Origin of the sequence: Amycolatopsis suaedae, from assembly GCF_004214935.1 — a bacterium.
GTDB lineage: Bacteria > Actinomycetota > Actinomycetes > Mycobacteriales > Pseudonocardiaceae > Amycolatopsis > Amycolatopsis suaedae.
This window is the reverse complement of sequence record NZ_SFCC01000020.1, coordinates 1-56,264: the sequence shown is the minus strand read 5'-3', so window position 1 is coordinate 56,264 and position 56,264 is coordinate 1. Positions and strand designations below refer to the sequence as shown.

The window sequence follows — 56,264 nt, the reverse complement described above, 5'->3', positions numbered from 1 at the left end:
GGCAAGCTGCTGCGTGCCTGCGGTTCGGTCGACGGCCTGGAGCGGGTGCGGTTCACCTCGCCGCACCCGGCGGCGTTCACCGACGACGTCATCGACGCCATGGCACAGACGCCCAACGTCTGCCATCAGCTGCACATGCCACTGCAGTCCGGCTCGGACCGGGTGCTCAAGCAGATGCGCCGGTCCTACCGGTCCAGCCGGTTCCTCGGCATCCTCGACCGCGTGCGTGCCGCCATGCCGGACGCCGCCATCACCACCGACATCATCGTCGGCTTCCCCGGGGAGACCGAGGAGGACTTCCAGGCCACGCTCGACGTCGTGCGGGAGGCCCGCTTCTCCAGCGCGTTCACCTTCCAGTACTCGAAGCGGCCGGGTACGCCGGCCGCGGACATGCCCGGCCAGCTGCCGAAGGAGGTCGTGCAGGAGCGCTACGACCGCCTGGTCGCGCTGCAGGACGAGGTCGCGTGGGCGGAGAACCGCAAGCTCGTCGGCAGCAAGGTCGAGCTGCTCGTCGCCGCGGGGGAGGGCCGCAAGGACGCCGAGACCCGGCGGATGAGCGGCCGTGCCCGCGACGGCAGGCTGGTCCACTTCACGCCGACCGGAGCGCAGGTCGATCGCGGGATCCGGCCGGGTGACGTCGTCGAGACCGTGGTCACCTACGCCGCGCCGCACCACCTGGTGGCCGACGGCGACGTGCTGTCGCACCGGCGTACCCGCGCGGGTGACAACACCGAGGCCGGGCTCCGGCCGAAGACCAGCGGGGTCAGCCTTGGCCTGCCGTCCTTCGGGTCGCCGCCCGCCCAGCCGGCGCCCGCGGGAGGATGTGCGCTGTGAACGACACGGAACGCGACATCGACGACCTCGCCGCCGACGTGGACCAGGTGGTCAGCAAAGCCGCCCGCACGGTGGACCTGGGCAGGCGCGGGTTCGTCATCGCCGCCGCGGTGTTCGTCCTGATCGTCGGTCTCGTGCTGCCCTGGGTCGGTAACCACGCTGGCTGGCAGGTGCTGACCGGCGAGGGCGGCGCCATCCCGATGCTGTTCGCCGCGACCTGTACGGCGTTCGGGGTGCTCGGGTCCATGCTCACGCTGACCACCCGGCGGTGGTGGATCGCCTGGGTGTGTGCGGTCGGCGGCTGGTTCGCCTCGGTCGACGGCGTGCTCGCCATCTGGTCGCAGCAGTCCACCGGCGCGAGCGGCGCGGCGGGCGGCGGCCCCGGCGTCGGGCTGATCATCGCCGAGATCGCCACCGTCGTGCTGGCCGTCAGCTGGATGCGCGTGGCCTGGTCACGTACCTGACCCGCCCGGGCTCGTGAAGGCCACGTTCATTACGTGTGACGTGGTGAACGGCCCGCTCGCGCGAGTCGACCGTTCCCGACCCGCGAGTTGTCCGTTCCCACCCGGCTGGTTCCACTGTCCGGCACGCCGGTTCCAGAACACGAGACGCGAGCCTGAGGTCAAGCTCGTGAAGGCCACCTTCATTACGTGTGACGTGGTGATGGTGGCCTTCACGTGCTCTGGTGCTTGGTGGGTTGTCTCGTTCGTGGTGGCTGGTGGGGTGGTTGTGGTGTTTGAGGCTGGTGGGGCGGGTGTGCCGGGGTGAGGGCGGATGTGGTGGCGTCTGATGCCGTGAAGGGGGCCCTCACGGCATAGCCGCCAGCCTTCACGAGCTGTGCGTCAGCGGTCCGCCACGGCGCGCTCGGCCGCGTCGAGCCACTCCCGCCACTGCGCGGCCTGCTCGTCGGCCTTCTTCGCGCGCCGCTCGTCACCCGCGGCGCGGGCCTTGGCCGCCTGGGCCTCGAACTGCTCCACCCGCTCGCGGAACTGCGCGGCCCGGGCCTGCGCCTCCGGGTCGGTACGGCGCCAGCGGGTGTCCTCGGCGGACTTCACCCGGTCCTGCACGGCCTTCAGCCGCGAGTCCAGGTCCCGCATGCGCTCGCGGGGCACCTTGCCGATCTCGTCCCACTTCTCCTGCAGCTTGCGCAGGTGGGACTTCGCGGCGTCCAGGTTGGCGGCCGGGTCGATCTTCTCCGCCTCGGCGAGCAGCTCCTCCTTCTTCGCGGCGTTCTCCGCGAACTCGGCGTCGCGCTCGGAGAACGCCGCCGACCGCCGGGAGAAGAACTTGTCCTGCGCGGCGCGGAACCGCTGCCACAGCGCGTCGTCGCTGTCCTTCGGTGCCCGGCCCGCGGCCTTCCACTCGCTCATCAGCTCGCGGTAGCGGCCGGCCGTCGGGCCCCAGTCCGACGAGTCGGCCAGCGACTCGGCCTCCGCGATCAGCTCCTCCTTGCGGGACTTCGCGGCGGCGCGCTGCTTGTCCAGCTCGGCGAAGTGGGAACCACGCCTGCGGTTGAACGCCTCGCGTGCCTTGGAGAACCGGCGCCACAGCTCGTCGTCGGTCTTGCGGTCGACGCCCTTGATCGTCTTCCACTCGTCGAGGATCGTCCGCAGCCGGTCGCCCGCCGCCTTCCACTGGGTGGACTCGGCCGCGATCTTCTCCGCTTCCTCGGCCAGCTCCCGCTTGCGCTGGACGGCGGCCGCGCGGGCCTCCTCCTTCTCCTGCTTGGCGGCGACCAGCGCCCGCTCGGCCAGCTCGATCACCTGGGTGACCTTGGCGGCGAGTGCCTTGAGGTCGCCGACCACCGACGCGTCGGCGAGGCCGTCGCGCAGCTGGGTCGCGCTGGCCAGCGCCTGCTTCGGGTCACCCGTCCCGGACGCGAGCCTGGTCGCCAGCAGTTCCACCTCGGTACGCAGGTCGTCGAAGCGCCGCGCGTAGTGCAGCAGGCCCTCCTCCGGGGTGCCCGCCTGCCACACGCCGACCGCCCGTTCCCCGGCGTCGGTCCGCACGTAGACCGTGCCCTCACCGTCGATCCTGCCCCAGCGTTCCGGGTGCGGCTCGGCCATCGGCACCTGCGGGCCGTGCCCCGTCGCGTGCGGGACGGGGTGCGGCGCGGGCGCGCCGGTCTCGGTGGTCGTGTCGTCGGTCATGACGGGCTCCTTCTCGCCTGTCCGCCCGCGGGTGCGGGCGCCCCACCGTTCGCGGGGCCGGGTCGTGCCGCTGCCGGACCTCACCGGTCCGTCGTGGCATTCAAACAGGTCAAGGCCGGTCGTGGTACCGGCCGGCCGCGATTGGGTGGCCGGTAACGTCGATCAGTGTGATCGCACGAGCCGTCGTGGTGCCCCAGGCACCCCTGCTGGTCCCCGAGCTCGCCGCGGGCGCCGCCGGCGAGACCGAGCCCGTCCGGTCGGCCTGCCTGCGTGCCGTCGCGGCGTTGACCGAGGTCAGCGGCGACTGGACGGCGCTGGCCGCCGGGCCTCCCGCCGTGGTCGGCCCGCCCGCCCGCGGGTCGCTGCGGGGATACGGCGTCGACCGGCAGGTCAGCCTGTCCGCCCAGGGTGAATCGCCGGCGGCGGAACTGCCGCTGCCCGCGCTGGTCGCCGGGTGGCTGCGGGAGCAGGCCGGAGCCCGTTCCGTCGAGGTACACACCGTCGACGGCGGCCCGCCGCCCCCCGTCGGCGACGCGTTGCTGGTACTCGGTGACGGGTCCAACCGCCACGGCCCGCGCGCCCCCGGCGGGGAGCACGCCGACGCACCGCAGTTCGACGCCGAGCTGGCCAAGGCGCTGGGCGACGCCGATCCGGCGGCCCTGGCCGCGGTGCTGGAGTCCGGGCGCTGTGACCGGCTCGGGGTCGCCACCCGCCCGGCGTGGCTGGCGTTCGCCGAACTCGCCGCGGGCCCGGCCTGGCACGCCGAGCTGCTCTACTCCGACGCGCCGTTCGGCGTCGGCTACCACGTCGCCGTGTGGAGCCGCCGATGAGACCGATCGTGGTGGTGGGACCGACGGCCACCGGCAAGACGGCGCTCGGCGTCGAGCTGGCACTCGCGCTGGGCGGCGAGGTCATCAACGCCGACTCCATGCAGCTGTACCGCGGCATGGACATCGGCACGGCCAAGGCCACCGCCGAGGAGCGCAGGGGCGTGCCGCATCACCTGCTGGACGTCCTCGACGTCACCGAGCCGGCGTCGGTGGCCGCCTACCAGCGCGACGCCCGCGCCTGCGCCGAGCGGCTGCTGGCCGACGGTGTGGTGCCGGTCGTCGTCGGCGGCTCCGGGCTCTACGTCCAGGCGTTCCTCGACGACCTGCGCTTCCCCGGCACCGACCCGGCGGTCCGGGCCAGGCTGGACGCCGAGGCGGACCGGGCGGGCACCACCGCGCTGTACGAGCGGCTGACCCGGCTCGACCCGGCGGCGGCCGCGGCGATCCTGCCGTCCAACACCCGCCGGATCGTGCGGGCGCTGGAGGTCATCGAGATCACCGGCGAACCGTTCTCGGCGAGCATGCCGGTGCCCGGCCCGCCCCGCTACGACTCGCTGGTCGTCGGTGTCGACCGCGACCCGGCGGAGCTGGACGAGCGGGTGAACCTGCGGGTCGAGCGGATGTTCGCGGCCGGTCTGGTCGACGAGGTGCGGGCGCTGGCCGGCCGCGGCCTGCGGGAAGGCAGGACGGCGTCGCGGGCGCTGGGTTACCAGCAGGTGCTGGAGGCACTCGACGGCGACGGGGACTTCGCCGCGGCGGCGGTGGCGACGGCGACGGGAACCCGCCGGTTCGTCCGGCGGCAGCGGTCCTGGTTCCGCCGCGACCGGCGGGTGGAGTGGTTCGACGGCGCCGATCCCGCGCTGGTCGGCAAGGTGCTCGCACGCGTGGGGCGCTAGTCTCGGCACCATGGGCGGTATCGAGTTCCTCAAGGGACATGGCACACAGAACGACTTCGTGATCCTGCCCGACCCCGCCGCGCGGCTGGACCTGACGCCGGCGCGGGTGGCCGCCCTGTGCGACCGGCGCCGCGGGCTGGGCGCCGACGGCGTGCTGCGGGTGGTGCGCTCGGCCGCGCTCGGTGAGCGGTCGGCCGGCGAGTGGTTCATGGACTACCGCAACGCCGACGGTTCGGTCGCCGAGATGTGTGGCAACGGTGTGCGGGTGTTCGCCAGGTACCTGACCGAGGCCGGGCTGGCGGGCACCGGGGAGTTCACCATCGGCACCCGGGCGGGTGACCGCCCGCTGGTCGTGCACCCGGACCGGTCCGTCACCGTCCACATGGGACCCGCGACGATCACCGGATCGTCGGTCACCACGGTCGGTGAGGCGGCGTTCTCCGGCGTCGCGGTCGACGTCGGCAACCCGCACCTGGTGTCCTTTGTGGACGACGATGTCGACGTGCTCGATCTGGAGAAGCAGCCTGCCTACGACGGCGAGTACTTCCCCGAGGGCGTCAACCTGGAGTTCGTCAACGCCGTGGACGAGGGCGTGCTGCGCATGCGGGTCCACGAGCGGGGGGTCGGGGAGACCCGGTCCTGCGGCACCGGCACGGTGGCCGTCGTCGCCGCCGCGCTGCACCTGGCCGGCACCGACACCGGGTCGTCGGTCGTGCGCGTACCCGGCGGGCAGGTCGAGGTGACCGTGGCGCCAGGGGAGTCCATGCTGACCGGGCCCGCCGAGATCGTCGCGCGCGGTGAGCTGGACGAATCCTGGTGGGCCCGGCTGTAGGGGTCAGGCGGCCACTTCGCTGGGCAGGTTCCGCAGCCGCCGCAGCGGCGAGAACAGCACCCACAGACCGCACAGCGCGGACACCACCGCGGCGGCCCAGATGGCGCCGCGCACGCCCAGCCACTCACCGAGCACGCCACCGGCGAGCTGCCCGACCGGCAGCAGGCCCCACACCACGAACCGGATGCTGGCGTTCATCCGGCCCAGCAGCCGGTCCGGGCAGATGGCCTGGCGGTAGCTGACCTGGGCGACGTTGTACACGATCACCCCGTAGCCGTAGACCGCCAGCGCGCCGGCGACCAGTACCGCGCCCCAGCCCGGCTCGGCCAGCGGGACCAGCAGCAGCACGGGCATGGAGGTCAGCGCGCTGATCAGGATCGTGCGGGCCTGGCCGACCCGGCGGGCCCACCAGCCGGCGGTCAGCGCGCCGAGGACGCCGCCCGCGCCGCCGATCGCCAGCACCACGCCCACGGCGCCGGCGCTCAGCCGCAGATCCCTGGTCAGGAACAGGATCTCCATGGCCACGAACGCGCCGCTGGCCAGGTTCGCGGTCCCGGTACACCCGACGATGGCCCGCAGATTGGGGTTGCCGAACACGAACCGGAGCCCCTCGGCGACCTCGGTCGTCAGCCGTCGTCCGGGATCGCGCTCCGGCGGCGGCTCGACGGCGCGGATCCGGCGGAGCAGCACGGCCGAGGCCAGGTAGCTCAGCCCGGTCAGCGCGACCGCGTTGGCCGCACCGGCCAGTTGCGCGAGACCGCCGCCGACGCCGGGGCCCGCGACCTGGGCGACAGACTGGCTGGCCTGCAGCTTCGCGTTGCCCTCCACCAGGTGCTCGCGGCCCACCAGCGACGGCAGGTACGACTGGTAGGCCACGTCGAAGAACAACGTGCACACGCCGACGGCCAGCGCCACCACCAGCAGGTGCGGCAGGCTGAGCACGCCGGTCCACCACGCCACCGGCACCGTCAGCAACGCCACGCCGCGAACGACGTTGGCGGAGATCATCAGGGGCTTGCGGCGCATCCGGTCGATCCAGACGCCCGCGGGCAGGCCGAACAGCAGGAACGCGGCGTGTTCGGCGGCGCTGAGCAGGCCCATCTCGAACGGCGTCACGGCCAGCGCGGTCGCCGCGACCAGCGGCAGCACCGTCAGGCTGACGAACGTGCCGAACTGGGTGACCGTGTCGCCTGCCCAGAGCCTGCGGAAGTCCCCGTGGTGCCACAGCTTCACGGACAGGACTATGTCCGAAGTGATTGGAAACTGTCAATCGGTTAGGCTGTGCGCGTGGTTGGGAACAGGCGCCACGCCACCGAGGCCGAGGCCAGCGCGCTGGCCTCGGGAATACGGCTGCGCATCATACGGTTGACCTTCGCGGAGGCCCTCACCAACAAGGAGCTGGCGCAGCGCCTCGGCAGGGACCCGGCGACGACCCTGCACCACGTGCGCAAGCTGGTGGACGCGGGATTTCTCGAGCCCCAGCCGCCCCGGCGCGGACCGCGCGGCGCCAAGGAGATCCCCTACCTGTCGACCGGCCTGTCCTGGCAGCTCGACGGCGCGGGGCGGGACGCGGCCGAGGCGATGCTGGAGGCCTACCTCGCGGAGGTGGCCGAGGTCGACGTCGCGGACCTGGAGCAGACCAGGCTCGTGGTGCAGCTCGCCGACTCCGACCGCGCCGAGTTCCTCGGACGGCTCCACGAGCTGCTCGACGAGTTCCGGCGCAAGCCCGTGACCCCGGGCGCCGACCGGACGGCCATCTACGTCGCCACGTATCCGAGCAGGTAATTGGGTCGGCAACGGCAGGAAGCCGTGCGACCATGGAAGGACGATGACGGAACTGACACACACAGACGTGACCGAGGTGGACGTGTCCACCGGTGAACTGGAGCTTGAGGACCGGGCGTCACTGCGCAGGGTCGCGGGGCTGTCCACCGAGCTCACCGACGTCACCGAGGTCGAATACCGGCAACTGCGCCTCGAGCGCGTCGTGCTCGTCGGTGTCTGGACCCAGGGGACCGCGCAGCAGTCCGAGGCGTCGCTGGCCGAACTGGCGCGGCTCGCCGAGACCGCGGGTTCGCAGGTCCTCGAAGGGCTCGTGCAGCGGCGCAGCCGCCCCGACCCCGGCACCTACATCGGGTCGGGCAAGGTACGCGAGCTGTTCGACATCGTGGTGGCCACCGGTGCCGACACGGTGATCTGCGACGGCGAGCTCTCACCAGGCCAGCTGCGGCAGCTGGAGGCGAAGCTGAAGGTGAAGGTGGTCGACCGGACCGCGCTGATCCTGGACATCTTCGCCCAGCACGCCCGCTCCCGGGAGGGCAAGGCGCAGGTCGAGCTGGCTCAGCTGCAGTACCTGATCCCGCGGCTGCGCGGCTGGGGCGAGTCGCTGTCCCGGCAGGCGGGTGGCCGGGCCGGCGGTGCCGGCGGCGGCGTGGGCCTGCGTGGTCCCGGTGAGACCAAGCTGGAGACCGACCGCAGGCGCATCAGCAAGCGCATGGCCAAGCTGCGCCGCGAGATCGCCTCGATGGACACCATCCGGGAGACCAAGCGCAGTCGCCGGGTCGCCAACGAGGTGCCCAGCGTGGCCATTGTCGGCTACACCAACGCGGGCAAGTCCAGCCTGCTCAACGCCATCACCGGCGCCGGGGTACTGGTGGAGGACGCGTTGTTCGCCACCCTGGACCCGACCACGCGCCGCGCCACGACACCGGACGGCCGCGTCTACACGCTGACCGACACCGTCGGCTTCGTGCGGCACCTGCCGCACCAGCTGGTCGACGCGTTCCGGTCGACGCTGGAGGAAGCGGCCGACGCAGACCTGCTGCTGCACGTCGTCGACGGCTCGGACAGCGCGCCCGAGGAACAGGTCAACGCCGTCCGCGAGGTGCTCGCCGAGATCTCGCGGAAGCGGTCGGAGTCGCTGCCGCCGGAGCTGCTGGTGATCAACAAGGCCGACGCGACCGACGAGGTCTCGCTGGCCCGGCTCCGGCACCTGCTGCCCGGTGCCGAGGTGGTCTCCGCGCACACCGGCGAGGGTGTCGAGGCGCTGGTCGAGGTCGTCGCCGGGCGGCTGCCGAGGCCCATGGTCGAGGTCGAGGCCGTCGTGCCCTACACGAGGGGCGACCTGGTGTCGCGGGTGCACGCCGACGGTGAGGTACTAGCCGAGGACCACGACGAGCACGGCACCCGGCTGCGCGCCAAGGTGCACCCGGACCTGGCCGCGGCGCTGGCCGAGTTCGGCTGAGGCCGCAACGCGGCTGCGTGTCGTGCGTCCTGAGTACCGTGGGGATCATGGGCTCGTGGGGGCGGACGTCGGTCGTGGCGGGGGTCGCACTGCTGATCGCGGTGGGCACCGGAGGGCCGGCGTTCGCCGCGCCTGCCCTGGAGACCGTGTGCACGGTGACCGACAAGCGGCTGGGTGAGCTGTCCGGCCTGGTCACCGACGACGACGGCAACTGGTACGCGATCAGCGACGGCGGCACCAGCATCCAGGTGCTCGTGCTCGGCCGGGACTGCGCGGTGAAGCGGGTGGTGAAGGCCTCCGCCGACCCCTACGACGTCGAGGACCTGGCGCGCGGCGCCGACGGCACGCTGTGGCTGGGTGACATCGGGGACAACCGCAAGCAGCGGGACACCATCGCCCTGCACGCCGTCACCCCGAACGGCAAGTCCACGCTGTACCGGCTGACCTATCCGGACGGTCAGCACGACGCCGAGGCCCTGCTGCTGGACAAGGACGGCGTGCCCTACGTCGTCACCAAGAACGTGCTCGGCGCGTCCGACGTCTACCGGGCCTCGGCGAAGCTGACCTCGCCGGGACCGACCGCCCTGGAGAAGGTCGGAACCCTGGACTTCGAGGGCACCGACACGCCGGGCGGCCCGGTCGGCCCGATGGGCTCGCTGCTGGTGACCGGCGGTGCGACCAGTGCCGACCACAAGGTGGTCGCGCTGCGCACGTACACCGACGCCTACCTGTACGCCACGCCCGACGGCGACATCGCGGCCGCGTTGAAGCGCACGCCGGTGCGGGTGCCGCTGCCGAACGAGAACCAGGGCGAGGCGATCGCCTTCGAGCCGGACGGCACGCTGCTGTCCGGCAGTGAGGGGACCCGTCAGCCCATCCGAGCGGTTCGGGGCGCCACGGGGCTGGCCGCGCAGCAGACCAGCGAGCCCGGCACGGCCGGTGCGGCGGGCGCACCGGCCGGGCAGGACGGGGGAGGACTTCCCGACCTGCCCGGCGGTGCCGTCACGGTCGCCGTCGGCGCGGCGGTTGTGGTGCTGCTCGCGGTGGTCCTGCTGCGGCGCCGCAGGCGGGTCTAGGCCGTGTTTCATAAGTCTGTTCGATGGGCTTCGTGATCCAGGTGGTTCCTGGCGGTGTGGGCGGATCGCCCTCGTACTGGGCCGTACTCGGGCGCATCCGCCCGTGCCGTCCAGGGGCCGCCTGGGCGCGAAGACCGCGAACGTGACTTGTGAAACGCGGCCTAGAGCCTGCGGAGAACGGCGACGACCTTGCCGAGGATGGTCGCGTCGTCGCCGGGGATCGGCTCGTACGCCTCGTTGTGCGGCAGCAGCCAGACGTGGCCGTCGCGCTGCTTGAACGTCTTGACCGTCGCCTCGCCGTCGATCATCGCGGCGACGATCTCGCCGTTGTTGGCCGTCGGCTGCTGACGCACCACGACCCAGTCGCCGTCGGTGATCGCCGCGTCGACCATCGAGTCGCCGGTGACGCTGAGCAGGAACACGTCGCCCTCGCCGACGATGGCCCTCGGCAGCGGGAAGACGTCCTCGATGGACTGCTCGGCCAGCACCGGGCCGCCCGCGGCGATCCGGCCCACCATCGGTACGTAGGCCGGCTTCGGCAGGTCGGCGGGGCCAGTGCGCAGTGAGCCGTCGCCCGGATCGGCGTCCGCGGCGAGCACGCCCACCGCGCGCGGGCGGTTCGGGTCGCGGCGCAGGTAGCCCTTGCGCTGCAGTGCGCGCAGCTGGTGTGAGACGGACGAGGTCGAGGTCAGGCCGACGGCCTCCCCGATCTCCCGCACGCTCGGCGGGTATCCCACCCGTTCGACCCAGGCCCGGATGACCTCCAGCACCTGCGACTGACGGACGGTCAGCGTGTCGTCCGGGTCCTCGGGCTCGACCGCCGTGAGCGGTCGCACCTTGCTGGCCCGGCCCTTTCCTGGACCGGAGCCGCTGCCACTGGCCACTTTTCTCTCCTCCACGTTCGTCTGCCCCGGTCCGGCAAGTTGATCAACCACCGCGGGACTCCTGCTGGTCGGCAGGGCTGTCTGGGGTTCGACGCTAGCCGGGTTCGACCAGAAGATCAAACACCTGTTCGACGGACACGCCGCGTGTCGCTCGTTTTTTGTCGGTGCCGGGTGGTAGACATTCGCCCAGACGTTCGATAGAACGCTTGTTCGACCCCCGGGTGCGGGGCCGTGGCCGATGAGGAGGTTCGATCATGACGGTACTGGTCCGTCGGGAGGGCACGCGTGGTGTGGACGCGTACCCGGGCCTCGGCGAGGACGTTCGCCGGCCCGCGCACACGGGGTATCCCGGGCACACCGTCGTGCGGCGTCGCCGCGGCGAGCCGAGCAGGCCGCCCACCAGGGCACGGGTGGTGGCCGGGCGGCACGGCTACCGGCCGGTGTCCTGCGGTCCGCGCGAGGTGCCCCGGCGGTGGCCGTGGCTGATCGCGCTCGGGCTCGCGGTGGGCCTGGCCGTCGCCGGGCTGGGCCTGCTGGCGCAGGCACTGCAGGGCCCGTCGGCCGGTTCCGGCGAGGGACCGGTGCCCGTGCAGACCCGGGTCGTCGCGGTGGCGCCCGGCGACACGCTGTGGGATCTGGCTGTCCGGTTCGCCCCGGCCAGCGACCCCGACGCGGTCGTGGCCCGCATCGCCGAGCTGAACGGCCTGGCGTCCGACGAGCCCGGCCCCCTGTCTCCCGGCCTGCCCCTGGAAGTCCCTGCCGGTTAGCCCCGCCGCACCGCGCCCGAGCGAAGCGAGGGCAGAACACCCGGTTGGGGAGGTTGTATGGCGCCGGACGACGGCATAGGCTCAGCCACCACATCTAGTAGTTACACGCCTGTAGTTGGTCCACAGCTTGGGGTAGAATCGGCTGTAGCCGCCCACAGGACGTCCGGCGGCGGGGAGCGAGGTGTTCGGCCGATGCGGTGTCCGTTCTGCCGGCATGCCGACTCCCGGGTCGTCGACTCCCGTGAGGTCGACGAGGGGCAGGCCATCCGTCGGCGGAGGTCCTGCTCGGAGTGCGGTCGCCGGTTCACCACCTCGGAGACCATGGTGCTGGCCGTGGTCAAGCGGTCCGGGGTCACCGAGCAGTTCAGCCGCGACAAGGTGATCCGCGGTGTCCGCCGAGCCTGCCAGGGCCGGCCGGTGGACGACGGTGATCTCCAGCAGCTGGCGCAGCGTGTCGAGGAGTCGATCCGGTCGGCGGGGGTCGCCGAGATCCCCAGCCACGAGGTCGGGCTGGCCATCCTCGGTCCGCTCCGTGAGCTGGACGAGGTCGCCTACCTGCGCTTCGCCAGCGTCTACCGCTCCTTCTCCTCCGTCGAGGACTTCGAGAAGGAGATCGCGGGCCTGCGCCGGGCGATGGCCGATTCGGCGAAGCCGGACGGCACCGAGCGAGGCGCGGACGGCGACTGAGTCGCCTCCCGCCGGAGGGGAAGTCCCATGACCGACACCGTGGGAGCCGGCGGTACGTCGCAGGAGCAGCGCGGCGGGTTCGAGGTGCGCCGGGTGTTCACCACCGAGGGCACACACCCCTACGACGAGGTGAGCTGGGAACAGCGCGACGTCGTCATGACCAACTGGCGCGACGGCACGGTCAACTTCGAGCAGCGGGGCGTCGAGTTCCCCGAGTTCTGGTCGGCGAACGCCACCAACATCGTCACCAGCAAGTACTTCCGCGGCGCCCTGGGCACGCCGCAGCGCGAGCACAGCCTGCGCCAGCTCATCGACCGGGTGGTCGGGACCTACGTCCGAGCCGGTGCCGAGCACGGCTACTTCGCGGGCCCCGCCGAGGCCGAGATCTTCGAGCACGAACTCACCTGGATGCTGCTGCACCAGGTGTTCAGCTTCAACTCGCCGGTCTGGTTCAACGTCGGAACGCCGTCCAAGCAGCAGGTCTCGGCATGCCAGCCGTACGACGCGCTGGTGAGCACTCCGGCGGGTGCGGTCCCGATCGGCCGGCTGGTGGACAGCGACGCGGTCGGCACGAAGGTGTACGACGCGCGCGGCCTGACGAAGGTGGTCGCCACGAAGGCCAACGGTGAGAAGGAGGTGCTGCGGATCCGCACCAAGGCGGGCCACGTTCTCGACGTCACCGCCGATCATCTGGTGTGGCGGTCCAGCAGCACCGGAACGGGCCGTTTCGTCCCCGCCGGTGAGCTGCGGGTGGGCGACGTACTCGAGTGGCATCGCACCACGTCGTACGGCGACGGCGAGATCGACCGGCGTGAGGTTGCCGAGGCCGCGCTGGCTGGTGGGAAGTTGTCCGACGGATTCGCCGGGGGCACCGACATGGAGGTCCCCGAGTCGCTGTACACGGCACCGTTGCCGGTCGTGGCCGCCTACCTCCGCAGCGTCTTCCAGGCGGAAGGCTACGTCTCCGCCAGGGAGCGGTCGACGCTGGTCGCTCTCGACATGATCAGCGAGAAACTGGTGCGGGGCCTGCAGACTCTGCTCGCCAGGTTCGGCATCTTCGCCAGGGTCGCGCACAAGCCGGACCAGCGTGCGAACCGGCACGACCTGTGGGGCATCCGCATCCAGAACGCCGGCGACCGCAGGATCTTCGCCGACTCGATCGGCTTTCTAGATCCGGTCAAGGCGGCCAAACTGGAAGCGTCGTTCGACCTGCCGGGCCGCGCGGCGAAGCCCGTCAAGAGGCTGACCATCTCCGCCATCGAGAGCCGGGGAATCCAGCCGGTCTACGACATCCAGACGGAGTCCGGCGAGTATCTCTCGGGCAACTTGCGCGTGCACAACTGTTTCATCCTTTCCGTGGACGACACCATGGAGTCGATCCTCAACTGGTACCGCGAGGAAGGGCTGATCTTCAAAGGCGGCTCGGGAGCGGGCCTGAACCTGTCCCGCATCCGGTCGTCGAAGGAGCTGCTGTCGTCCGGCGGGACCGCGTCCGGGCCGGTGTCGTTCATGCGCGGCGCCGACGCCTCGGCCGGCACCATCAAGTCCGGTGGTGCCACACGGCGGGCCGCCAAGATGGTCGTGCTCGACGTCGACCACCCCGACATCGCGGAGTTCGTCCGCACGAAGGCCGACGAGGAGAACAAGATCCGGGTGCTGCGTGACGCCGGGTTCGACATGGACCTCGGTGGCAACGACATCTCGTCGGTGCAGTACCAGAACGCCAACAACTCCGTCCGCGTGTCGGACGAGTTCATGCGCGCGGTCGAGACGAAGGGGCGGTTCGGGCTGCGGGCGCGGCTGACCGGCGAGGTGATCGACGAGGTCGACGCCGAGCCGCTGTTCCGGTCGATGGCCCAGGCCGCATGGGAATGCGCCGACCCCGGCATCCAGTACGACGGCACGATCAACGACTGGCACACCTGCCCGGAGTCGGGCCGGATCACCGCGTCCAATCCGTGCAGCGAGTACATGCACCTGGACAACTCCAGCTGCAACCTCGCGTCGCTGAACCTGCTGAAGTTCCTCGGCGACGACGGCACGTTCGACATCGACCGGTTCGTCCGCGCGGTGGAGTTCGTCATCACGGCGATGGACATCTCCATCTGCTTCGCCGACTTCCCGACCGAGGCGATCGGCGACACCACCCGGCGGTTCCGCCAGCTCGGCATCGGCTACGCCAACCTCGGCGCGTTGCTGATGGCGATGGGACTGGCCTACGACTCCGACGGCGGGCGGGCGCTGGCCGCCGCGATCACGTCGCTGATGACCGCCGTGTCCTACCGGCGTTCCGCCGAGCTGGCGGCCGTCGTCGGCCCGTACGAGGGCTACGCCCGCAATGCCGAGCCGCACACCAGGGTGATGCGCAAGCACGCGGCCGCCAGCGAGCTGATCTCGACGCTGCATCACAACGACGTGGCGGTGCGCGAGCGCGCCTCGCGGGAGTGGCGCCGCGGTATCGAACTCGGCACCCGGCACGGCTGGCGCAACGCGCAGGCGAGCGTGCTCGCGCCGACGGGCACCATCAGCTTCATGCTGGACTGTGACACCACCGGCATCGAGCCGGACTTCTCGCTGGTGAAGTTCAAGAAGCTCGTCGGTGGCGGTTCGATGCAGATCGTGAACCGGACGGTGCCGAGGGCGCTGGGTGTCCTCGGCTACCAGGGGGAGCAGATCGAGGCGATCGTCGAGTACATCGCGCAGCACGGGCACGTGGTCGACGCCCCCGGGCTGCGGCCCGAGCACTACGAGGTGTTCGACTGCGCGGTCGGCGAGCGGTCGATCGCACCCATGGGGCACGTGCGCATGATGGCGGCGGTACAGCCGTTCATCTCCGGCGCCATCTCCAAGACCGTCAACATGCCGGAATCGGCGACCGTCGGCGACATCGAGGAGATCTACTTCCAGGGCTGGAAGCTCGGACTGAAGGCACTGGCGATCTACCGCGACAACTGCAAGGTCGGCCAGCCACTGTCCACGGCGAACAAGTCCACAGAGGAATCATCCACTGTGGACACGCCGGTGGAGTACCGGCCGGTCCGCAAGCGGTTGCCGAAGAAGCGCCCGAGTCAGACGGTGTCGTTCACCGTCGGCGGCGCGGAAGGTTACCTGCACGCGGGGTCCTATCCCGACGACGGCCTCGGCGAGATCTTTATCAAGCTCGGCAAGCAGGGCTCGACGCTGGCCGGCGTGATGGACGCCTTCTCGATGTCGATCTCGGTCGGTCTGCAGTACGGCATTCCACTGGAGTTCTACATCTCCAAGTTCTCCAACCTGCGGTTCGAACCGGCGGGCATGACCGACGACCCGGACATCCGGATCGCCACGAGCGTCCTCGACTACCTGTTCCGCAGGCTCGCGCTGGACTACCTGCCCTACGAGAAGCGGGCCCAGCTGGGCATCTTCACGGCCGAGGAACGGACCGAGCAGGTGTCGGGCACCGAACCGGACCGGGTCGACCTGGAAGACCTGCGGGGCGGGGTCCACGCGCAGCGGGAGCGGGAGACCGAGCCGCAGGTCCAGTCCAGCGCCGAACTGATGGAGCTGCACCTGGGCAAGGCCGCCGACGCGCCACTGTGCATGACGTGCGGCACGAAGATGCGGCCCGCCGGGTCGTGTTACGTCTGCGAGGGCTGCGGATCAACCTCCGGCTGCAGCTGACGAAATCGCTTGCCCGGTAGGGGGACCGCTGCTGGACTCTGTCCGTGAGCGGTGTCAGGTGGGAACGGCGACTGCACCAGGCCGGTGCGTCGTCGGCGCTCGCCCTGGCGCCGGGGCACCTTGTCGTCCACGAACGAAACACCCGCCTGGTCAGCCTGGATCCGGCGGACGGCTCGGTGCGCTGGGACGTTCCCGTCGGTACCTGGCCGCGCGCGGTGGTGATCACCGGACGGCGGTGTCTGCTCCTTCCGCAGAACACCGGCCTGGTGCTGTGCCTGGACCTCGACTCCGGTGATCGCGTCTGGACGGCCGGACCGTACGGCTTCGTCGGACATCTCGTGGTGGCCGATGACGTGGTGTTCGTCGGCGGCTGGCGGGGCTACACCCCGCTGCGTGCGCTGGACCTCGGCACCGGCAGGCTTCGGTGGGAAGCAGACCTTCGCGAGCACATCGTGCGGCCGATGCAGGTGGGGGCGGGCCTGCTGACCGGCCGGCCCGGCGACCGCGTCTTGCGGTTGCTGGACCGGCGCGACGGCAGGCCGCTGACCACGTGGAGCCTGCCGTCGCCACTCGGTGACCACGAGACCGCGTTCGTCGCGGACGAGGCCGGTGGTGTGCTGGTGCGGTGTGGCAGTCGTTCGATCGCCCGGCTCGTGCCGTCCGCCGGGACGGCGGAGCTGGTCGTCGAGGCCGATCTCCCGGCGGTCACCATGGAATACCTCGGCGGATTGCTGTGGCTGTGGGACCGCCGTAGTGGGTACACGCTGGTGAACCCGTCGGACGGGCGCACGCGGGGCAGGGTCGACCCCGGCAGGCAACTTGTCGGCTCGGTCGTCCCCGCCGGTGGCGGATACGTGGTCGCCGAGACCAACGGAGCCCTGCTCCGCCTGAGTCCTCAGGGGCGGATCGGCGACCGTGTCGTGGTGGGGCGGCGGATCAGGGCCCTGCACGGCCTCGAGCCGTCCGGGCTGCTCGTGGTGACGAAGGGCTCGCTGCTCGCATTCGAGCATCCGGGCTAGCTGGCTCGCGCCGCCGCGTCACGCAGGTGCCTGGTCAATGCGTCCGGTGTGGACAGAAACGGCGAGTGGTCGGCGGGCAGTTCGTAGACGTGCCGGCAGGGCAGCCGGGTGTACATGCGCCGCTGCGTGGCCGGGCCGAGCGCCCGGTCCCGCAGGCACTCGACGTACACCCGCGGCACACCGCCGAAGTCGCCACGCACCGCGGGCACCGGCGGCGGCGTGAGCGGCTCGGGGGCGAGCCGGGCGGCGGCCCACCGTGCCCGCTCCGGCTCGCATTCGCCGAAAAGCACTTTCTCCGGCTCGGACACCGTCATTGTCGCCGACGCCGGGTCGACGACGATGTGCTCGGCCAGGATCGAGTCCGGGTCGTCGCGCATCACGTCGGGCGGGGCCAGGCCGGCCGGGAGCAGGAAGGCCGACACGTAGACCAGCAAGCTGACCTGCCGCGGCAGCTCCTCGGCCAGCGCGGAGATGGTCATGCCGGACGAGCTGTGCCCGACGAGCACCACCGGTTCCGGCTGCGCGGCGATCAGATCGCGGAGTGCGTCGTACCCCGCGCGGTCGGGGACGAGGACGTCGTCGCCCGCCTGCCGCAGCCGGGTGGCGACGTCCTCCCAGCACCAGGCGCCGTGCCAGCGAGCGTGGATCAACGCAAAAGTGTGCATAACGCACACATTATGCGTGCGTTTCGCACGCGGCAAGCGGGTAGTCCGGCAGTGCGGTGTCGGTGGCGAGTTTGCCGGTCGCCGTGATCATCAGCTTGCGCACCATGCGGTTCGCGAACAGGGCGTTGCGGATCCGCAGGCGGGTGGCCGTCGTCGGCGCGAGGAACTGGCCGGGGTTCGCGCCGCGCTGCCAGCGGCCCGCGTACGGGCGCATGCGCCGCTCGTAGGCGGCCAGTGCGACGCGGTGGTCACCGCGGGCGGTGGCCAGTTCGCCCGCGAGGACGTACGCGCCGACGACGGCGGTGCCGACGCCCATCCCGCCGAGCGTCACGCCCCACGCCGCGTCGCCGAGCAGTGCGACCCGGCCCGACGTCCACCGGGGCGCGGTGACGCGGCTGACGGAGTCGAAGTACAGCTCCTCGGCGGCGGGCAGTGATTCGAGCAGCTGGGGTACGTGCCAGCCCATCCCGCCCAGTTCGCGCGTGATCATCTCCCGTTGCCATCCGGTGTCGTGCCAGTCGGCCTCGACCGGCGGCGCGGCGAACACGACCAGCGCCAGTGCCCGGTCGGGACCGTCGAGGCCGACACTCGCCATCCGTCCGGGGACGGCGTACTGCCGGGAGACGTCATCGAACCGCGGATCGGCAGGCACGTGCCAGCTGGCCAGGTAATGCCCGAGATGGCGGACGAAGTCCCGCTCCGGCCCGAACGTCAGCCGCCGCACGCCCGAGTGCAGGCCGTCGGCGCCGACCACCAGGTCGACCGTGCGGGACGCCCCGCCTGCGAGGTCGGCTCGTACGCCGTCCGCGGTCTCGGTCAGCCCGGTGATCCGCTCGCCGAACAGGTACTCCACCCGGTCGGCCGCACGGTCGTGCAGGACCCGGGACAGGTCGCGCCGCAGCACCTCGATCTCGCCACCGGCGAACTCCGCCGGGAGCGTGAAGATCTCCCGGTCCCGCTCGTCGACGGCGGTGATCGCGCCACCGCCGGTCGCCAGCGCCCGCAGTTCGTCGAGCACCCCCATCCGGCGCAGCACGCCCAGGTGGGTGGGGCCGCGGAAGTCGACGGCGAACCCGCTGGTCCGCAGCGCGGGTGCGGACTCCACCACGGTGACTTCCGCTCCGAAGTGGCTGAGCCAGTAGGCCACTGCCGGGCCGGCCACGCCGGCGCCCGACACGAGAACTCTGAAACCGCTCAACGTCATGATCGCTCCTTCAAAACTGTGTCTGACGGACACAGTGTACTATAGACACAGTTGTGACCGACTGCCAAGGAGTCCCGTGCCACCCTCGTTCGACGCCGCGACCGCCCTGTTGTGGGAGCCGCAGTCCGTGCCGCGCCGCGGCCCCCGTCCGGGCCTCACGCTGGACGCCGTCGCGCGGGCCGGCGTCGAGATCGCCGACGCCGACGGGCTGGCGGCCGTGACCATGCAGCGGGTAGCCGCCTCGCTGGGCGTCACCAAGATGGCGCTCTACCGCTACGTGCCCGGCAAGGACGAGCTGGTGGCGCTCATGGTCGATCGCGCCGTCGGGGAGCCGCCCGAGCTGGACGGTGACTGGCGGCCGCGCCTGCGAGGCTGGGCCCACGCGCTGTTCGAACGCTTCTGGCACCACCCCTGGGCCATCGCCGCGACGGTCGGCGCCCGTCCGGTCGGCCCGAACGAGGTCGGCTGGCTCGACGTGGCCGTCACCGCGCTCGACGGAACCGGGCTGCGTGGTGCGGAGATGCTCGACGTCGCCGTGACGCTGACCGGCCACGTCCGCGGCATCGCCCAGCAGGCCGCGTCCGCCCGGCACCCGGAGGAGGCGCTGGCCTCGACCCTCGCGGCGCTGGTGGCCGGCAGACGGGACCGGATGCCCGTGCTGGCCGCGGCGCTGGAGTCGGTGGCCGACGACGAACGGGACAACGCACTCGACTTCGGACTCGACCGCATACTCGACGGAGTGGCCTTGCTCATCACGAGCCGGACCCGCCCGGAGTGATACTGACGGCGTGAGCGTGACGGAGTTCGAGGAGCAGCGGCCACGCCTGTTCGGACTGGCCTACCGCCTGCTCGGGTCGGCGGCCGAGGCCGAGGACGTCGTGCAGGACGCCTACCTGCGCTGGAGCGAGAGCGACCGGTCGGTGATCCGGACGCCGTCGGCCTGGCTGGCCAAGGTGGTCACCAACCTGTCGCTGACCCGGCTGACCTCGGCCCGCGCCCGCAGGGAGACCTACGTCGGGCCGTGGCTGCCCGAACCGGTCTACACCGGCGACGGCGCGCTCGGCCCGCTGGAGGACGCCGAGCAGCGCGAGTCGGTGTCGATCGCGCTGCTCTACCTGCTGGAACGGCTGACGCCCACCGAGCGCGCGGTGTTCGTGCTGCGGGAGGCGTTCGGCTACAGCCACCGCGAGATCGCCGGGATCGTGGACCTGTCCGAGGCCAACAGCAGGCAGCTGCACAGCCGGGCCCGGCAGCACCTGGCCGACGCGCGGCCCCGGTACGAGCCGGACCCCGGCGACGGCAGGGAACTGCTGGCGCGGTTCCTCGCCGCGGCACGCGACGGCGATCTCGCCGGGCTGGAGCGGATGCTGGCGCAGGACGTCGTCCTGCGTTCCGACGGTGGCGGCAAGGTCACGGCCGCTCGCAAACCCGTGGCGGGACGGGACAAGGTGGCGCGGCTGTTCGCCGGTGGCTTCGCCGGGCTCGGGCCGGTCGAGCTGGCGTTCGTGGAGGTCAACGGCACCGCCGCGGTCGTGGGCCGGGCCGGGAAGTACGCCGGCATGCTCACGCTGACCGTGTCCGGCGGCCGGATCACCGAGCTGTACGCGATCGCCAACCCGGACAAGCTGGCCCACCTCCAGGCCACTGTCACATCCACCGGCGCTGTCCAGTTCTAGACGCATGATCGTGGTGACCGGGGGTACCGGAACGCTGGGCAGGAAAGTGGTCGGGGCGTTGCTCGACCGGGGTGAGCGGGTGCGGGTGCTCAGTCGCCGTGGCGGCGCGCCGCCCGGCGCGACCGGTATCGCCGCCGACCTGCGTGAGGACAGCCTCGGCGACGCGTTGCGGGGCGCCCGGGCGGTCGTGCACTGCGCCAGCACCCCCACCGGCGGGGACCGGAAGGCGGCGGACAACCTGCTCGCCGCCGGTGCGCCGCACCTGGTGTACGTCTCGATCGTCGGCGTGGACCGGATCCCGCTGGGGTACTACCGCACCAAGCTCGCCGTCGAGCGCAGGCTGGAAACCGCCGGGGTGCCGTACACGATCCTGCGGGCCACCCAGTTCCACGACCTCGTCCGCGGGCTCACCCGGGGTGCCGCCCGGCTGCCCGTCGTGCCTGCGCCGTCGGGCATCCGCGTGCAGCCGGTCGACAGCGGCGAGGTGGCGGACCGGCTGGCGGAGCTGGCACTGGGCGATCCCGCCGGGCGGGTGCCCGACCTCGGCGGGCCGGAGGTCCACGAGCTGGCCGACCTGATGCGGGCGTGCCTGCGGGCCGACGGCCGGCGCAGGCCGGTGTGGCGGATCCGGCTGGCGGGCCGGATCTACCGGGCCTACCGCGCCGGGTACAACCTCGTGCCCGACGGCGACCGGGGCGCGATCACGTTCCAGGAGTTCCTGGCTCGGTCCTAGCGTGGTAATGCCGGTGCACCCTCGCGCGGTTGCCGCAGGACGGCTTGCACCACTGCTGCCGGGAGTGCTCGCGCAGGAAGTACCGCACGCAGCGGGGTGCCGGACAGGCCCGTAGCCGCTCCGCCCCGGGGCCGCCGAGGAACTCGATCCCGGCCCCGGCCAGCGCCGCCAGCAGCCGCGGCGTCCGGCCGGCCGCCGCGGCGCGGGTGACCGCGCGGGGCCGCCGGCCGTCCGGCCAGTCCAGGTGTGGTGCCACCGGCACCGCCGCTGCCGCGTCGTTCAGAACGGCCAGTGCCTCCGGCGCGGGCGGCAGCCGGCCGGCGTCGGCCTTGCTCGGCGGACCGGGCAGGACCGCCCTGGCGAACAGCGAACGCACCGCCGTACGCAGCGCGAGCACCTGCCCGTGGGTCTGCTCGTCGGCGGTGAACCGGTCGAAGTCCTGCCCCAGCACGTCGTGCCGCTGCCGGACCCACGTCGTCAGGGCGGCAGGGTCGGGCAGCTCGTCCCGGACGCCACCATGCCCGTCATGGACGATCGTGTTGGCCAGGTCCAGTGCGAGGTGTGCCACGTGTGGAGTATAACGCCTCCTAATGGTTAAATGCCGAGACGCCATTAGGAGGCTGGATGCGTGACCTGCTGCGCGGGCTGCCCTCGCTCGCCGGACCGCTGCCGGAGTTCGACCCGTCGGCGGCGCCCGGCGATCCGCTGCCGCTGTTCGAGTCGTGGCTACGGGAGGCCGTGGCCGCCGGTGTGCGCGAGCCGCACGCCATGACCTTGTCCACAGTGGACGCCTCAGGGCGGCCCTCGGCACGCGTGCTGATCCTCAAGGACGCCGGACCGGACGGCTTCCGGTTCGCGTCGGCCGCGGGCGGCCGCAAGGGAGCCGAACTGGCTGCCACGCCCTTCGCCGCGCTGACGTTCTACTGGTCGTCGCTGGGCAGGCAGGTGCGTCTGCGCGGGGCGGTCACAGCGGCCCCGCGTGCGGACAGTGAGCGTGACTTCCTCGCCAGGGCGCCGCGTGCACGTGCCGTCGCGCTGGCCGGGCGGCAGAGCACGCCGCTGCGGGACCGCGCGGAGCTGGCCGCCGCGGTGGCCGCCGCAGACACCGGCACGGTGCCACCTGACTGGACGTTGTACACCGTCGAGCCGGACGAGTTCGAGTTCTGGCAGGCCGATTCCGGCCGGGCGCACGTCCGGCTGAGCTACCGGCGCCATGCCGCGGGCTGGGACAGGGAACTGCTGTGGCCCTGACGCCCGCCCAATTGCTGACCAGGATCGGCTCCGCGCACGAGCGGCTGCGCGACGCCGTCGCCGGGCTGACCGATGAGCGGGCACGCGGGGCGTCCGAACTGCCGGACTGGACGCGCGGGCACGTGCTCACCCACCTCGCCGAGCTGTCGGCGGCCTTCCTGCGGCAGACCGAGTACGCCGTGGAGGGCAGGCTCATCGAGGTTTACGACGGTGGCAGGCCCGCTCGCGCGGCCGCCATCGAGGCAGGTGCGGGACGCCCGGCCGCGCAGCTGGCCGAGGCCGTCACCACCGGCGCCCGCCGCCTGGCCACGGCGTGGGCGGCCGTGGACGGGCGGGGCTGGGCCCGCCCGGTGACCTACCGAGACGGTGTCCTGCTCGACATCGCCTTCTGCTGGTGGCGCGAGGTGAACATCCACCTGGTCGACGCGGACCTCGGCTACCGGCCGTCGGACTGGTCACCGGAGTTCTGCGGGCACGCACTGGACTTCCTGGCGCCACGCTCACCGGACGGCGTCCGCCTGGTGCTGCGGCCCGACGGCGGCGAGCCCGGGCGCGAGTGGGGTAGCGGTCCCGCCGTGGTGGTGGCGGGCGCGCTCACCGACCTCACCGCGTGGCTGGCGGGCCGCCGCCCCGACGGCCCGCTCCTCGGCAGGCTGCCCGAACTCGGGCCGTGGCCGTGATCAGGGGCCGATCGTCTCCCTGAGGAACCGGAACACCAGTGCCCACTTGAACGCCGCCTGTGCGTTGTCCGCCGCCGCTCCGTGCCCGCCCTCGATGTTCTCGTGGTAGAGCGGGGAGTAGCCCAGTTCCCGCATCCTGGCCACCATCTTCCTGGCGTGGCCCGGGTGCACCCGGTCGTCCCTTGTGGACGTGACGAACAACGTCGGCGGGTACCGGCGTCCACTGTGGACGTTCTGGTACGGCGAGTAGGCCGAGAGGAACTCCCAGTCGGCCGGGTCGTCGGGGTCGCCGTATTCCGCCATCCAGGACGCGCCGGCGAGCAGCTGGTGGTAGCGGCGCATGTCCAGCAGCGGAACCTGGCAGACGATGGCGCCGAACAGCTCCGGGTACCGCGTCAGCATGACGCCCATCAGCAGGCCGCCGTTGCTGCCGCCGATGATGCCCAGCCGCTCCGGCGTCGTCACACCGCGCTCGACCAGATCCCGTGCGACGGCGGCGAAGTCCTGGTAGGCCAGCGGCCGGTTCTCCCGCAGCACGCCGGTGTGCCAGTCCGGGCCGTACTCGCCACCGCCGCGGATGTTGGCGACCACGTAGGTACCGCCCTCGCTCAGCCAGCCCCGCCCGATCACGCCGCTGTAAGCCGGGGTCAGCGACACCTCGAACCCGCCGTACCCGTTGAGCAGGGTCGGGCCGGGGGTGTCCCGGCGGCCGACGACGAAGTACGGCACCCGCGTGCCGTCGTCGGAGGTGGCGAAGAACTGCTCCACCCGCAGGCCCTCGGCGTCGAAGAACCCGGGTGCCTGCTTGAGCACCTCCACGTCGCCGCCGACCTCGCCCCGGGACAGCGTCGCGGGCTCGGTGTAGCCGCTGGTGTCGAGGAAGTACTCGTCGCTGTGGTCGGGATCGGTGTCGATGATTTCCGCCGTGCCCGCCTCCGGTGCGCCGGCCAGCGGCTCGTCCACCCAGCCCTCCGGGCCGGGGGTGAGCACCCGCAGCCGGGCCTTGACGTCGGAGAGCATGCCCAGCAGCAGGTGGTTGCGGGTCCAGGTGAAGTACTCCAGCGACGTGTGCGCGTCGGGCCGGAACAGCACGGTGAACCGGCGGTCGCCGGCGAGGAACGCGTCGAACGGCATGCCGAGCAGCGATCCGGCCGGGTGCTCGGTGCCCTCGATCGTCCACGGCGAGCGGGGCCGTACCACCAGCCACTCCCGGTGCACGGAGAACCGCGCGTCCTCGGGCAGGTCCAGCCGGACCAGTGAGCCGTCCGGGTTCCGCAGGAAGCGTTCCGAGCGGTAGAAGTCGATGCTGCGGCCCACGAAGTCGCGTTCGAAGCCGGGGGTGGAGTCGTGGAAGGCGTAGACCGACACGTCGTCGGGTTTGCCCTCGAACACCGTCTCCGCCTCGGCGAGCGGGGTGCCGCGGCGCCACTGCTTGATGATGCGCGGGTAGCCGGAGCTGGTCAGCGATCCCGGCCCGAAGTCGGTCCCGACGTAGATGGTGTCGGCGTCGATCCAGCCGACCCTGCTCTTGGCCTCGGCGATTTCGAACCCTTCGTCGGCGAACCGCTTGCCGACCAGGTCGAACTCCCGCACCACGGCGGCGTCGGCGCCGCCGCGGGACAGCTCGACCAGCGCGCGGGTGTAGCCGGGGTGCAGGACGACGGCGCCCTGCCACACCCAGTTCTCGTCCTCGGCCTCGGCCAGCGCGTCGACGTCGAGCAGCAGCTCCCAGGCGGGGTCGGCCGTGCGGTACTGCTCCAGGGTGGTGCGCCGCCACAGCCCGCGCGGATGGTCGCCGTCGCGCCAGAAGTTGTAGAGGTACTCGCCTCGCCTGCGCACGTAGGGAATGCGGGTGTCGTCGTCGAGCACCTCGCGCACCCGGGTCCGCAGCCGTTCGAACGGCTCGGTCTCGGCGAGCGCGGCGACGGTCTCGGCGTTGCGCTCGCGGACCCAGTCCAGCGCGGTGTCGCCGGTGACGTCCTCCAGCCACAGGTACGGGTCGGTCATGGGGCCAGTATGCTCGACAACGCGCTGGGGGCGGCGTTGCCTGGGGGAGCGGGGGGGGACAGCGGGGGTTTCGTGGTCGACGACGAGCGCACGGGCAACTCGCCCCTGCGGGTGGTGGCCGTGCTGGTCGTGTTGCTGGGTTTCGTGCTGGCCGTCGGGCTGCTGGGTGCCCGCCCGGCGGTGGTCACCGGCAGCGCCACGCCTGCACCCGTCCTGACACCCGCGTCACCCGAGCCGGAAGCGGTACTGGAGCTGGGCACGAACCCGCTGCTCGGGCCGGGGATCCTGCTCCCGGAGGTCACCTGTGAACTGCCCGCCCTGCGGCGTTCGCCCGAGCAGCTGACCGCGTTCTACACGGCGGCGCTGCGTTGTCTCGACGCGGCGTGGCAGCCCGCGCTGGCCGCCGCGGGCGAGCCGTTCGCGCCGCCGGTACTGACGATCACCGACGGTCACGAGACGGCCTGCGGTGAGGCGCCTGCCGAGCAGGAGGCCACCGCGTACTACTGCGGCGCCGACAAGACGCTGACCATGCCGCGGCAGCGGCTGCTGGACACCGTCGGCGTCCGGCAGTCGGTGCACCTGTCGGTGCTGGCCCACGAGTACGCCCACCACGTGCAGGAACTCAGCGGGATCATGGTCGCCGCCGAACGGGAGATGGAGCGGCTGGGCCGACGCGACGAGGTGGTGCGCAGGCTGGAGCTGCAGGCCAACTGCTTCGCCGGGCTGTTCCTCGCCGCCGCGGCTGGCCGCGGTTCGGTCGGCGGGCAGGTGGCGCGGCAGGCGGCGGACGACTTCCGCAACACCGTCGGCAGCGACACCCACGGCACCGTGGAGAACCAGGCCGCGTGGGCACGCAAGGGGTTCGGACGTGAGCCGGTGGCCGTCTGCAACACCTTCGTGGCCGACGAGGCGGCCGTCCGCTGACTTTCGCCGTCGGCTACCAGCCCGTAGCCTGTGTGAGCCAGCTCACGACGACCGGGAGGAGCCTCCATGCGGATCGCCGACCTACTGCGCGCCAAGGGAACAGCCGTCGCGACGGTGCGACCGGACACGACAGTGACCGAGCTGCTCGCGGGCCTCGCCGAACACAACGTCGGCGCTCTGGTGGTGCTCGGCGACGAGGGCGTGGCGGGGATCGTCTCGGAACGTGACGTGGTGCGCCGCCTCAACGACCACGGCCCGGACCTGCTGAACCGGCCGGTCTCGTCGATCATGACCAAGGTGGTCGCGACCTGTACGCCGGAGGACTCGGTCGACGACCTGAGCAGGCTGATGACCGAGCGCCGCGTCCGGCACGTGCCGGTGCTCACCGACGGGAAGCTGTCCGGCATCGTCAGCATCGGCGACGTCGTCAAGAACCGGATCGACGAACTCGAGCACAGTCACGAGCAGCTGCAGAACTACATCGCACAGGGCTGACCGGCGAAGGCCACCTTCACACCCCCAGGTGGTGAAGGTGGCCTTCGTGTGTCAGCCGCCGCTGCCGTAGGGGCGGGTGAGGATTTCCAGGACGTGGCCGTCGGGGTCGTCGAAGTAGACGCCGCGGCCGCCGTCGTTGGTGTTGATCTCGCCAGGCCCCTGGTGTCCGGGCCCGGCCCAGTAGTCCACCCCGCCCTCGCGGATCCTGCCGAAGATCTCGTCGAACTCCCGCTCGCTGACCAGGAACGCGTAGTGCTGCGAGCGGATGTCGCCCTCGGTGTCCATGAAATCCAGCGAGACGTCGTTGCCGGTCTGTACCACCAGGAACGGGCCGAACGGCTGAGCTTCGGGCAGCCCGAGCAGGTCGGTCAGGAACTTCGCTGAGCGCTGCTTGTCGGTGGCGGCGATGACGGTGTGGTTGAGTTCGACGGCCATGGTGTCCTCCTCGTGAACCGGTGACACCACGACACTAAAAGCTCAAGTATGGTTGAGATCAATCCAACGAACCGGCTAATGCGGCGACACCGGCGGTGACCGCCGCCCGGCCGGTCTCGAAGCTGGTGCGGCCCGGCAGATGTGTCAGCAGCACCACGACGTAGCGCTCGTCGGCGCCGACCAGACCGGTGGAGTGCAGGACGAGCGAGTTGGCCGCCCGCATCCAGCCCTGCTTGACGGCCCACTCGGTGCCGGGGAGGGCGTCGGCGATGCCGAACCGCTGGGCGAACCCGTCGGCGGCCCGCTCCGGCGTCGCGGCGAGTGCCTCCACGATCAGGTCCCGGGACGGCTCCGGTAGCTGGTGCTCGATGAACTCGTAGATCCGGACGACGTCCTGTGCGCTGATCCGGGTCATCTCCCATTCGTCGGGCCGGCTGGGCACGCTGGTGTCGCGCAGCCCGATCCGCTCGGTCATGTCCTGGACGATCTCCCTGCCACCGCCCGCGGCCCACAGCGCCGAGGCGACACCGTCATGGCTGTCGGTCAGCATGCGGCGCACGTTCTGCCGGGCGGCCTCGTCCACCTCCGGCTGGTCCAGCAGCAGGTCCACGGCGATCAGCAGCTTGCTCACCGAAGCCGAGTAGAACCACTCGTCACCGGCGATGGTGGCGACGGTGCTTTCGGTCAGCCGGTCGAACACCGCCAGCCCCAGCTCGCCGCCTCCGCCGGTGACCTCGTCGACGGCGCCACGGACCCGGGTCGCCAGCTCCGCCTGTTCCCCGGCCGGCAGCGGCGTGGGGGAGCTGGACGGTGCGACGGGCGCGGGTTCCGGCGTCGCGCTGCCCGGGTCGGCCGCCACCTCGGGCGGGTGGCCGTCGACGTCGCGGGGCAGCGCCGAGACCACGACCGTGAGCGCGGCCGCGGTCACGACGACGGCGAGGAGGCTGACCAGCACGACCCGCGGTCTCATGGTGCATGAGTTAACCCGACCGAGTGATGCGTTGGCTGTGCGGAGCCTGTCGGTTCCCTGTCGAAACAGTCACGGATCCGCTCAACGGCCCGGTGGAACGCCCTGCACCGGTGTGATTCCGTAGGTGAACGTCTCGATGCCCCGGAACCCTGCCTGCGACAGCACTTCCGTCCGGCACTCCATCAGCTCGCCGGTGGCGGGGTCGATGACGATCTCCTCGATGAGCGGGCCGCCGGGCCAGCTACCCGGTGCCAGTTCCTCCAGCGTGAGCGTGACCCCCCGGCGCCCGTCGTCGGTGCCGGACTCGGTGACCTTGATCCCCGGCAGTTCGCCCATCATCCGGTAGACGGCGGCGCGCAGGTCCGGCGGGAGGAACGAGGTTTGCGCCAGCTGTGCCGCCATCTGGAACACATCCACCCGGGGCGGGTACACGTTCTCGTCGCAAATAAGCTGTGGGGAGTCGCAGATCGCCCGGTACAGCTCACGGGGATCACGTGGCAGCGAAGCCAGGAACTCCACGGTCGGGTCCCAGAACGTGCCCGGTTCGCGCTTCCGGCCGACCGGCACCGGGAACTGCCCGTAGGGCGCCCGTTCCTCCTTGGCGATGTCACGGTAGTCGTCACCGGGGTCCTTGCAGCCCTGCAGCTTCTTCTCGCCGGGTGCGTACCGCCGCAGCCATTCCTGTGCCGGGTCGGCCGGAACCCACAGCTCGGTGACGTCGCCGATGCGGGTGAGCCGGCAGCCCGGGATGGTCCTCGTTTCGTCCTCGCGGGAGTAGGAGGTCGCCCGGACGTAGCGGAACTGGCCGGGCGCGAGCACCGGCTGCCCGGCGGCGGCCGCGACCACCCGGTCCAGTAGCTGAGCCGGTGTCGCCGGCACCTCGGGCCGGTTGCCGCCGAGCACCAGCGCCCCTGCCAGGGTGATCGCCACGGCGGCCGCGGCCGCCACCGGGATCACCACACGGCGTCGCCACCGGGGCGCCGGGTGGGCCGGCGGTCGCGGCGGTGCGGCGAGCACGCGGGCGTAGCCAGCCTGGTAGGCCTCGTCCGTCATGGCCGGGGTGTCCGCGCGAAGCTCGTCGAGCGCGGTGTCGAGCAGGTCGTCACGCATCGTCGGTCCGCCCTTCTCGGGTTCGCAGGTGGATGCCGAGCCGTGTCCGGGTGCGGTGCAGCCGTACCCGCACCGTGCTCGCGGACATGCCCAGCACGGTGGCGATCTCGGTGGGGGTGAGGTCGGCCCAGGCGGTGAGCAGGAGGACGTCGCGGTCGGCCGGTTTCAGCGCCGCCAGCGCCCCGCTCAGCTCCTCGGCCAGCACGGTCGCGTCGACGGCCTCGGCCACTCTGCCGCTCACGTCGTCGGCCCCCGCCGGCCGCATCCCGTGCCTGCGCCAGGCCCGCAGGCGGCGCTCCTCGGTGCGGACGTGGTTGCGCAGCAGGTTGGTGGCGATGCCGTAGAGCCACGTCTTGGTCCCGGCGCGGGAGGGGTCGTAGCGGTCCCGGTGCTCCCAGAAGGCGAGGAACGCGTCGGCGACGAGGTCGTCGGCGATCTCGCTGCCCACCCGGGCAGCCAGGTAGTGGTGCAGGCCGCGGGCGTGCGTCGCGTACAGCTCCGCCAGCTCGTTGCCAGCCGGTGGATCCCCCATGTGTGGCGCTTCCGGTCCGATGTCGGTCGCTGGTCTCACGCGGCTTGTTGACCGCGGGACCGCTCAGCGTTTCACTCGCGCCAGCCGGTCAGCTCCACCGACTTCGCGGTGTCGACGCGGAAGGCCAGCGACGCCTCCGCGCTCGCCCCCGGAGCCAGCTCGAACCGCCACCGGACCTCGCCCAGCTCGGTGATCTCGGCGGGCTGCGGGGTGGCGTCGACATCGCGCACGGTGATCTCGGGGTGGCGGGCGACCGGGACCTGGTCGAGCAGGGTGACCGTGGCCTGCCGTGGCGAGTGGTTGGTGACCGTGTACCGGTAGGCGACCTCGCGCCTGCGGCTGGAGCCGAGCGCCGCCTTGCCCGCGGTGCGCCGGGTCAGCTCACGTTCGACGTGGATGCGGTCGTCGACGCCGAGCGCGAGCTCGACTTCCTCGCCGGGTGCCCAGGTGTCCAGCCGGGTGGAGCCGGTGAACTCGGCTTCGTGGAACACCGCGGCGGGTCCGGGCAGCAGTGTGTGCTCGCCCGCGTTCGTGACGGTGGCACGCAGGTAGGCCTCGGCGGAGTGCACCGGTGCGACGACGTGGTCGAGCTGGGCGGGCGCCTCGGTGACGGCGAGGGTGGTGCGGTGCGCGGTGCCGTCGGAGGGCACCGCGACGGCCCGACCGGGCCGGTAGGTGGCGGCCGTCGTGCCCTGCTCGACCTCGGCGGTCCGCTGCCGCATCGGTGCCGCCACGGCGGCGGTGGCCATTTCCTGGGCGCCGCCGCCGTAGGCCGCCAGGGGGGCGGCCTGCGGCTGGTGGTCGAGGAACCACGGGGTCAGCTCGGGCACCGACAGCGTGGTCGCCGGGCGTGCGGTGGAGAGCGCGAGGCCGGCAGCAGGCCAGTCCTCGCCGGTGTGCTGGGTGACCATGCCGTACCAGGTGACGGTCATCGTGTCGCCGCGCAGCCGCAGGTCGTAGCCGGGTGTCCAGTGTGCCTCGGTGACCACATAGGACACTTCCAGCTCGACCTCGGCGTCACCGGCCCCCTCGTGTGGTTCCAGTTCGATCACGACGCCGGTGCGGTCGGGTGCGCTGCCTGTCTGGAGCTGGTCGACCTGCCTGCTGACCGCGGCCAGTTCCTCGGCGAGCCGGGCGGAGGCGTCGGCCAGCTCCCTGCGCTCGGCGAGCACCCGCCCCAGCTGGTCGCCGAGATCGCGGTTGACCTCCGCCACCCTGCCCGGCTCCGCGGTGCCGGTGGCCAGCGCCTTCGCCAGCGCGGACCCGGCCCGCCCGCCCAGTGACTCGAGCAGCCGGGCCCGCGAGTCCGCGACGGCCTGCGCGTCGGCCAGCTCGTCGATCCGCGCGCGCACCGCGCGCTGCTGGTCCAGCAGGTCGGCGAGACCGCTGCCGGACGGCCGCGCCCGCACGTCCGGGCGGACGTCGACGCCGAGCACCGTCGCCGGGCCCGAACCGGTGGCGCGCACGGAGTCCGGCAGCAGGCCGAGCGGCAGCCCGGCCAGCACGAACCTGTTGTCCGCGCCGAGCCTGGCCCGGCCGCGGCGGGTGACCCGGGCGCCGCTGGGGTAGACGGTGACGGCGGTGATGGGGGCGGTCACGGTGGTCGGCATACCGCGACGTTAGTCGGTCTCGCCGGGGGATTTCTTGACACGATGGGGGACGGGGGTCAATGTCATCGCGTCCGAGAGTGTCCACCCACACCCGTCGATGGGGGTTCGCGCGTGAGATCCGCTCGCCTCGCCGTCCTGCTCGCTGCCGTGACCGTGCTGCCGCTGACCGCTGTTCCCGCCCATGCCGATCCACCGAAGGGGCCGGTGTTCGAGAACGGCGAGGCCCAGCCGGTGTTCGACCCCGCCGACGTGGTGCGGGACAACGTCTGGGTGACCGCGCCGGTCGACAGCGACCGTGACGGCAAGCTCGACGAGGTCCACGTCGAGGTGGTCCGGCCGAGGGCGACACAGAACGGGCTCAAGGTGCCGGTCGTCTACCAGGCCAGCCCGTACTACGCCGGCGGCAACGACGTCGCCAACCACAACGTCGACGTGGAGCTGTACGTCCCCGGGCAGCCCAAGCCGGCGGCGGGGCCGCGTGTCCCGGTCTCGTCGGTCGGCCCGGCGCCGATCACCTGGCGGTACGAGCAGTACTTCACCGCCCGCGGATTCGCCGTGGTGTACGGCGAATCGCTGGGCAGCGGGCAGTCCAGCGGCTGCCCCACGACCGGCGGGCGCAACGAGACGATCGGCGCGAAGTCCGTCGTCGACTGGCTGAACGGCCGCGCCCCGGCACGCGACGCGGGCGGCACGGCGGCGACCGCGGGCTGGACCACCGGCAACACGGCGATGATGGGCGTGTCCTACAACGGGACGCTGCCCAACGCCGTCGCCAGCACCGGTGTCGACGGGCTGAAGACGATCGTGCCGATCGCCGCGATCTCCAGCTGGTACGACTACTACCGGGAGGACGGTGCCGTGGTCGCGCCCGGCGGTTTCCAGGGCGAGGACGCGGACGTGCTGGCGGAGTACGTCTACACCCGCACCGACCGGGAGATCTGCAAGCCGGTCATCGCCGAGCTGCTCGCCGAGCAGGACCGGGTGACCGGTGACTACAGCGAGTTCTGGGACGAGCGGAACTACCTCAACGACGTCGGCAAGGTGAAGGCGTCGGTGCTGGCCGTCCACGGCCTCAACGACTGGAACGTCACCACCAGCCAGGTCGCCAACTGGTACCACGAGCTGCGGGCCCGCGGCGTCGAGCACAAGATCTGGTGGCACCAGTCCGGCCACGCCGACCCGTACACGCTGCGCCGTGACGAGTGGCTGAGCACGCTGAACAAGTGGTTCTCGCACTACCTGTACGGCCTGGACAACGGCATCGAGAAGGCGCCGAAGTCGACCATCCAGCGGGAGGACAAGTCCTGGGTGGACGAGGCCGACTGGCCCGCCCCGGGGACCGCGAACGCGACCGTCCATCCGTGGCCGGGCGGCGGGAGCAAGGGCAAGCTGGACGTGCGGCACGGCCTGCCCGGCAGGCCTAACGTCGAGCGGCTCGCCGACGACGCGACGAAGACCGTCGAGCAGCTGGTCGACCTGTCCAGCTCGGGTAACCGCCTGGCGTACTCGACGGTGGCCGCGCGGCAGCCGGTGCGGCTGAGCGGGGCCGCGACCGTCGACGCGCGCCTGTCGTTCGACCGGCCCGCGGCCAATGTGACCGGTGTGCTCGTCGACAGGGCGCCGGACGGCAAGGCGACGGTGATCACCCGCGGCTGGACCGATCCGCAGAACCGCAAGGATCCGGCGAGGACTGAGCCGATCGAGCCGGGGAAGTCCTACCGGATCTCGTTCGACCTGCAGCCCGACGACTACCTGCTGGCCGCCGGTCACAAGCTGGAGTTCGTGTTGCTGTCCAGCGACCACGACTTCACCCTGCGGCCGAAGCCGGGGGCCGGGGTGGCGATGGACCTGACGAAGACGTCGGTCACGCTGCCGGTCGTCGGCGGGAAGGGCGCTTTGCTGGCAGCGTTCTGACGGCTCGAAGCACGTGAAGGCCACCTTCATCACGTGAGATGTCAGGGCCCCGGGCGAAGTCCGGTGCTGTGTGCCTCCAATGTGGCATTGGGATAGTTGTAGTTCCCCAATGCCACATTGGGGGAGTTCGCTGGGTCTCTTTCGTGGTGGCGGCTGGGTCCGTTGGGGCGGATGTGACTGGTGAGGCCGCGGCCCCGGCAAAGTCCGGGGTGTGGCAGTGCCAGGGGATGGTCCCGAGCGTAGAACTCGCGTGCCGGAATGCAGAACTCGCGTGCGCGAGCGCAGAACTCACGATGTGGACCGGGTTTCTCACGTGGTGCCGGGCGCCCGCGTGAACGGGCCGTTCGCGCGAGTCCTCCGTTCCCGACCCGCGAGTGCACGTTCCCGCCTGGCCGAACGGGCCACTCGCCGCGAGTCCCACCGTCGTGCACGCGAGTTCCACGCTCCGGCACGCGAACTCCACGCTCCCGCGCCCTGCAGACTCCGAGTTTGCCGGAGCCATGGCATGAGACGCCGTGAGTGCCCCCTTCCGGCATCAAGGTCACCACACCAGTCCCACCAGTCACACCTGTAAGGCAGCGGGGGAGCTTTACCGCTCTTCATCGCCAGCCGCCGCGGCCCGGTAATTCGCACAGATGTTCCATTCGCGGCCGTCCCTGTGGACAGCTTTTCCACATTTCCGCAACCGGGTTTCCATTTCGCCCCAGCCCGGCATTGTGGAGACATGACCACTTCATCCCGCTCCAGAACACCGCGGACCCGGATCAAACTCGGCAGCGATCCGGGAGACCTGCTCGCCGCGCTGCCGTACCTGCTCGGCTTCCGGCCCGCCCGGTCGCTGGTCCTGATCGGCCACCGAGGCCGAAGACCCAGTGTCGTCGGCCGGGTCGCCAGACTCGACCTGCCCCCGCCCCGGTACGACGAGGAGGCGGCCGCGATGGTGGTGACACCGGGTCGCATGGGCGACGACTTCGGCGTGACCCTCGTCGTGGTCGGCAAGCACGACGAGGAGCCGCAGGCGCCCAGAGCGCTGGGTGGCAGGCTGCCGCACAGCGGCCTCGTCGACGCTGTCGGCGCGCGGCTGGCCGGTTGCGGAATCGGCCTGCTGCACGCGATGTGGGTTCCGGAGATCGGCACCGGCGAGCAGTGGCACTGCTACCAGGACACCGGCTGCGGCGGCGTCCTGCCGGAGATCGAGAGTTCGGTCGCGGCCGCCACCGTGTCGGCCACCGGACAGGTCACCTACGGCAGCAGGGACGAGATGGCGGCCGTACTGGCCCCCGACCCGCCCGACGCGCTGGCTCGCCGGTCGGCGTTGCTCGCCAAGGCCAGCGTGGCGGCCCGCGGTGACCCGGCCTGGTCGGATAAGGCCACCGCCGCCGGGCTGGCGGTCGTCCGCGCCGCGCTGACCGAGTCCGAACGCGGCACGCTCGACCTGACCGACGACAGGATCGTCCGGCTGGCGACGGCCCTGGGCAACAGCCGGGTCCGCGACGCCTGCCTGGCGCTGGCGGTGAACGCCGCCGACGAGCCGTGCCGGGCAGCCGAGCGGCTCTGGCTGGCACTGACCCGTGCCACGCCCGCACCGGAACGCGCGGACCCGGCCAGCCTGCTCGCCTACGCGCACTACCAGCGCGGCAGTGGAGCGTTCGCGGTCATGGCACTGGAGGCGGCGCTGGACGCCGACCCCGGCCACGTGCTGTCCACCCTGCTCCTGGCGTGCCTGAACAAGGCGTTGCCACCCCGGCAGGTGGCCGGCGTCGGGCGCAGCGCCAAGGACGACCTGGGCTGGCCCGAGCCGGCCGGGCCTACCGAACCTGGCGGGACTGGGTGAACGTCCAGGCGTCGGCGACGATCCCGGTGAGGTCGGTGCGCTCGGGCTTCCAGCCGAGGTCCTCCCTGGCCCGGTCGCTGGCGGCCACCAGCACGGCCGGGTCACCGGCCCGCCGCGGCGCCACGGCGGCGGGGATCGGGTGGCCGGTCACCTCGCGGCAGGCCTCGATGACTTGCCGCACGGAGAAGCCGGTGCCGTTGCCCAGGTTGTAGATGCGGTGCTCACCGGCCGTGGCGGCCGCCAGCGCGAGCAGGTGCGCGTCGGCGAGGTCGGTGACGTGGATGTAGTCCCGGACGGCGGTGCCGTCCTCGGTGGGGTAGTCCTCGCCGTAGATCTGCACCTGGGGCCGGTCGCCGGTGGCGACCTGCAGGACCAGCGGAATGAGGTGGGTTTCGGTGAGGTGCCGTTCGCCGTAGGCGCCGTAGGCGCCCGCCACGTTGAAGTACCGCAGGCTCACCGCCGCCAGGCCGTGGGCGCGGGCGTAACTGGTGATCGCGTGGTCGACCGCCAGTTTGGTCGCGCCGTAGGTGTTGGTCGGCCGGGTCGGCATGGTCTCGGCGATCGGCGAGGTCTCCGGCTCGCCGTAGGTCGCCGCCGTGGACGAGAACACCAGCCGCGGGGTGCCGTGCCTGCGCATGGCGTCCAGCAGACGAAGGGAGGTCCCCACGTTGCCGTGCCAGTACTTCGCCGGGTCCTGCATGGACTCGCCGACCAGTGACTTCGCGGCGAAGTGGAGCACGCCGTCGAAGCCCTCGGCCAGCAGGGTCTCGGCGGTCTCGGCCGCGTCGCCCTCGATGAAACGCGCACCGCCGGGAACGGCGTCGGCGTGACCGGTGGACAGGTCGTCCACCACCACGACCTCGTGGCCTGCCTCCACCAGCCGGGCCGCGCAGACGCTGCCGACGTAGCCGGCTCCGCCCGTGACGACCAACTTCATTGGCTTGTTTCCGCTCGACATCGGTGACGGGCTCCTTAGTGCGGTGGGGTATCGGCGGGTGTGGGCACACAGTGTCCACCCTGTTGACGTCCGGGCCCGCGCCGGGTTGCCGCGACGGTGACCGCGGCAACCGTGAGTGCGAGTGCCATCAGCGCGGCACTCACCCACAACGGTGAACGGAACCCGGCTCCCGCGCCGATGGCGAGGCCGCCGAACCACGGGCCGATGGTGCTGCCCACGTTGAACGCGGCCGTGGCGAGGCCGCCGGCGAGAGTGGGGGCCTCGGTCGCCACGGTGAACACCCTGGCGATCAGCGCCGAGCCGGTACCGAAAGCGAGCACTCCCTGGACGAGGACGAGCACGACGGCGGTCACCGGCTCGGCCGCGGCGAGGGCGAACACCGACCAGCCGATGAGCAACGCGACCATGCCGGTCGCCAGCACGGCGTGCTGGCGGCGGTCGGCCAGCCGGCCGGAGATGGTGACACCGAGAAAGGAGCCGATTCCGAACAGAGCCAGCAGCGCGGGCACCCAGCCGGTGGCGAGGCCGGTGACGCCGGTCAGCAGCGGTGCCAGGTAGGTGAAGGCGCAGAAGGTCGCGCCCTGCACCAGCGCGGCCAGCGACAGGGTGATCAGCAGGCGTCGGTTGCGCAGCGCGCGGAGTTCACCGCGGGCGCTCGCACCCGGGTCCGGCCGGTCGTCCGGAATGGACCGGGCGACCGCGACGAGCGCGGGCAGCGACACCAGCGCGACGGCCCAGAACGCGGACCGCCAGCCCCAGTACTGGCCGAGCACCGCGCCGGCGGGCACGCCCGCCACGCAGGCGACGGTGACGCCGCTGACGACGATCGAGGTGGCCCGGCCGCGGGCGGCAGGGGCGACCATGGCTGTCGCGGTCGCCAGCGCCGTGGCCCAGAAGCCCGCGCTGGACAGCGCGGCGACGATCCGGGTCGCCAGCAGCACGGCGTAGCTGGTGGTGAGCGCGCCGATGACATGAACGGCGATGAAGACGATCAGGAAGGAGGTGAGGCAGCGGCGGCGGGACCAGCGCAGGCCGGCGACGGCCATGACCGGCGCGCCGACCACCATGCCGATGGCGAACGCCGAGGTCAGCCACCCCGCGGCGGGGATGGTGACGTCCAGGTCGGCCGCGATGTCGGGCAGCAGACCGGACAGCATGAACTCGGACGTGCCCTGGGTGAAGACGGCCAGGCCGAGCAGGTAGACAGCAAGAGGCATCGGTGAACTCCGCGGGTGTCGTGGAATCGACAGGAGAAACCGCGGCGGGACAGTGAAAGGAGCATGCCGCACCGCCGCGGGGAGACCCGGGCCGGTGATCCGATGGCGGCTGCCGGCGGCACGCTGCACAGCGTGCGGCGCCGGAAGTGAGAACGCGTCAGCGACGCGGGGTCAGCCACCGGAGGACCGGTGGCTGGATTCTGGATGCCTCTGGGCTCGACACGGGGTGGACGTTAACAGCGCCCGGCCCGCCGCGTCGAACCGGTTTACGAGTCCCGGCCCGCGCCCGCCGACGGCACCCCGAGGAACGTGCGGGGAGCACGCAGCCCGACGCGGTCGAACGCGGCGAACACCGCCTTCGACACCTGGTCGACGTCCGCGGAGCGCACCAGTGCGATCGCCGAACCGCCGAACCCGCCACCGGTCATGCGGGCGCCGAGCGCACCGCCCTCCTTGGCCGAGTCGACCGCCAGGTCGAGTTCGGGGGAGGAGATCCGGTAGTCGTCGCGCATGCTCACGTGCGAGGCGTCGAGTGCGGAGCCGATGTCGGCCATGCGGCCTGCCCGCAGCAGCTCGACGACATCGAGCACGCGCTGGTTCTCGGTGACCACGTGCCGTACCAGCGGGCCGAGTTCGGCGGGCAGCGCGTCGAGCGCGGCCGGCAGCCCGGCCAGGTCGACGTCACGCAGGGCGGGCACGCCCAGCAGCCCGGCCGCGCGCTCGGTGCCCCTGCGGCGCTCGCCGTAGCCGCCGTCGGCGTGCGAGTGCTTGGTGCGGGTGTCGATGACCAGCACCTCCAGCCCGGCCGACGAGGCGTCGAACGGGATCTGCTCGGCCTCGCCGCTGCGGACGTCCAGGAACAGCACGTGCGACTCGGTGCAGCGCAGCGAGGCCGTCTGGTCGAGCAGACCGGTGGGGGCCCCGACGAAGTCGTTCTCCGCACGCTGCACCCAGCGGGCGATGTCCGGCAGCTCCGGGGCGCCCGGCGTCCGGCCGGGCTCGACACCGGCCAGGCCGAGCAGCGCGAGCGCCACGGCACACTCCAGCGCGTGTGACGACGACAGACCGGCACCGGTCGGCACGTCACCGGCGAGCACCACGTCGGCACCGCGGTCGTAGCCCTGGTCCCGCAGCACCCAGGCGATCCCGGCAGGGTAGGCGCCCCAGCCCTCGACTCCGCCGGGGCGCAGGTCCGGGATGGCGACCGGGGCCGCCCGCTGGACCCGCCCGTCCGAACCGAGGGTGGCGACGGTGAACAGCTGGTCGTCACGCGGCGCCGCGGCGGCGGCGATCCGGTGCGGCAGGGCGAACGGCAGCACGAAGCCGTCGTTGTAGTCGGTGTGCTCCCCGATCAGGTTGACCCTGCCGGGGGCCGACCAGACGCCGGCGGGTGCACTGCCGTGCACCGCGGTGAACGTGGCGGCGGCCTCGGCCGCCGGCGTCGATCCGTTCGAGCTCGCGAAACCTTCGGTCACCGACGGCTCACTGGGCCTGGGCGAGTACGGCGTGCAGCACGGTCGGCGCGATCTTGACCGTGTTGCTCTCCCCGGACACCTCGACGGCCGCGGTCGCACCGCTGGCCTTGCCGATCGACACCGTCCGCCCCGGCAGCATCCCGACCGCCTTCAGCTCCGTCATCAGCGACTCGTCCTCCTGGACGTACTCGGCGATACGGCGGATCTCGACCTTGCCGCCACCGGCGCGAGCGAACTCGTCCAGCCGCACCAGGTCGGCCTCGGCCGCGGGAGCGGGCTCGCCGACCCCCAGCTTGTCCAGCCCCGGGATCGGGTTGCCGTACGGCGACGTGGTCGGGTTGTTCAGCAGCGTCACCAGCTTGCGCTCGACGGCCTCGCTCATCACGTGCTCCCAGCGGCACGCCTCCGGGTGAACGTGCTCCCACTCCAGGCCGATCACATCGACGAGCAGGCGTTCGGCGAGCCGGTGCTTACGCATGACCGCGATGGCCAGCTCGCGGCCGTGCTCGGTGAGCTTGAGGTGCCGGTCGTCGGCCACCACCACCAAGCCGTCGCGTTCCATGCGCGCCACCGTCTGGCTCACGGTCGGGCCGCTCTGCTGCAGGCGCTCGGCGATCCGGGCGCGCAGCGGGACGACACCTTCCTCTTCGAGCTCGAAGATGGTGCGCAGGTACATCTCGGTGGTGTCGATGAGCTCGTTCACATCTGTCCCCTTCGTCCGCCCTACTCATCGTAGTCGCTCTCACCGACACACTCCGAAAGCACTAGCCTCGACGCATGCACCCATCCGCCGTCGTCTGGGATCGCGCGCTGCTGGGCTACGACCTGGGCGGCGACCATCCGTTCAACCCCGTCCGGCTGGAGCTGACCATCCGCCTGGCCACCGAGCTGGGTGTGCTCGACGGTGTCGAGCTGCTCGTCCCCGAACCGGCCGGCGAGGCCGAGCTGTACCGCGCGCACTCGGCCGAGTACCTGGAGGCGGTGAAGCAGGCGCCGCTGGCCGGCTGGGACGTCGGCCACGGCCTGGGCACCCCGGACAATCCGGTCTTCTCCCAGATGCACGAGTCCTCCGCGCTGGTCGTCGGCTCCACCATGCTGGCGGCGCGCAAGCTCGCCACCGGCGAGGCCACCAGGGCGGTCAACATCGCGGGCGGGCTGCACCACGCGATGCGTGACCGGGCGTCCGGTTTCTGTGTCTACAACGACTGTTCGGTGGCCATCTCCTGGTTGCTGGAGAACGGGTTCGACCGGGTGGCCTATGTGGACACCGACGTGCACCACGGCGACGGCGTGCAGGCCGCGTTCTACGACGACCCCCGCGTGCTCACCGTGTCGCTGCACCAGCACCCGTTCACGCTCTTCCCCGGCACCGGCTACTCGTCGGAGACCGGCAGCGGCAAGGCCGAAGGCACGTCGGTGAACATCCCGCTGCCGCCGCGGACCCGCGACGGCGGCTGGCTGCGGGCGTTCCACGCCGTGGTGCCCTCGCTGCTGGCCGAGTTCGAACCGCAGATCCTGGTCAGCCAGTGCGGTGTGGACTCCCACGACGTGGACCCGCTCGCCGACCTGGCGCTCACGGTGGACGGCCACCGCACCATCTACCGGACGCTGCGCGACCTCGCCGAGCGCCACACCGGCGGCCGGTGGCTGGCCGTCGGCGGTGGCGGCTACCAGCTGGTGCGGGTCGTGCCCCGGTCGTGGACGCACCTGATCGCCACCGTCCTCGACCGCGACATCGCCCCGGACACCCCGCTGCCGCCGGGCTGGCTGGACACCGTCCGCAGGGCAGCGCCGCACACCGAGACGCCGGTGACCATGTCCGACGGCGCGGACACCGGGTACGCGCCGTGGGGCGACGGGCAGGACCAGACGGTCGACGTCGCCATCCGGGACACCCGGCGGGCGGTCTTCCCGCTGCACGGACTCGACCCGGACGATCCGAGGGACTGACACATGGCCAGGGATCCCTTCGACTATCCCCGCGAGTGGGAAGCCGACGTGCTGCTGTCCGACGGGGGCACCGTGCACCTGCGCCCCGTCGTCCCCGACGACGCCGACGGGCTCGTCGCACTGCACTCCCGGCTCTCCGACCGCACCCGTTACCTGCGGTACTTCGGCGCCTACCCGCGGATCCCGCAGCGCGACCTGGAGCGGTTCTCCGTCGTCGACCACCACGACCGGGTGGCGTTCGCCGCGTTCCTCGGCGACGACATCGTGGCCGTCGGCCGCTACGAGCGCATCGACGGCGGCGACTCGGCCGAGGTGGCCTTCGTGGTCGACGACGCCCACCAGGGCCGCGGACTCGGTTCGATCCTGCTCGAACACCTCGCCGCCGCGGCGTCGGAGTCCGGCCTGCGCCGGTTCGTCGCCGAGGTACTGGCGGAGAACGCCCAGATGGTCCGGGTGTTCCGGGACGCGGGCTACGAGGTCAGCAGGGCGTTCGAGGAGGGCGTGGTCCACCTCGAGTTCGCCATCGACCCCACCGAGGAGTCGCTGGCGGTGGCCCGCTCGCGGGAGCAGGCCGCAGAAGCACGCAGCGTGCACAACCTGCTGCATCCCGGCTCGGTCGCGGTGATCGGCGCCTCCACCGATCCCACCAAGGTCGGCTACGCGGTGCTCACCAACCTGCTGTCGGCCGACTTCGCGGGCACCGTGTACCCGGTCAACCCGGAGCACCGCTCGGTGCGCGGCGTGCGGGCCTACCCCTCGGTGGTCGACATCCCCGACCCGGTCGACCTCGCGGTCGTCGCCGTGCCCGCCGACCAGGTCGAGTCCGTGCTGGACGGTGCGCTGGCCAAGGGCGTGAAGACGCTGCTGATCGTGTCCGGCGGCTTCGCCGAGTCCGGCCCGCACGGCCTGCACGCCGAGCTGCGCCTGGTCGGCGAGGCGAGGGCACACGGCATGCGGGTGGTGGGCCCCAACGCGCTCGGCGTCCTCAACACCGCGCCCGATGTGCGGCTCAACGCCACCCTCGCACCCCGGCTGCCTGCCCGCGGGCGCACCGGGTTCTTCTGCCAGTCCGGCGCGCTCGGCTCGGCCATCCTCGCCGACGCCGAGGCACGCGGGCTGGGGCTGTCGACGTTCGTCTCGGCCGGTAACCGCGCCGACGTGTCCGGCAACGACCTGCTGCAGTACTGGGAGACCGACCCGGCCACCGATCTCGTGCTGCTGTACCTGGAGTCGTTCGGCAACCCGCGCAAGTTCGCCCGCCTGGCGCGGCGGCTGGCCCGCACGAAGCCGATCGTGGCGGTCAAGTCGGGACGGCACGCGGTCCGGCCGGGCCTTGCGGCGACGTCCACCGACGTCGACGAGTCCAGCGTGCAGGCCCTGTTCGAGCAGGCAGGCGTGGTGCGGGTGGACACGCTGGCGCAGCTGTTCGACACCGCGCTGGTGTTCGCCCACCAGCCGCTGCCGTCGGGGCCGAGGGTCGGCATCGTCGGCAATTCCAGCGCCATCGGCCTGCTGGCCGCCGACACGGCGCGGGCGCAGGGGCTGCGGCTGGCGTTCGACCCGGTCGACGTCGGGCCGCAGGCCACACCCGAGGAGTTCGCCGAAGCCGTCCGGGAGGCGCTGGTCTCGCCGGACACCGACGCACTGGTCGCGGTGTTCGCGCCGCCACTGGCGATCCCCGGCACCAGCTACGCCCGCGCGCTGCGGGAGGTGGTGTCCGCGCAGCCGCACGGGAAGCCGATCGTGTCGACGTTCCTGGCCGCCGAGGGCGTACCCGACGAGCTGGCCGTGTTGTCCGAGGACGGCGCGCCGACGCGGGGCTCGGTGCCGTCCTACCCGAGCCCGGAGCGCGCGGTGAACGCGCTGGCCAGGGTGGTGCGTTACGCCGCGTGGCGGCAGCGCCCGCAGGGCTCGCTGACCCGGCCCGCCGGCCTGCACGCCGAGCAGGCGCAGGTGGTGGTGCGGGAACTGCTGGAGGCCGAGGACGGCAAGACCACCATGCTGTCCGACGCCGACGTGGTGCGGGTGCTCGGCTGCTACGGCATCGACGTGGTCGCGTTCCGGGTGGTCTCCTCGCCGGACGAGGCGGTCGCCGCGGCGGCCGAACTCGGTTACCCGGTGACCCTCAAGGCCGTCGACGAGCGCCTGCGCGGGCGTCCCGACCTGGCCGGGGTACGGCTGGACCTGACGTCGGAGGAGGGCGTGCGCACCAGTTACGCGGCACTCGCCGAGATCTCCGGTGACGAGGAGGTCTACGTCCAGGCGATGGCGCCGAAGGGACTGTCCTGTGTGATCGGCCTGCAGGACGACCCCTCGTTCGGCACGCTGGTGTCGTTCGGGTTGTCCGGCCTGGTGAGCAACCTGCTGGGGGACCGGGCCTACCGGGCGGTGCCGCTGACCGACGTCGACGCGGCGACGCTGATCCGCGAGCCACGTACGGCGCCGCTGCTCACCGGCTACCGCGGTGACGAGCCCGCGGATCTGGCCGCACTGCAGGACATGGTGCTGCGGGTGGCCGCGCTGGCCGAGGACAACCCCGAGGTGCGGTCGCTGGTGCTGGACCCGATCCTGGCCTCGCCGGAGGGCGCGTTCGTCGCCAACGCCCGCATGGTGCTGGGACCGCCGCCGTCGCGCCCGGACACTGGTCCGCGCCGCCTGCGCCCGATCTCGGTGTCCTAGGTGTCCTAAGTAGACCGGGGCAGGCGGCGCGGCGTCTTCGAGGGTCAGCCGAACGTCGCCGGGATGAACACGTCGGCGTCGCGGTTGTTCGCTGCCCAGTGGTCACGGCGCGACACGATGGCGCAGGTGACCACGCCGCAGTCGAGACCGCCGGTGACCTGCTTGACGTGGATCCGCGCGGTGAAGCTGCCGTCCGCCGCGATCGGGTAGGACGGGTTGCCGCCGATCGGCGTGTTGGTCACCCACGCCGATGGGCCGACCCCGCCGGAGCCCTGGCCGTCGCCGCCGGCGCAGGGGCCGGGCTTCTCGCCGTAGGAGAAGTCCTCGGGCACCTGGCACAGCACCACGTAGTAGCCCTGCTGCGGGTTGTACCCGGTGCCGGTCACGGTGATCGTCTCGCCGGCCGCGGCGAGGCCGGTGGCGTTGGACGCGCTGAGCGTGTGGCCGTTGCGGTTGGCGCTGCCGGGTGCGGCGAGCGCCGTTCCGCCGAGGGCGAGCAGTGAGGCGGCGGTGGCGGTGAGTGCGAGCGTGGTCGTGGCCAGCCGTCTCGGCAGGGTCGGCATCGGGGCGGTCCCCTTTCTCCAGTTGTCGAGTTGTCCACTGTCGCTGTGATCAGCAACAAGCGAAGTGAGCCTAACCTTACTTAGGCTAGGCACGCTATGGTTAGGCTCACCTAAACGAAAAGTGGGGGCGGGATGCGCGGAAGACGGTGGGCCGTGGTGCTGGCGGCCGCCATGACCCTGACCGGGTGCGCGATGCCGGGCGACCCCGGTGCCGCGCCGCAGGCACTGCGGCCGCCGCTGAGTGCGCTCACCCCGCTGGCCGACCCGCGGACCCAGCACGGCCCGGCCACCGCCGTGGTGGACCAGCCCGACATCACGCCGGTCGACAAACCGGTTCCTCGCCTTCCGGTGACCGTGACCGACCATCAGGGCACGAGCGTCACGGTCACCGACGCGAACCGGATCCTGGCCTTCGACATGTCCGGCACGCTCGGCGCGACCGTGTTCGCCCTCGGGCTCGGCGACCGGATGGTCGGCAGGGACGTCGCCACGGGCTTCCCCTCCGCCCGCGAGCTTCCGCTGGTCACGGTCAACGGCCATCAGCTCAACGCAGAGGCGACGTTGCGCCTGCGGCCCAGCGTCGTCATCACCGACACCACCCTGGGGCCGTGGGATGTCGTGCTCCAGCTGCGTTCAGCCGGGGTGCCGGTGGTCGTCGTGGACTCCCGGCGCGGCATGGACAACAACGGCGCCATCGTGCGCCAGGTCGCCGCCGCGCTGGGCGTGCCGGAGACCGGGGAGCGGCTGGCAACCCGGCTGGACGGCGAGATCGCCGCCAAGCGCGCGGAGATCGCGCGCCTGGTGCCGGCCGACCCGGCCAAGCGGCCCCGCGTGGTGTTCCTCTACCTGCGTGGCCAGGCAGGCGTGTACTACCTGTTCGGCAAGGGATCCGGGGTCGACTCGCTGCTCGGCGCGCTGGGCGCCGTCGACGTGGCGGCGGAGATCGGCGCCACGGGCATGCGCCCGCTCAACGCGGAGGCGCTGGCGCGGGCCAGACCCGACGTCATCCTCACCATGACCAAGGGACTGGCCTCGGTCGGCGGTGTGGAGGGCGCACTCGGCATCCCCGGCGTGGGGCAGACGCCCGCCGCGCAGCACCGCCGGTTCGTCGACATGGCCGATCACCAGATCCTCGGCTTCGGCCCGCTCACGCCCGCCGTGCTGGACGCACTGGCCAGGGCGCTCTACGCACCGGGGCCCGCGGCATGACCGCCACCGTCCGGGAGCCCGTCAGACCCGTCGTACCGGAGGCGGCGCCGCGCAGGCTGCGCACCGGGTTGCTGTTCGGGCTGCTGGTGGCCGGCATCGTGGCGGTGAGCCTGGTGTCGGCCGCGTCCGGCCAGTTCGGCATCCCGGTGGGCGAGGTCGCGGGCTCGGTCCTGCACTGGCTGGGGCTGGACTGGGCGACGCCGCCGGCGGACCGGTTCGCCGAGGCCACGCTGTGGCAGGTCCGCTTTCCCCGCGTGCTGATGGCGTTGCTGGTCGGCGGCGTGCTCGGGGTGGGAGGTGCCCTGATGCAGGGGCTGTTCGGCAACCCGCTGGCCGAGCCCGCCGTCGTCGGCGTCTCGTCCGGGGCGGCCGTCGGGGCCTGCCTGTCCATCGTGTCCGGCTGGACGTTCCTCGGCGCGTTCACCACGCCCGGGCTGGCGTTCGCCACCGGGCTGGTCACCGCGGTGGTGGTCTACCTGCTGTCGCGCTCGCGCGGCCGGACCGAGGTGGTCACGCTGCTGCTGACCGGTATCGCGGTCAACGCCGTCGCCGGCGCCGTGATCGCGTTGCTGATGTTCCTCGGCGACCAGGCCGCCAGGGAGCAGATCGTGTTCTGGCAACTGGGTTCGCTCGCCTCGGCCCGCTGGCAGGCGGTGTGGACGATCACGCCGGTGGCCGCCGTGGCCGTCGTCGTGGCGGTGGCGCTGTCGCGGCGGCTGGACCTGCTGGCGCTGGGGGACCGGCAGGCGCGGCATCTCGGCGTCGACGTCGAGCGGCTGCGGCAGGTCACGATCGTCGTGGTGGCGCTGGCGGTGTCCGCCGCCGTGTCGTACTCGGGGATCATCGCGTTTGTCGGGCTGGTCGTGCCGCACCTGCTGCGGATGGTGCTCGGCCCCGGCCACCGCGTACTGGTCCCGGCCAGCCTGCTCGGCGGCGCGCTGCTGCTCGCCGCGGCCGACCTGCTCGCCAGGACCGCGGTGGAACACGCGGACCTGCCGATCGGCATCCTCACCGGACTGATCGGCGGTCCGTTCTTCTTCTGGCTGCTGCTGCGGACCCGGCGCCAGTCCGGAGGCTGGGCATGACGCCGCTGGTGGAAGCACGCGACGTCGGCGTGGTGGCCGGCCGCAGGACGCTGCTGGACGGAGTGTCGCTGGCCGTGCGCCCCGGCGAGGTGCTGGCACTGGTCGGGCCGAACGGTGCGGGCAAGTCGACCCTGCTCGCGGTGCTCGCCGGTGACCGCGCCCCGGGCACCGGCACGGTCACCGCGGGCGGGCGGCCGCTGCGCGAGTGGTCCGCTCGCGCGCTGGCCCGGCACCGGGCTGTGCTGCCCCAGCACAACCCGGTCAGCTTCCCGTTCGAGGTCGGCGAGATCGTGCGGATGGGACGCGCGCCGTGGGCGGGCACCGCCGCCGAGTCCGACGACGACCGCCTGGTCGCCGCGGCGCTGGCCGACACCGAGCTGACGACGTTCGCGCGGCGCCGGTACCCGACGTTGTCCGGCGGCGAGCAGGCCAGGGCGGCGCTGGCCCGCGTGCTCGCCCAGGACACCCCGCTGCTGCTGCTCGACGAGCCCACCGCCGCACTCGACCTGCGGCGCCAGGAGGAGGTCCTGCGGCTGGCCACGGCGCGGGCGGCCACCGGTGCCGGGGTGCTGCTGGTGGTGCACGATCTCGCCGTCGCCGCCGGGTACGCCGACCGGATCGCCGTGCTCGACGGCGGCCGGATCGCCGCCGTCGGGCCGCCCGAGCGGGTGTGTACGGCCGAGCTGCTCAGCGAGGTCTACCGGCACCCGGTCGAGGTCATCGAACACCCGAGAACAGGACGGCCGCTCGTCCTCCCGTTGCGGGCAGAAATCAGGAGCACACCATGAGAAAGTTAGCGACGGCCGTCGCCGTGATGGCGCTGGCGGCGCCGCTGCCGGCCTCGGCGGCCGGCGCGAGTGTCGCCGTGTCACCGGCCACCGCCGACCCCGAGTACGCCACCGTGCTGACCCTGCGCGGCAGCGGGTTCCAGTCGATTTCCAAGGCCTACGGCGGGGTGTACGTGTTCTTCGGCTGGGTCGCCGACGGCGCGTGGCGGCCCAGCCAGGGCGGCTCCGCCGGGGCGACCTACCGCTACGTGCAGGACAGCGAAGCCAAGGACAACAACGGTTTCCAGCGGTTCGTCGCCTTCCCTGGCAGCGACACCGAGTCCGCCGCCAACGGCGGGGTGGTGGCCGCGGACGGAACGTGGAGCACCCAGCTTGTGGTGCCCGGCGCCCGGTTCCGCACCGCCGACCGGGACGGCAACGTCGTCGACGTCGACTGCACGAAGGTGCGCTGCGGCGTGATCACCATCGGCGCGCACGGCGTCGTCAACACCACCAACGAGACGTTCACGCCGGTGTCGTTCGCGGTGCCGAGGCAGGCCGCGCCCGCCGCGCCGCCGACGTCGGCGACACCGAGCAGCAGCACGGCCGCCCCGACGACGTCGGCGACACCGCTACCGCCGCCACCACCCCCGCCGCCACCCGCGCAGCCGCCGGTCGCGCCGGTGGCGGCACCGGAACCCGAGAGCACGCCGGGCTGGGTGCCGGTGGCCGCCGCGTCGGGCGGCGGTGTGCTGCTCGCGGCCGGTGCCGGGACGCTGCTGTGGCTGCGCAGGCGCAGAAATCTGGGAGGGACCGATGAGTAGACGTGTTCTGGCGGTGCTGGCCGCCGTCCTGGTGGCGGCACCGGTGGTGCCCGCGACGGCGTCCGCGCAGCAGTGGACGCCGGCGGTCACCGTCACCCCGTCGGCCGAGCTGGACCCCGACGGCGGCACGACCGTCACCATCCGCGGCACCGGGTTCGACCCGGCCGGCAACGACGGCAAGGGCTACGGCCTGCGCATCGGCCCGGACCTGCCGACGTTGCGTGATCCCGGCACGACGACGGGACACCAGCTCACCAGGCTCATCAAGGCCGACCCGGTCGGGCTCCAGGTGAAGCTGAACGCGGACGGCACCTGGCAGACCACCGCGAAGATCAAGGCCCGCTACGACGGCACCGACGGCGTGCGGCACGACGCCGGTGCGAAGCCGTTCGCCGTGTACACGTTCGGCTGGCGTAGCACGGCGACCACCTGGGACACCGTGAACCCGCTGGCGTTCAAGGGAATCGTCGTCCAGCCGCCGCCCAGCACGTCGGATCCCGGGCTGCGGTGGGGGTTCCGCAAGGCGTGGCGCGACTACGTGACGCGGTTCGGCGGCTCGACCACGTTGAGCGGCGGTGTCGTCGAGGACCCGGATCCGCGGTGGGTCAAGCCGAAGCCGTTCCAGTGGCCGGTGGCGTCGGCGTCCTTCGACGGCACGAAAGGCCGCGTCACGTTCACCGGGACGGCACGGTTCGCGGTGCCGTCGCACTACATCTGGGACTACGGCGTCGCCGACCCCGAGGTGACGTTCGCCGGTGACGGCACCGGCACGCTGCGGGCCACGGTGAACTACGCGTTCTACGGCACCGCGGAGAAACCGGAGAAGGTGCAGCCGCCGACCCGGGTGACGCTGGCCGACCTGAAGTTCGCCGGGGCGCCGGTGCAGGACGGGAAGAACGTGCGGGCCACGATCGCGTCGGCCGTGCTCACCAAGGAGGGCGCGGACTCGTTCGCCGGGTTCTACGAGCCCGGTACCGAACTGGACGCGGGTGCGGTCCTGTTCGAGGGCACGGCCGACCCGGGGCAGCCGGGCGGCGAGCCGGCGCTGGTGCTGCCGCCCGCGCCGGTGACGCCGGGCGGGAAGCTGGCCGTCGCCGGTGCCGGGTTCGTGCCGGGCGAACAGGTCACCCTGGACAGCGAGGCGGGCCAGAGCCGGGCCACGGCCGGGGCGGCGGGCGCGTTCCTCGCCGAGGTCCCGATCCCGGCCGGGCTGCGGGCCGGTGAGCACACGCTGGTCGCCGTCGGTGCCGTGTCGGCGAAACCGGTGCGCGCGACGTTCACGGTCGCCGCCGGGCAGCCCGGTGCGCCGGACTGTGCACTCCAGCCGGGCGGCGCGGTCAAGGGCGAGTTGCTGTGGGGGCTGAAGAAGAGCTTCCGGCAATACGTCGGTGGCAAGCCGGGAAACAGCATCACCGCCGGTGGTGGCGCCGAGGTGGCGGGTGAGGCGTACCGCTTCCCGTTCGGCTCAGCCGACTACCGCGCGCCGGGGGAGCTCACCGCGAACTTCGGCGGTTCGGTGACGTTCGCCTACCCGGCGCACTTCTTCACGCTGGTGCTGGCCAATCCCCGGGTGAAGGTCACCGGTACGGCGGGCGCCCTGTTCGCCGACATGGAACTGCGGGTCACCGACCCGAAGGCGCCCGCGAAGCCGGTCAAGCAGACCGGGGTGGCGCTGGCCACGCTGGACCTGGGCGCGGCCACGCGGGCGGACAAGCCCGGCGTCGTGGCGTTCACCGGGATCGCGGCGAGCCTGACCAGCCCCGAGGCGTTCGGCGGGTTCTACACCGCGGGTACGCCGCTGGACCCGGTGTCGGTGGCGCTGGGGGCGGAGTGCTCGACGCTGCCCGGCCTGGGCGGCGCGGCCGGTTCCGGGCCGGGCGGTACCGGCGGCGCGGGGCAGAACCTGGTCCCGCCGGTGAAGTTCCGCCCGTCCGGCGGGCTGGCCGCCACCGGGCTGCCCTGGTTCCTCGTCCCGGCGGGGCTGACGCTGCTGCTGGCCGGTACCGCGCTGGTGCTGGCGACCCGCAGGAGGCCCGTGACCTGACACCGCGGGCCGGGTGGGTCTGGCAGGATCACGGCAAGTGGTGGTACTGCTGCTGAAGCTGTTCCTGGCCCCGGTGCTGGTCGTCGGGTCGACGCTGGCGGGCAGGCGGTGGGGGCCGGGGGTCGCGGGCATCCTCGTCGCGCTACCCGTCGTGGCCGGGCCGGTTCTGTTCATCACCTTCCTGCAGCACGGCGCGGAGTTCACGGCGGAGGCGTCCGCCGCCTCGCTGCTCGGGGTCGTCTCGCTCGCCGTGTTCGCCGTGGTCTTCGCGCGTGCCGCACGACGGTTCGCCTGGCCGGTGACGCTGGCCGTCAGCTGGCTCGTGGTCCTCGCCGTGGACGCCGGGCTGTCGTGGCTCGACGTCCCCGCGCTCGCCGGCCTGGGGCTGGCCGTGGCCGCCACCGTGGCGGCGATGGCGGCGATGCCGGAGCGGGAACCCGCCGGGACGGCACGACCGTGGTCGCGGTGGGACCTGCCCGGCCGCGCCGTCGCCACCGCGGCGTTGGTCGTCGCGGTCACGTCCGCGTCCAGCGCGCTGGGTCCGGACTGGACCGGTCTGCTGGCGCCCTTTCCGGTCGCGTTGAGCGTCGTCGCGGGCTTCGTCCACGCGGGCGGCGAACCCGCCATGGTCGCGCGCACCCTCGCCGGGGCGCTGACCGGCCTGTTCGGGTTCAGTGCGTTCTGTCTCGGCGTCAGCGTCCTCGTCCAGCCGCTCGGCGGCTACGCGTTCGCCGTCAGTACCGTGGCCGCGGTCGCCACCGCGGTCCTCGCCTCGCGTCTTCGCTAGACCTTCACCACGCGGGGCCCCAGGGCGGCGATCTCACCGGCCACGGCGTCGTCGATGCCGGTGTCGGTGATGAACGTGTCGATGTCGCCGGGGTCGGCGAAACGGGCGAAATGGTCGTTGCCGACCTTGGTGTGATCGGCCAGCAGCACGCACCGCCGGGCGCAGTTGATGGCCGCGCGCTTGACCATGGCCTCGGCCGGGTCGGGCGTGGTCAGGCCGCGCTCGGGGGAGAACCCGTTGGTCGCCATGAACGCCACCTCGACGAAGACGTCCTTGAGCGCCTGCAGCGCCCACGCGTCGACCGAGGCCAGCGTGCGGCTGCGCAGCCTGCCGCCGACCAGCATGACCGTCAGGTTGGGCCGGGTCGCCATCGCCAGCGCGATGTTCACCGAGTGTGTGACGACGGTCAGCTCGCGGTCACTGGGCAGCGCCTCGGCGAGCTTGGCCGTGGTGGTCCCGGCGTCGAGCAGGATCGTGCCCTCCGAGGGAAGTTCGGCCAGCGCCGCCTTGGCGATCCGGTCCTTCTCGGTGGTCATCACGTTCTCCCGCGTGGAGACCGCGGGCTCGAACCCCAGCCGTTCCACCGGAATGGCCCCGCCGTGCACGCGCCGCAGGACGCCGTGCCGCTCCAGCACGGTGAGGTCCCTGCGGATGGTCTCCGTGGTGACGGCGAAGTCGTCGGCCAGCGCGGCGACGTCCACGCGGCCCTTGGCGCGCGCCCGCTCCAGGATGACCTGCTGGCGCTCCTCGGCGTACATTTGGCACCTCATCCCGTCTACACCCGGTTTCCCACAGAAAACCACATACCTTGGCGCGTGGCCAGCCGTTACCGTGTGCGTTGTTCTCTGTTGGTTCTTTGTTCTAGGGCTTGCAAAACAACTCGAACACATGCAAAATCACTTAAAACCAAGTCCAAGGCCACGAAGGGCGGTGCGACGGTGATCGTCACGGTGACGGCCAACCCCAGTGTCGACCGGACCGTTGAGGTCCCGACGCTGGTCCGCGGCGGCCTGCACCGCGCCTCCCAGGTGCGGGTACAGCCGGGTGGCAAGGGCATCAACGTCGCCAGGGCGCTCGTGCGCAACGGGCACAAGGCCCGCGCCGTCGTCCCCGCCGGCGGGCACGAGGGCGCGCAGCTCATCGGCCTGCTCACCGACTACAGCATCGACGTGGTGCACGTCCCGGTGGCCGACCCGGTACGCAGCAACATCAGCGTCGTCGAACCGGACGCCACCGTCACCAAGCTCAACGAGGCCGGCGCGCGGCTCAGCCCGGCCGAGGTCCGCGCCCTGCGCGACGCCGTGCTGGACAGCGTCGCGGGTGCGTCCTGGGTGGTGGCGGCGGGCAGCCTCCCGCCGGGCGTCGCCGCCGACTTCTACGCCGGGCTGGTGCGCATGCTCGGCGTCGAGGTCGCGGTCGACACCAGCGGACCCGCGCTGCGGGCAGCCGTCGCCGCCGGGCCCGCGCTGGTCAAGCCCAACCACGAGGAGCTGGAGGAAGCCGTCGACCGTCCACTGCGGACACTCGGCGAGGTGGTCGCCGCGGCACGCGAGCTGCGGGCCGCCGGTGCCGGAGCGGTGCTGGCCAGCCTCGGCCGCGACGGCGCGCTGCTCGTCGACGGCGACGGCGCCTGGCACGCCGAGGCGGAGGCCGAGGCCGCCAGCTCGGTGGGCGCGGGCGACGCGATGCTCGCCGGTTTCCTCGCCGCGGGCGGGCACGGCCCGGACGCGCTGCGCGCGGCCGTGGCCTGGGGTGCCGCGGCGGTGTCGCTGCCGGGCAGCACCATGCCGACTCCCGAGGACGTGGCCGCCCACCCGGCGCGGCTGCACGCCTCGGTGAACGCCGACCGCGGGATCACCCGGGGATCGTGACCGGGGTCCGACCCCAACCGAAAGGAGCGCAGGCGATGACCGACCTGCTGCCCGACGGCGCCATCAAGCTGGCGCAGCGGGCCGAGAACAAGACCGACGCGATCCGCCAGGTCGGCGCGACCCTGGTGGAGGTCGGCGCGGTCGAGCCGGAGTACGTCGAGGCGATGCTGGAGCGGGAGGAGATGGTCTCCACCTTCGTCGGTGAGGGAGTCTCCATCCCGCACGGCACCGACGCCTCCCGCGCGCACGTCAAGCGCACCGCGCTGGCCGTGCTGCAGTTCCCCGACGGGGTGGACTGGAACGGCAACGACGTGCGGCTGTGTGTCGGCATCGCCGCCAAGGGCAGCGAGCAGGTCGGCATCCTGTCGTCGCTGGCCCAGGTCCTGCTCGACGCCGACGCGGCCGCACGGCTGCGCGGGGCGGACAGCCCGGAGACGATCGTTGGCATTCTGCAGTCGATGGACGAGGAGACAGTGCAGTGAAGGTGGCCCGCTTCTACGCCCCCGGAGACATCCGGATCGAGGAGGCCCCCGAGCCTGCTCCCGCCGCTGACCAGGTCAAGATCCGGGTGCACAACACGTCCACCTGTGGCACGGACCTGAAGATCTACCGCCACGGGCACCACCACATCGACCCGCCGAGGGTGATCGGGCACGAGATCGCCGGTGAGGTCGTCGAGGTCGGCTCGGACGTGTCCGGCTGGGCACCCGGCGACCGCGTCCAGGTGATCGCGGCCATCCCGTGTGGACAGTGCCCCGACTGCGAGCGTGGCTGGCGGACGATCTGCCCCAACCAGCTCTCGATGGGTTACCACTTCGACGGTGGCTTCGCCGAGTACATGATCGTGCCGGACGAGGTGCTGCGCGTCGACGGCCTCAACCGCATCCCGGACGGCCTGTCCTACGCCGAGGCCTCGGTCGCCGAGCCGCTGGCGTGCGTGCTCAACGGCCAGGAGTTCGCCCAGGTCGGCAAGGGTGACGTCGTGGTGGTCACCGGTGCGGGCCCGATCGGCTGCCTGCACGTCCGGCTGGCCCGCGCCCGCGGTGCCGAGGCCGTCTACCTGGTCGAGCTCAACCGCGGCAGGCTGGACATGGCGGCCAACCTGGTCAAGCCGGACGCCGCGATCTGCGGTTCGGAGACCGACCCCATCGAGGAGGTCCTGAAGCTGACCGGCGGCCGGGGCGCCGACGTGATCATCACGGCGGCAGCCGCGGGCAAGGCGCAGGAGGACGCGCTGAAGATGGCGGCCCGGCGCGGCCGGATCAGCTTCTTCGGCGGCCTGCCCAAGGACAACCCGATCATCGCCTGCGACTCGAACCTCGTGCACTACCGCGAGCTGACGATCTACGGCGCCAACGGGTCCAGCCCCGACCACAACAAGCAGGCGCTGGAGCTGATCGCGTCCGGCGCGGTGCCGGTGGACGATCTGATCACCCACCGCCTGCCGCTGGACGGTGTGCTCGAGGCGATCGACACCGTCGCCAGCGGGCAGGCCATCAAGGTGACCATCGAACCGGCACACGCCTAGAAGGAGTCTCGTGGTGAGCGGCGAACTGCGCGGAAGCCCGGCCAGCCCGGGGGCCGCCGGAGCGGTCATGGCCCGGATGCGCCCGGCGCCGGTGCTGCCGGAGTCCTGGCCCGCGCCGGCCGACCCGGACGGCGAGAAGTCGGCGGCGAAGGCCGCGCTGGAGGAGGTGGCCGCCGACCTGGAACGGCGGGGTGAGTCGGTCACCGGCGAGGCGGCCGAGATCCTGTCCACCCAGGTGATGATGGTGCGCGATCCCACGCTGGCACAGGGGATCGACGACGCCGTCGACGGCGGCAGGCCAGCGGCGTGGGCCGTCGAGCAGGCCTTCTCCGGGCACCTGGCGGCGCTGCGCGCCGCCGGCGGATACCTCGCCGAGCGGGCCACCGACCTCGCCGACCTGCGTGACCGTGCCATCGCCGGACTGCTCGGTGAACAGCCACCGGGCATCCCGGATCCCGGTGAGCCGTTCGTGCTGATCGCCGTCGACCTCGCCCCCGCCGACACCGTGACGCTCGACCCGGCGAAGGTCCGCGCGATCGTCACCGAGAAGGGCGGCCAGACCAGCCACACCGCGATCCTGGCCCGCTCGCTCGGCATCCCCGCGGTCGTCGGCTGCGCCGGCGCGCTGGAGGTCGCCGACGGCACGGTCGTGATCGTCGACGGCGACGCCGGGACGGTCGTGCTCGACCCCGGCCAGGACCTGCTGGACGCGGTCGAGGGCAAGGCACGGGAACGCCGGGAACGGCTGGCCCGCTACAGCGGCCCGGGCTCGACGTCGGACGGGCATCCGGTCGCGTTGCTGCTCAACGTCGGCGGCGGCCCGGCCGAGGCGGGCGACAGCGAGGGCGTCGGCCTGTTCCGCACCGAGTTCCTGTTCCTGGACCGGGAGCAGGCGCCCTCGGTGGCCGAGCAGCGCACGGCCTACGGCGAGGTGTTCGCCGCCTTCCCCGGCAGGCCGGTGGTGATCCGGACGCTCGACGCCGGGGCGGACAAGCCGGTGCCGTTCGCCAACGCCGACGACGAGCCGAACCCGGCACTGGGCGTACGCGGTCAGCGCATCGCCCGCAGGCACCCCGAGCTGCTCGCCGCGCAGCTGGAGGCCATCGCGCTGGCGGCGGGCGACCACGACGCCGAGGTGAAGGTGATGGCGCCGATGATCGCCACGCCAGCCGAGGCGGCGGACTTCGCCGCGCGGGTGCGGGCCCACGGCCTGGCCGCGGGCGTGATGATCGAGGTGCCCGCGGCGGCCATCCGGGCGGAGGCGATCCTGGCGGAGGTCGACTTCGTCAGCATCGGAACCAACGACCTGGCCCAGTACACGTTCGCGGCCGACCGCATGCTCGGCGAGCTGGGCGACCTGCTCGACTCGTGGCAGCCCGCGCTGCTCGACCTGGTCGCGTCCGTCGCCGAAGCGGGCAGGCGGGCGGGCAAGCCGGTCGGTATCTGCGGCGAGGCCGCGGCCGACCCCGGCCTGGCGCCGGTGTTCGCCGGCCTGGGCGTGACCAGCCTGTCGATGTCGGCACCGGCCGTGCCGGAGGTGCGGGCCGCGCTGCGGGAGCGGACCTTCGACGAGTGCACCGCCGTGGCGAAGGCGGTCCGCGCGGCCGCCGACGCCACCGAGGCGCGCCGCGCAGCCACCTCCTGACCCCTGCCGTGAAGGGGGCCCTCACGGCATCAGACGCCAGGGGCCCCGGCAACTTGCACTGTCCGGCGCGCCGGTTCCGGATCGCGAGACGTGGGCCTGAGGTCAAGCTCGTGAAGGCCACCTTCATTACGTGTGACGTCAGGGTCCCGGCAATGTCGGGTGGTCCGGAGCGCGTCATTCGGGTTCCGGAAGGCGAGACTCACGTTCCTGAACACGAGACTCGCGGCGAATGGCCCGGTGGTGTGCAGGTGGGTTCACGGGCTGGGACGCCGGGTCCGGATGGTGAGTGTCGTGTTCGGGAACGCGAATGACGTGTTCGGGAACGCGAAACTCGCGTTCCGGCCCGGCAGGGCCGCGCGAGTGGCCGGTTCGGCCACCCGAGGTCGTCCCGCGATCTGGAACCGGCGTGCCGGATAGTGGGACCAGACGGGCGGGAACGTGCAACTCGCGGGTCCGGAACGGTCGACTCGCGGGTCGGGAACGGAGGACTCGCGCGAACGGCCCGTTCACGCGGGCGACCGGCACCGGGTGAGAACGGCGTCCACATCGTGAGTTCTGCGCTCACGCACGCGAGTTCTGCATTCCGGCAGTTGCTCCTATGTCAAGCGCTTGGTGCGTGGTGGGTGGGTTCCTATGTCAAGCGCTTGGTGCGTGGTGGGTGGGTTTGGTGGGTTGGAGTGTGTTGTAGATGGTGCGGGCGAGGTGTCGTTTGAGGGCGCGGAGGGCTTCTGTTCGGGTGTTTC

51 protein-coding genes (1 of these 51 running past the window's edge) are annotated in these 56,264 nt (G+C 72.2%); 33 read left to right on the top strand and 18 right to left on the bottom strand.

Features of this window, described 5'->3' with window-relative positions; translation table 11 throughout:
* Together miaB and EWH70_RS31440 are read left to right on the top strand one after the other, a co-directional pair.
* Window positions 1-834 carry the 3' portion of a tRNA (N6-isopentenyl adenosine(37)-C2)-methylthiotransferase MiaB gene (miaB, locus tag EWH70_RS31445; RefSeq protein ID WP_130479211.1) on the top strand. It extends 660 nt beyond the left edge of the window, so the window shows 834 of its 1,494 coding nt (coding positions 661-1,494); its start codon lies beyond the left edge, outside the window; its stop codon occupies window positions 832-834.
* The gene (locus EWH70_RS31440; protein ID WP_420809112.1) at window positions 831-1,298 is read left to right on the top strand and encodes an Rv2732c family membrane protein; all 468 of its coding nucleotides are present in this window, start codon (window positions 831-833) and stop codon (window positions 1,296-1,298) included. Before miaB ends, EWH70_RS31440 begins: the two co-directional genes overlap by 4 nt.
* Before the next feature lie 378 nt (window positions 1,299-1,676).
* Here the strand turns inward: EWH70_RS31440 and EWH70_RS31435 are convergent, their stop codons facing one another.
* On the bottom strand, window positions 1,677-2,984 hold the full coding sequence (locus EWH70_RS31435; RefSeq protein ID WP_130479209.1) for a DUF349 domain-containing protein: 1,308 nt from the start codon (window positions 2,982-2,984) through the stop codon (window positions 1,677-1,679).
* Window positions 2,985-3,151: 167 nt separating this feature from the next.
* Here EWH70_RS31435 and EWH70_RS31430 point away from each other — a divergent pair, with 167 nt between their 5' ends.
* Genes EWH70_RS31430 through dapF form a run of 3 tightly spaced genes read left to right on the top strand, consistent with a single transcriptional unit; the run spans window position 3,152 to window position 5,542 of the window.
* Window positions 3,152-3,814 carry a class III extradiol ring-cleavage dioxygenase family protein gene (locus EWH70_RS31430; protein ID WP_130479208.1) on the top strand — a complete coding sequence of 221 codons (663 nt, stop codon included), beginning with the start codon at window positions 3,152-3,154 and terminating at the stop codon, window positions 3,812-3,814.
* A complete protein-coding gene (miaA, locus tag EWH70_RS31425) occupies window positions 3,811-4,710 on the top strand; it encodes a tRNA (adenosine(37)-N6)-dimethylallyltransferase MiaA (protein ID WP_130479207.1) in 900 nt (299 codons plus the stop codon). The genes EWH70_RS31430 and miaA overlap by 4 nt, the downstream gene beginning before the upstream one ends.
* A 10-nt stretch (window positions 4,711-4,720) precedes the next feature.
* Window positions 4,721-5,542 carry a diaminopimelate epimerase gene (gene dapF / locus EWH70_RS31420; protein ID WP_130479206.1) on the top strand — a complete coding sequence of 274 codons (822 nt, stop codon included), beginning with the start codon at window positions 4,721-4,723 and terminating at the stop codon, window positions 5,540-5,542.
* Window positions 5,543-5,545: 3 nt separating this feature from the next.
* Here the strand turns inward: dapF and EWH70_RS31415 are convergent, their stop codons facing one another.
* A complete protein-coding gene (locus tag EWH70_RS31415; protein ID WP_165436492.1) occupies window positions 5,546-6,775 on the bottom strand; it encodes an MFS transporter in 1,230 nt (409 codons plus the stop codon).
* Window positions 6,776-6,829: 54 nt separating this feature from the next.
* On the opposite strand from EWH70_RS31415, the gene EWH70_RS31410 reads away from it, so the two are divergent.
* From EWH70_RS31410 to EWH70_RS31400, 3 genes are read left to right on the top strand one after another with little or no spacing between them, the layout of a single operon-like run.
* Complete coding sequence (locus tag EWH70_RS31410; protein ID WP_130479204.1) at window positions 6,830-7,327, top strand: ArsR/SmtB family transcription factor; 498 nt, start codon at window positions 6,830-6,832, stop codon at window positions 7,325-7,327.
* Between the two features lie 43 nt (window positions 7,328-7,370).
* Entirely contained in the window at window positions 7,371-8,786 is a 1,416-nt protein-coding gene (hflX, locus tag EWH70_RS31405; protein WP_130479203.1) for a GTPase HflX, read from the top strand.
* 47 nt (window positions 8,787-8,833) lie between these two features.
* Window positions 8,834-9,862, top strand: a complete 1,029-nt coding sequence (locus tag EWH70_RS31400) for an SdiA-regulated/phytase-like domain-containing protein (RefSeq protein ID WP_130479202.1) — start codon at window positions 8,834-8,836, stop codon at window positions 9,860-9,862.
* A gap of 161 nt (window positions 9,863-10,023) precedes the next feature.
* On the opposite strand, the gene lexA is transcribed toward EWH70_RS31400, so the two are convergent.
* On the bottom strand, window positions 10,024-10,698 hold the full coding sequence (gene lexA / locus EWH70_RS31395; protein WP_205669341.1) for a transcriptional repressor LexA: 675 nt from the start codon (window positions 10,696-10,698) through the stop codon (window positions 10,024-10,026).
* 302 nt (window positions 10,699-11,000) lie between these two features.
* On the opposite strand from lexA, the gene EWH70_RS31390 reads away from it, so the two are divergent.
* The 4 genes from EWH70_RS31390 to EWH70_RS31375 all read left to right on the top strand — a co-directional run bounded on the left by EWH70_RS31390 (window position 11,001) and on the right by EWH70_RS31375 (window position 16,879).
* Window positions 11,001-11,513: a LysM peptidoglycan-binding domain-containing protein gene (locus tag EWH70_RS31390; RefSeq protein WP_130479200.1), complete on the top strand. Its 513-nt coding sequence runs from the start codon at window positions 11,001-11,003 to the stop codon at window positions 11,511-11,513.
* A 192-nt stretch (window positions 11,514-11,705) separates the two neighbouring features.
* Entirely contained in the window at window positions 11,706-12,200 is a 495-nt protein-coding gene (nrdR, locus tag EWH70_RS31385) for a transcriptional regulator NrdR (protein WP_130479199.1), read from the top strand.
* A 27-nt stretch (window positions 12,201-12,227) separates the two neighbouring features.
* Entirely contained in the window at window positions 12,228-15,860 is a 3,633-nt protein-coding gene (locus EWH70_RS31380) for a vitamin B12-dependent ribonucleotide reductase (protein ID WP_130479198.1), read from the top strand.
* A 44-nt stretch (window positions 15,861-15,904) separates the two neighbouring features.
* Window positions 15,905-16,879 (top strand): outer membrane protein assembly factor BamB family protein, encoded by a 975-nt coding sequence (locus EWH70_RS31375; RefSeq protein WP_130479197.1) that lies wholly within the window; start codon window positions 15,905-15,907, stop codon window positions 16,877-16,879.
* Here EWH70_RS31375 and EWH70_RS31370 read toward each other — a convergent pair.
* Both EWH70_RS31370 and EWH70_RS31365 read right to left on the bottom strand, forming a co-directional pair.
* A complete protein-coding gene (locus EWH70_RS31370; RefSeq protein WP_165436491.1) occupies window positions 16,876-17,529 on the bottom strand; it encodes an alpha/beta fold hydrolase in 654 nt (217 codons plus the stop codon). The genes EWH70_RS31375 and EWH70_RS31370 overlap by 4 nt on opposite strands.
* A gap of 25 nt (window positions 17,530-17,554) precedes the next feature.
* Window positions 17,555-18,748, bottom strand: a complete 1,194-nt coding sequence (locus tag EWH70_RS31365; RefSeq protein WP_130479195.1) for an FAD-dependent monooxygenase — start codon at window positions 18,746-18,748, stop codon at window positions 17,555-17,557.
* A 76-nt stretch (window positions 18,749-18,824) separates the two neighbouring features.
* Here EWH70_RS31365 and EWH70_RS31360 point away from each other — a divergent pair, with 76 nt between their 5' ends.
* The 3 genes from EWH70_RS31360 to EWH70_RS31350 are packed head-to-tail and all read left to right on the top strand — an operon-like array spanning window position 18,825 to window position 21,157.
* Window positions 18,825-19,526 carry a TetR/AcrR family transcriptional regulator gene (locus EWH70_RS31360; protein ID WP_240687329.1) on the top strand — a complete coding sequence of 234 codons (702 nt, stop codon included), beginning with the start codon at window positions 18,825-18,827 and terminating at the stop codon, window positions 19,524-19,526.
* A gap of 10 nt (window positions 19,527-19,536) precedes the next feature.
* Window positions 19,537-20,424, top strand: coding sequence for an RNA polymerase sigma-70 factor (locus EWH70_RS31355; protein WP_130479193.1), 888 nt, complete (start codon window positions 19,537-19,539; stop codon window positions 20,422-20,424).
* Between the two features lie 4 nt (window positions 20,425-20,428).
* Entirely contained in the window at window positions 20,429-21,157 is a 729-nt protein-coding gene (locus EWH70_RS31350) for an SDR family oxidoreductase (RefSeq protein ID WP_130479192.1), read from the top strand.
* Here the strand turns inward: EWH70_RS31350 and EWH70_RS31345 are convergent.
* Window positions 21,126-21,725, bottom strand: coding sequence for a CGNR zinc finger domain-containing protein (locus EWH70_RS31345; protein ID WP_240687328.1), 600 nt, complete (start codon window positions 21,723-21,725; stop codon window positions 21,126-21,128). The genes EWH70_RS31350 and EWH70_RS31345 overlap by 32 nt on opposite strands.
* Window positions 21,726-21,781: 56 nt before the next feature.
* On the opposite strand from EWH70_RS31345, the gene EWH70_RS31340 reads away from it, so the two are divergent.
* A complete protein-coding gene (locus tag EWH70_RS31340; protein ID WP_130479190.1) occupies window positions 21,782-22,408 on the top strand; it encodes a pyridoxine/pyridoxamine 5'-phosphate oxidase in 627 nt (208 codons plus the stop codon).
* On the top strand, window positions 22,399-23,088 hold the full coding sequence (locus EWH70_RS31335; protein WP_130479189.1) for a maleylpyruvate isomerase family mycothiol-dependent enzyme: 690 nt from the start codon (window positions 22,399-22,401) through the stop codon (window positions 23,086-23,088). The genes EWH70_RS31340 and EWH70_RS31335 overlap by 10 nt, the downstream gene beginning before the upstream one ends.
* On the opposite strand, the gene EWH70_RS31330 is transcribed toward EWH70_RS31335, so the two are convergent.
* Entirely contained in the window at window positions 23,089-25,095 is a 2,007-nt protein-coding gene (locus tag EWH70_RS31330) for a prolyl oligopeptidase family serine peptidase (RefSeq protein WP_130479188.1), read from the bottom strand. It lies immediately after the preceding gene.
* A gap of 9 nt (window positions 25,096-25,104) precedes the next feature.
* Between EWH70_RS31330 and EWH70_RS31325 the strand changes: the two genes are divergently transcribed.
* Entirely contained in the window at window positions 25,105-26,019 is a 915-nt protein-coding gene (locus tag EWH70_RS31325) for a neutral zinc metallopeptidase (protein ID WP_130479187.1), read from the top strand.
* A 66-nt stretch (window positions 26,020-26,085) separates the two neighbouring features.
* Window positions 26,086-26,514, top strand: coding sequence for a CBS domain-containing protein (locus EWH70_RS31320; RefSeq protein WP_130479186.1), 429 nt, complete (start codon window positions 26,086-26,088; stop codon window positions 26,512-26,514).
* Between the two features lie 51 nt (window positions 26,515-26,565).
* Here the strand turns inward: EWH70_RS31320 and EWH70_RS31315 are convergent, their stop codons facing one another.
* The 5 genes from EWH70_RS31315 to EWH70_RS31295 form a co-directional block, all read right to left on the bottom strand.
* Window positions 26,566-26,949: a VOC family protein gene (locus tag EWH70_RS31315; protein WP_130479185.1), complete on the bottom strand. Its 384-nt coding sequence runs from the start codon at window positions 26,947-26,949 to the stop codon at window positions 26,566-26,568.
* 58 nt (window positions 26,950-27,007) lie between these two features.
* Entirely contained in the window at window positions 27,008-27,919 is a 912-nt protein-coding gene (locus EWH70_RS31310) for a serine hydrolase (RefSeq protein ID WP_130479184.1), read from the bottom strand.
* A gap of 81 nt (window positions 27,920-28,000) precedes the next feature.
* Window positions 28,001-29,029: a CU044_5270 family protein gene (locus EWH70_RS31305; protein ID WP_130479183.1), complete on the bottom strand. Its 1,029-nt coding sequence runs from the start codon at window positions 29,027-29,029 to the stop codon at window positions 28,001-28,003.
* Window positions 29,022-29,561 (bottom strand): RNA polymerase sigma factor, encoded by a 540-nt coding sequence (locus EWH70_RS31300; protein ID WP_130479182.1) that lies wholly within the window; start codon window positions 29,559-29,561, stop codon window positions 29,022-29,024. The genes EWH70_RS31305 and EWH70_RS31300 overlap by 8 nt, the downstream gene beginning before the upstream one ends.
* Window positions 29,562-29,632: 71 nt before the next feature.
* Complete coding sequence (locus EWH70_RS31295; RefSeq protein ID WP_130479181.1) at window positions 29,633-31,171, bottom strand: DUF4139 domain-containing protein; 1,539 nt, start codon at window positions 31,169-31,171, stop codon at window positions 29,633-29,635.
* 111 nt (window positions 31,172-31,282) lie between these two features.
* Between EWH70_RS31295 and EWH70_RS31290 the strand changes: the two genes are divergently transcribed.
* Together EWH70_RS31290 and EWH70_RS31285 are read left to right on the top strand one after the other, a co-directional pair.
* Window positions 31,283-33,085 (top strand): Xaa-Pro dipeptidyl-peptidase, encoded by a 1,803-nt coding sequence (locus tag EWH70_RS31290; RefSeq protein ID WP_240687327.1) that lies wholly within the window; start codon window positions 31,283-31,285, stop codon window positions 33,083-33,085.
* 724 nt (window positions 33,086-33,809) lie between these two features.
* Window positions 33,810-34,919, top strand: a complete 1,110-nt coding sequence (locus EWH70_RS31285; RefSeq protein ID WP_130479179.1) for a DUF4192 domain-containing protein — start codon at window positions 33,810-33,812, stop codon at window positions 34,917-34,919.
* Here EWH70_RS31285 and galE read toward each other — a convergent pair.
* From galE to EWH70_RS31265, 4 genes are all read right to left on the bottom strand, one after another.
* A complete protein-coding gene (gene galE, locus EWH70_RS31280; RefSeq protein ID WP_420809111.1) occupies window positions 34,894-35,856 on the bottom strand; it encodes a UDP-glucose 4-epimerase GalE in 963 nt (320 codons plus the stop codon). The two genes, EWH70_RS31285 and galE, sit on opposite strands and share 26 nt — an antisense overlap.
* Before the next feature lie 35 nt (window positions 35,857-35,891).
* A complete protein-coding gene (locus EWH70_RS31275; protein WP_130479177.1) occupies window positions 35,892-37,094 on the bottom strand; it encodes a Cmx/CmrA family chloramphenicol efflux MFS transporter in 1,203 nt (400 codons plus the stop codon).
* Window positions 37,095-37,360: 266 nt separating this feature from the next.
* The gene (galK, locus tag EWH70_RS31270; RefSeq protein WP_130479176.1) at window positions 37,361-38,569 is read right to left on the bottom strand and encodes a galactokinase; all 1,209 of its coding nucleotides are present in this window, start codon (window positions 38,567-38,569) and stop codon (window positions 37,361-37,363) included.
* Window positions 38,570-38,576: 7 nt separating this feature from the next.
* Window positions 38,577-39,272 (bottom strand): iron-dependent transcriptional repressor DtxR, encoded by a 696-nt coding sequence (locus EWH70_RS31265; RefSeq protein WP_130479175.1) that lies wholly within the window; start codon window positions 39,270-39,272, stop codon window positions 38,577-38,579.
* 74 nt (window positions 39,273-39,346) lie between these two features.
* On the opposite strand from EWH70_RS31265, the gene EWH70_RS31260 reads away from it, so the two are divergent.
* Together EWH70_RS31260 and EWH70_RS31255 are read left to right on the top strand one after the other, a co-directional pair.
* Entirely contained in the window at window positions 39,347-40,519 is a 1,173-nt protein-coding gene (locus EWH70_RS31260; RefSeq protein ID WP_130479174.1) for an acetoin utilization protein AcuC, read from the top strand.
* Between the two features lie 3 nt (window positions 40,520-40,522).
* Window positions 40,523-43,198 carry a bifunctional acetate--CoA ligase family protein/GNAT family N-acetyltransferase gene (locus tag EWH70_RS31255; RefSeq protein ID WP_130479173.1) on the top strand — a complete coding sequence of 892 codons (2,676 nt, stop codon included), beginning with the start codon at window positions 40,523-40,525 and terminating at the stop codon, window positions 43,196-43,198.
* Between the two features lie 44 nt (window positions 43,199-43,242).
* Here the strand turns inward: EWH70_RS31255 and EWH70_RS31250 are convergent, their stop codons facing one another.
* Window positions 43,243-43,761 carry a hypothetical protein gene (locus EWH70_RS31250; RefSeq protein WP_130479172.1) on the bottom strand — a complete coding sequence of 173 codons (519 nt, stop codon included), beginning with the start codon at window positions 43,759-43,761 and terminating at the stop codon, window positions 43,243-43,245.
* A 132-nt stretch (window positions 43,762-43,893) separates the two neighbouring features.
* Here EWH70_RS31250 and EWH70_RS31245 point away from each other — a divergent pair, with 132 nt between their 5' ends.
* The 6 genes from EWH70_RS31245 to EWH70_RS31220 are packed head-to-tail and all read left to right on the top strand — an operon-like array spanning window position 43,894 to window position 50,477.
* Complete coding sequence (locus tag EWH70_RS31245) at window positions 43,894-44,970, top strand: heme/hemin ABC transporter substrate-binding protein (RefSeq protein ID WP_130479171.1); 1,077 nt, start codon at window positions 43,894-43,896, stop codon at window positions 44,968-44,970.
* Window positions 44,967-46,055: a FecCD family ABC transporter permease gene (locus EWH70_RS31240; protein ID WP_130479170.1), complete on the top strand. Its 1,089-nt coding sequence runs from the start codon at window positions 44,967-44,969 to the stop codon at window positions 46,053-46,055. Before EWH70_RS31245 ends, EWH70_RS31240 begins: the two co-directional genes overlap by 4 nt.
* A complete protein-coding gene (locus EWH70_RS31235) occupies window positions 46,052-46,843 on the top strand; it encodes a heme ABC transporter ATP-binding protein (protein WP_130479169.1) in 792 nt (263 codons plus the stop codon). The genes EWH70_RS31240 and EWH70_RS31235 overlap by 4 nt, the downstream gene beginning before the upstream one ends.
* Window positions 46,840-47,646 (top strand): hypothetical protein, encoded by an 807-nt coding sequence (locus EWH70_RS31230; protein WP_130479168.1) that lies wholly within the window; start codon window positions 46,840-46,842, stop codon window positions 47,644-47,646. Before EWH70_RS31235 ends, EWH70_RS31230 begins: the two co-directional genes overlap by 4 nt.
* Window positions 47,639-49,690, top strand: a complete 2,052-nt coding sequence (locus EWH70_RS31225; RefSeq protein WP_130479167.1) for an HtaA domain-containing protein — start codon at window positions 47,639-47,641, stop codon at window positions 49,688-49,690. Before EWH70_RS31230 ends, EWH70_RS31225 begins: the two co-directional genes overlap by 8 nt.
* 37 nt (window positions 49,691-49,727) lie before the next feature.
* Complete coding sequence (locus tag EWH70_RS31220; protein WP_205669339.1) at window positions 49,728-50,477, top strand: hypothetical protein; 750 nt, start codon at window positions 49,728-49,730, stop codon at window positions 50,475-50,477.
* On the opposite strand, the gene EWH70_RS31215 is transcribed toward EWH70_RS31220, so the two are convergent.
* Window positions 50,474-51,235: a DeoR/GlpR family DNA-binding transcription regulator gene (locus tag EWH70_RS31215; RefSeq protein ID WP_130479166.1), complete on the bottom strand. Its 762-nt coding sequence runs from the start codon at window positions 51,233-51,235 to the stop codon at window positions 50,474-50,476. The two genes, EWH70_RS31220 and EWH70_RS31215, sit on opposite strands and share 4 nt — an antisense overlap.
* A gap of 180 nt (window positions 51,236-51,415) precedes the next feature.
* Here EWH70_RS31215 and pfkB point away from each other — a divergent pair, with 180 nt between their 5' ends.
* From pfkB to ptsP, 4 genes are read left to right on the top strand one after another with little or no spacing between them, the layout of a single operon-like run.
* Window positions 51,416-52,348, top strand: coding sequence for a 1-phosphofructokinase (gene pfkB / locus EWH70_RS31210; RefSeq protein WP_130479165.1), 933 nt, complete (start codon window positions 51,416-51,418; stop codon window positions 52,346-52,348).
* Window positions 52,349-52,383: 35 nt separating this feature from the next.
* Window positions 52,384-52,830, top strand: coding sequence for a PTS mannitol transporter subunit IIA (locus EWH70_RS31205; protein WP_130479164.1), 447 nt, complete (start codon window positions 52,384-52,386; stop codon window positions 52,828-52,830).
* On the top strand, window positions 52,827-53,876 hold the full coding sequence (locus tag EWH70_RS31200) for a zinc-dependent dehydrogenase (RefSeq protein ID WP_130479163.1): 1,050 nt from the start codon (window positions 52,827-52,829) through the stop codon (window positions 53,874-53,876). The genes EWH70_RS31205 and EWH70_RS31200 overlap by 4 nt, the downstream gene beginning before the upstream one ends.
* A 10-nt stretch (window positions 53,877-53,886) precedes the next feature.
* On the top strand, window positions 53,887-55,521 hold the full coding sequence (gene ptsP, locus EWH70_RS31195) for a phosphoenolpyruvate--protein phosphotransferase (protein ID WP_420809110.1): 1,635 nt from the start codon (window positions 53,887-53,889) through the stop codon (window positions 55,519-55,521).
* Window positions 55,522-56,264 lie beyond the last annotated feature (743 nt).

What these genes read in the sequence shown, in the direction of transcription:
- EWH70_RS31325 (WP_130479187.1), top strand. Translation starts at nt 25,105, where the DNA reads ATGCTCGACAACGCGCTGGGGGCGGCGTTGCCTGGGGGAGCGGGGGGG.
- EWH70_RS31295 (WP_130479181.1), bottom strand. Translation starts at nt 31,171, where the DNA reads ATGCCGACCACCGTGACCGCCCCCATCACCGCCGTCACCGTCTACCCC.
- EWH70_RS31305 (WP_130479183.1), bottom strand. Translation starts at nt 29,029, where the DNA reads ATGCGTGACGACCTGCTCGACACCGCGCTCGACGAGCTTCGCGCGGAC.
- EWH70_RS31380 (WP_130479198.1), top strand. Translation starts at nt 12,228, where the DNA reads ATGACCGACACCGTGGGAGCCGGCGGTACGTCGCAGGAGCAGCGCGGC.
- EWH70_RS31310 (WP_130479184.1), bottom strand. Translation starts at nt 27,919, where the DNA reads ATGAGACCGCGGGTCGTGCTGGTCAGCCTCCTCGCCGTCGTCGTGACC.
- EWH70_RS31365 (WP_130479195.1), bottom strand. Translation starts at nt 18,748, where the DNA reads ATGACGTTGAGCGGTTTCAGAGTTCTCGTGTCGGGCGCCGGCGTGGCC.
- EWH70_RS31240 (WP_130479170.1), top strand. Translation starts at nt 44,967, where the DNA reads ATGACCGCCACCGTCCGGGAGCCCGTCAGACCCGTCGTACCGGAGGCG.
- EWH70_RS31315 (WP_130479185.1), bottom strand. Translation starts at nt 26,949, where the DNA reads ATGGCCGTCGAACTCAACCACACCGTCATCGCCGCCACCGACAAGCAG.
- EWH70_RS31250 (WP_130479172.1), bottom strand. Translation starts at nt 43,761, where the DNA reads ATGCCGACCCTGCCGAGACGGCTGGCCACGACCACGCTCGCACTCACC.
- EWH70_RS31350 (WP_130479192.1), top strand. Translation starts at nt 20,429, where the DNA reads ATGATCGTGGTGACCGGGGGTACCGGAACGCTGGGCAGGAAAGTGGTC.
- EWH70_RS31330 (WP_130479188.1), bottom strand. Translation starts at nt 25,095, where the DNA reads ATGACCGACCCGTACCTGTGGCTGGAGGACGTCACCGGCGACACCGCG.
- EWH70_RS31235 (WP_130479169.1), top strand. Translation starts at nt 46,052, where the DNA reads ATGACGCCGCTGGTGGAAGCACGCGACGTCGGCGTGGTGGCCGGCCGC.
- miaA (WP_130479207.1), top strand. Translation starts at nt 3,811, where the DNA reads ATGAGACCGATCGTGGTGGTGGGACCGACGGCCACCGGCAAGACGGCG.
- EWH70_RS31320 (WP_130479186.1), top strand. Translation starts at nt 26,086, where the DNA reads ATGCGGATCGCCGACCTACTGCGCGCCAAGGGAACAGCCGTCGCGACG.
- EWH70_RS31245 (WP_130479171.1), top strand. Translation starts at nt 43,894, where the DNA reads ATGCGCGGAAGACGGTGGGCCGTGGTGCTGGCGGCCGCCATGACCCTG.
- dapF (WP_130479206.1), top strand. Translation starts at nt 4,721, where the DNA reads ATGGGCGGTATCGAGTTCCTCAAGGGACATGGCACACAGAACGACTTC.
- EWH70_RS31230 (WP_130479168.1), top strand. Translation starts at nt 46,840, where the DNA reads ATGAGAAAGTTAGCGACGGCCGTCGCCGTGATGGCGCTGGCGGCGCCG.
- nrdR (WP_130479199.1), top strand. Translation starts at nt 11,706, where the DNA reads ATGCGGTGTCCGTTCTGCCGGCATGCCGACTCCCGGGTCGTCGACTCC.
- EWH70_RS31340 (WP_130479190.1), top strand. Translation starts at nt 21,782, where the DNA reads ATGCGTGACCTGCTGCGCGGGCTGCCCTCGCTCGCCGGACCGCTGCCG.
- EWH70_RS31285 (WP_130479179.1), top strand. Translation starts at nt 33,810, where the DNA reads ATGACCACTTCATCCCGCTCCAGAACACCGCGGACCCGGATCAAACTC.
- EWH70_RS31215 (WP_130479166.1), bottom strand. Translation starts at nt 51,235, where the DNA reads ATGTACGCCGAGGAGCGCCAGCAGGTCATCCTGGAGCGGGCGCGCGCC.
- EWH70_RS31435 (WP_130479209.1), bottom strand. Translation starts at nt 2,984, where the DNA reads ATGACCGACGACACGACCACCGAGACCGGCGCGCCCGCGCCGCACCCC.
- EWH70_RS31205 (WP_130479164.1), top strand. Translation starts at nt 52,384, where the DNA reads ATGACCGACCTGCTGCCCGACGGCGCCATCAAGCTGGCGCAGCGGGCC.
- galE (WP_420809111.1), bottom strand. Translation starts at nt 35,856, where the DNA reads ATGAAGTTGGTCGTCACGGGCGGAGCCGGCTACGTCGGCAGCGTCTGC.
- EWH70_RS31225 (WP_130479167.1), top strand. Translation starts at nt 47,639, where the DNA reads ATGAGTAGACGTGTTCTGGCGGTGCTGGCCGCCGTCCTGGTGGCGGCA.
- EWH70_RS31390 (WP_130479200.1), top strand. Translation starts at nt 11,001, where the DNA reads ATGACGGTACTGGTCCGTCGGGAGGGCACGCGTGGTGTGGACGCGTAC.
- EWH70_RS31275 (WP_130479177.1), bottom strand. Translation starts at nt 37,094, where the DNA reads ATGCCTCTTGCTGTCTACCTGCTCGGCCTGGCCGTCTTCACCCAGGGC.
- EWH70_RS31400 (WP_130479202.1), top strand. Translation starts at nt 8,834, where the DNA reads ATGGGCTCGTGGGGGCGGACGTCGGTCGTGGCGGGGGTCGCACTGCTG.
- hflX (WP_130479203.1), top strand. Translation starts at nt 7,371, where the DNA reads ATGACGGAACTGACACACACAGACGTGACCGAGGTGGACGTGTCCACC.
- EWH70_RS31255 (WP_130479173.1), top strand. Translation starts at nt 40,523, where the DNA reads ATGGCCAGGGATCCCTTCGACTATCCCCGCGAGTGGGAAGCCGACGTG.
- EWH70_RS31300 (WP_130479182.1), bottom strand. Translation starts at nt 29,561, where the DNA reads ATGGGGGATCCACCGGCTGGCAACGAGCTGGCGGAGCTGTACGCGACG.
- EWH70_RS31260 (WP_130479174.1), top strand. Translation starts at nt 39,347, where the DNA reads ATGCACCCATCCGCCGTCGTCTGGGATCGCGCGCTGCTGGGCTACGAC.